Annotated in this window: 55 protein-coding genes and 1 tRNA gene (2 of these 56 running past the window's edge); 17 read left to right on the forward strand and 39 right to left on the reverse strand. The window is 44.0% G+C overall.

Features of this window, described 5'->3' with window-relative positions:
• Both D2U88_RS01470 and D2U88_RS01475 read left to right on the forward strand, forming a co-directional pair.
• On the forward strand, positions 1–225 hold the end of the coding sequence (locus tag D2U88_RS01470; protein WP_119638526.1) for an ExbD/TolR family protein. 258 nt of this gene lie to the left of the window's left edge; only the last 225 of its 483 coding nucleotides appear in the window; its start codon lies off the left edge, out of view; the stop codon is at positions 223–225.
• A gap of 72 nt (positions 226–297) precedes the next feature.
• Entirely contained in the window at positions 298–1,002 is a 705-nt protein-coding gene (locus tag D2U88_RS01475; protein WP_119638527.1) for a porin family protein, read from the forward strand.
• On the opposite strand, the gene D2U88_RS01480 is transcribed toward D2U88_RS01475, so the two are convergent.
• From D2U88_RS01480 to pyrH, 6 genes are all read right to left on the reverse strand, one after another.
• Positions 997–1,599: a hypothetical protein gene (locus tag D2U88_RS01480; protein ID WP_119638528.1), complete on the reverse strand. Its 603-nt coding sequence runs from the start codon at positions 1,597–1,599 to the stop codon at positions 997–999. The two genes, D2U88_RS01475 and D2U88_RS01480, sit on opposite strands and share 6 nt — an antisense overlap.
• Positions 1,599–3,056: an RNA polymerase factor sigma-54 gene (gene rpoN / locus D2U88_RS01485; RefSeq protein ID WP_119638529.1), complete on the reverse strand. Its 1,458-nt coding sequence runs from the start codon at positions 3,054–3,056 to the stop codon at positions 1,599–1,601. The genes D2U88_RS01480 and rpoN overlap by 1 nt, the downstream gene beginning before the upstream one ends.
• A 46-nt stretch (positions 3,057–3,102) precedes the next feature.
• On the reverse strand, positions 3,103–4,536 hold the full coding sequence (gene asnS / locus D2U88_RS01490) for an asparagine--tRNA ligase (protein ID WP_119638530.1): 1,434 nt from the start codon (positions 4,534–4,536) through the stop codon (positions 3,103–3,105).
• 88 nt (positions 4,537–4,624) lie between these two features.
• On the reverse strand, positions 4,625–7,021 hold the full coding sequence (locus D2U88_RS01495) for an efflux RND transporter permease subunit (RefSeq protein WP_119638531.1): 2,397 nt from the start codon (positions 7,019–7,021) through the stop codon (positions 4,625–4,627).
• 75 nt (positions 7,022–7,096) lie between these two features.
• Positions 7,097–7,651 carry a ribosome recycling factor gene (gene frr, locus D2U88_RS01500; protein ID WP_119638532.1) on the reverse strand — a complete coding sequence of 185 codons (555 nt, stop codon included), beginning with the start codon at positions 7,649–7,651 and terminating at the stop codon, positions 7,097–7,099.
• Between the two features lie 36 nt (positions 7,652–7,687).
• Positions 7,688–8,395 carry a UMP kinase gene (gene pyrH, locus D2U88_RS01505; RefSeq protein ID WP_119638533.1) on the reverse strand — a complete coding sequence of 236 codons (708 nt, stop codon included), beginning with the start codon at positions 8,393–8,395 and terminating at the stop codon, positions 7,688–7,690.
• Positions 8,396–8,556: 161 nt separating this feature from the next.
• Here pyrH and D2U88_RS01510 point away from each other — a divergent pair, with 161 nt between their 5' ends.
• The 4 genes from D2U88_RS01510 to D2U88_RS01525 all read left to right on the forward strand — a co-directional run bounded on the left by D2U88_RS01510 (position 8,557) and on the right by D2U88_RS01525 (position 11,646).
• A complete protein-coding gene (locus D2U88_RS01510; RefSeq protein ID WP_182859080.1) occupies positions 8,557–9,111 on the forward strand; it encodes an RNA polymerase sigma factor in 555 nt (184 codons plus the stop codon).
• Positions 9,108–9,905, forward strand: a complete 798-nt coding sequence (locus tag D2U88_RS01515; protein ID WP_119638535.1) for a HEAT repeat domain-containing protein — start codon at positions 9,108–9,110, stop codon at positions 9,903–9,905. The genes D2U88_RS01510 and D2U88_RS01515 overlap by 4 nt, the downstream gene beginning before the upstream one ends.
• Before the next feature lie 63 nt (positions 9,906–9,968).
• Positions 9,969–10,832, forward strand: a complete 864-nt coding sequence (locus tag D2U88_RS01520; RefSeq protein WP_220473472.1) for a DUF4097 family beta strand repeat-containing protein — start codon at positions 9,969–9,971, stop codon at positions 10,830–10,832.
• Between the two features lie 4 nt (positions 10,833–10,836).
• A complete protein-coding gene (locus D2U88_RS01525; protein WP_182859081.1) occupies positions 10,837–11,646 on the forward strand; it encodes a DUF4097 family beta strand repeat-containing protein in 810 nt (269 codons plus the stop codon).
• A gap of 69 nt (positions 11,647–11,715) precedes the next feature.
• On the opposite strand, the gene tsf is transcribed toward D2U88_RS01525, so the two are convergent.
• The 4 genes from tsf to rplM all read right to left on the reverse strand — a co-directional run bounded on the left by tsf (position 11,716) and on the right by rplM (position 14,764).
• Positions 11,716–12,540: a translation elongation factor Ts gene (gene tsf / locus D2U88_RS01530; RefSeq protein WP_119638538.1), complete on the reverse strand. Its 825-nt coding sequence runs from the start codon at positions 12,538–12,540 to the stop codon at positions 11,716–11,718.
• Between the two features lie 83 nt (positions 12,541–12,623).
• Positions 12,624–13,712 carry a 30S ribosomal protein S2 gene (gene rpsB / locus D2U88_RS01535; RefSeq protein WP_119638539.1) on the reverse strand — a complete coding sequence of 363 codons (1,089 nt, stop codon included), beginning with the start codon at positions 13,710–13,712 and terminating at the stop codon, positions 12,624–12,626.
• Between the two features lie 210 nt (positions 13,713–13,922).
• Positions 13,923–14,309, reverse strand: a complete 387-nt coding sequence (gene rpsI / locus D2U88_RS01540) for a 30S ribosomal protein S9 (RefSeq protein WP_119638540.1) — start codon at positions 14,307–14,309, stop codon at positions 13,923–13,925.
• Positions 14,309–14,764: a 50S ribosomal protein L13 gene (gene rplM / locus D2U88_RS01545; protein WP_119638541.1), complete on the reverse strand. Its 456-nt coding sequence runs from the start codon at positions 14,762–14,764 to the stop codon at positions 14,309–14,311. Before rplM ends, rpsI begins: the two co-directional genes overlap by 1 nt.
• A 343-nt stretch (positions 14,765–15,107) precedes the next feature.
• Here rplM and D2U88_RS01550 point away from each other — a divergent pair, with 343 nt between their 5' ends.
• Both D2U88_RS01550 and D2U88_RS01555 read left to right on the forward strand, forming a co-directional pair.
• On the forward strand, positions 15,108–17,666 hold the full coding sequence (locus tag D2U88_RS01550) for a DUF5916 domain-containing protein (protein WP_235855694.1): 2,559 nt from the start codon (positions 15,108–15,110) through the stop codon (positions 17,664–17,666).
• Between the two features lie 67 nt (positions 17,667–17,733).
• Positions 17,734–18,192, forward strand: coding sequence for a lipocalin family protein (locus D2U88_RS01555; RefSeq protein WP_119638543.1), 459 nt, complete (start codon positions 17,734–17,736; stop codon positions 18,190–18,192).
• A gap of 19 nt (positions 18,193–18,211) precedes the next feature.
• On the opposite strand, the gene hisC is transcribed toward D2U88_RS01555, so the two are convergent.
• The 7 genes from hisC to hppD all read right to left on the reverse strand — a co-directional run bounded on the left by hisC (position 18,212) and on the right by hppD (position 25,509).
• A complete protein-coding gene (gene hisC, locus D2U88_RS01560; RefSeq protein WP_119638544.1) occupies positions 18,212–19,309 on the reverse strand; it encodes a histidinol-phosphate transaminase in 1,098 nt (365 codons plus the stop codon).
• 125 nt (positions 19,310–19,434) lie between these two features.
• A complete protein-coding gene (locus D2U88_RS01565; RefSeq protein ID WP_119638545.1) occupies positions 19,435–20,163 on the reverse strand; it encodes a GIY-YIG nuclease family protein in 729 nt (242 codons plus the stop codon).
• A gap of 124 nt (positions 20,164–20,287) precedes the next feature.
• Positions 20,288–20,746, reverse strand: coding sequence for an SRPBCC family protein (locus D2U88_RS01570; RefSeq protein ID WP_119638546.1), 459 nt, complete (start codon positions 20,744–20,746; stop codon positions 20,288–20,290).
• A gap of 150 nt (positions 20,747–20,896) precedes the next feature.
• Entirely contained in the window at positions 20,897–21,766 is an 870-nt protein-coding gene (locus tag D2U88_RS01575; RefSeq protein WP_119638768.1) for a flavin reductase family protein, read from the reverse strand.
• A 67-nt stretch (positions 21,767–21,833) separates the two neighbouring features.
• Positions 21,834–23,054 (reverse strand): fumarylacetoacetase, encoded by a 1,221-nt coding sequence (gene fahA / locus D2U88_RS01580; RefSeq protein ID WP_119638547.1) that lies wholly within the window; start codon positions 23,052–23,054, stop codon positions 21,834–21,836.
• 84 nt (positions 23,055–23,138) lie between these two features.
• Entirely contained in the window at positions 23,139–24,296 is a 1,158-nt protein-coding gene (locus tag D2U88_RS01585; RefSeq protein WP_119638548.1) for a homogentisate 1,2-dioxygenase, read from the reverse strand.
• 79 nt (positions 24,297–24,375) lie between these two features.
• A complete protein-coding gene (gene hppD / locus D2U88_RS01590; protein WP_119638549.1) occupies positions 24,376–25,509 on the reverse strand; it encodes a 4-hydroxyphenylpyruvate dioxygenase in 1,134 nt (377 codons plus the stop codon).
• Between the two features lie 178 nt (positions 25,510–25,687).
• On the opposite strand from hppD, the gene D2U88_RS01595 reads away from it, so the two are divergent.
• Positions 25,688–26,134 (forward strand): MarR family winged helix-turn-helix transcriptional regulator, encoded by a 447-nt coding sequence (locus tag D2U88_RS01595; RefSeq protein WP_119638550.1) that lies wholly within the window; start codon positions 25,688–25,690, stop codon positions 26,132–26,134.
• On the opposite strand, the gene D2U88_RS01600 is transcribed toward D2U88_RS01595, so the two are convergent.
• A complete protein-coding gene (locus D2U88_RS01600) occupies positions 26,119–26,868 on the reverse strand; it encodes a sulfite exporter TauE/SafE family protein (RefSeq protein WP_119638551.1) in 750 nt (249 codons plus the stop codon). The two genes, D2U88_RS01595 and D2U88_RS01600, sit on opposite strands and share 16 nt — an antisense overlap.
• Before the next feature lie 276 nt (positions 26,869–27,144).
• On the opposite strand from D2U88_RS01600, the gene D2U88_RS01605 reads away from it, so the two are divergent.
• Complete coding sequence (locus D2U88_RS01605; RefSeq protein WP_119638552.1) at positions 27,145–27,708, forward strand: hypothetical protein; 564 nt, start codon at positions 27,145–27,147, stop codon at positions 27,706–27,708.
• A 45-nt stretch (positions 27,709–27,753) separates the two neighbouring features.
• Here D2U88_RS01605 and D2U88_RS01610 read toward each other — a convergent pair whose 3' ends face one another.
• From D2U88_RS01610 to D2U88_RS01660, 11 genes are all read right to left on the reverse strand, one after another.
• Positions 27,754–29,256, reverse strand: a complete 1,503-nt coding sequence (locus D2U88_RS01610; RefSeq protein ID WP_119638553.1) for a serine hydrolase — start codon at positions 29,254–29,256, stop codon at positions 27,754–27,756.
• A 148-nt stretch (positions 29,257–29,404) separates the two neighbouring features.
• Positions 29,405–30,151 carry an SDR family oxidoreductase gene (locus D2U88_RS01615; protein ID WP_119638554.1) on the reverse strand — a complete coding sequence of 249 codons (747 nt, stop codon included), beginning with the start codon at positions 30,149–30,151 and terminating at the stop codon, positions 29,405–29,407.
• A 65-nt stretch (positions 30,152–30,216) separates the two neighbouring features.
• Positions 30,217–30,774 carry a Crp/Fnr family transcriptional regulator gene (locus tag D2U88_RS01620; RefSeq protein ID WP_119638555.1) on the reverse strand — a complete coding sequence of 186 codons (558 nt, stop codon included), beginning with the start codon at positions 30,772–30,774 and terminating at the stop codon, positions 30,217–30,219.
• A 30-nt stretch (positions 30,775–30,804) separates the two neighbouring features.
• Positions 30,805–32,199: a M61 family metallopeptidase gene (locus D2U88_RS01625; RefSeq protein WP_147378501.1), complete on the reverse strand. Its 1,395-nt coding sequence runs from the start codon at positions 32,197–32,199 to the stop codon at positions 30,805–30,807.
• A 90-nt stretch (positions 32,200–32,289) separates the two neighbouring features.
• Positions 32,290–33,204 carry a PLP-dependent cysteine synthase family protein gene (locus D2U88_RS01630; protein ID WP_119638557.1) on the reverse strand — a complete coding sequence of 305 codons (915 nt, stop codon included), beginning with the start codon at positions 33,202–33,204 and terminating at the stop codon, positions 32,290–32,292.
• Positions 33,201–33,683, reverse strand: coding sequence for a MarR family winged helix-turn-helix transcriptional regulator (locus tag D2U88_RS01635; RefSeq protein WP_119638558.1), 483 nt, complete (start codon positions 33,681–33,683; stop codon positions 33,201–33,203). The genes D2U88_RS01630 and D2U88_RS01635 overlap by 4 nt, the downstream gene beginning before the upstream one ends.
• A 136-nt stretch (positions 33,684–33,819) precedes the next feature.
• Positions 33,820–34,416 carry an SET domain-containing protein gene (locus D2U88_RS01640; RefSeq protein WP_119638559.1) on the reverse strand — a complete coding sequence of 199 codons (597 nt, stop codon included), beginning with the start codon at positions 34,414–34,416 and terminating at the stop codon, positions 33,820–33,822.
• A gap of 139 nt (positions 34,417–34,555) precedes the next feature.
• Positions 34,556–34,996 carry a DUF1572 family protein gene (locus D2U88_RS01645; RefSeq protein WP_119638560.1) on the reverse strand — a complete coding sequence of 147 codons (441 nt, stop codon included), beginning with the start codon at positions 34,994–34,996 and terminating at the stop codon, positions 34,556–34,558.
• 12 nt (positions 34,997–35,008) lie between these two features.
• A complete protein-coding gene (locus tag D2U88_RS01650) occupies positions 35,009–35,290 on the reverse strand; it encodes a thioredoxin family protein (protein ID WP_119638561.1) in 282 nt (93 codons plus the stop codon).
• The gene (locus tag D2U88_RS01655; RefSeq protein WP_119638562.1) at positions 35,290–36,111 is read right to left on the reverse strand and encodes an NIPSNAP family protein; all 822 of its coding nucleotides are present in this window, start codon (positions 36,109–36,111) and stop codon (positions 35,290–35,292) included. Before D2U88_RS01655 ends, D2U88_RS01650 begins: the two co-directional genes overlap by 1 nt.
• Before the next feature lie 31 nt (positions 36,112–36,142).
• On the reverse strand, positions 36,143–37,327 hold the full coding sequence (locus tag D2U88_RS01660) for an MFS transporter (protein ID WP_119638563.1): 1,185 nt from the start codon (positions 37,325–37,327) through the stop codon (positions 36,143–36,145).
• A gap of 102 nt (positions 37,328–37,429) precedes the next feature.
• Between D2U88_RS01660 and D2U88_RS01665 the strand changes: the two genes are divergently transcribed.
• Positions 37,430–38,896, forward strand: coding sequence for a KAP family P-loop NTPase fold protein (locus D2U88_RS01665; protein ID WP_119638564.1), 1,467 nt, complete (start codon positions 37,430–37,432; stop codon positions 38,894–38,896).
• 4 nt (positions 38,897–38,900) lie between these two features.
• Here D2U88_RS01665 and polA read toward each other — a convergent pair whose 3' ends face one another.
• The gene (gene polA / locus D2U88_RS01670) at positions 38,901–41,735 is read right to left on the reverse strand and encodes a DNA polymerase I (protein ID WP_119638565.1); all 2,835 of its coding nucleotides are present in this window, start codon (positions 41,733–41,735) and stop codon (positions 38,901–38,903) included.
• 186 nt (positions 41,736–41,921) lie between these two features.
• Positions 41,922–42,923: an isoaspartyl peptidase/L-asparaginase family protein gene (locus tag D2U88_RS01675; RefSeq protein ID WP_119638566.1), complete on the reverse strand. Its 1,002-nt coding sequence runs from the start codon at positions 42,921–42,923 to the stop codon at positions 41,922–41,924.
• A 40-nt stretch (positions 42,924–42,963) separates the two neighbouring features.
• On the opposite strand from D2U88_RS01675, the gene D2U88_RS01680 reads away from it, so the two are divergent.
• Positions 42,964–43,683: a copper homeostasis protein CutC gene (locus tag D2U88_RS01680; protein ID WP_119638769.1), complete on the forward strand. Its 720-nt coding sequence runs from the start codon at positions 42,964–42,966 to the stop codon at positions 43,681–43,683.
• 55 nt (positions 43,684–43,738) lie between these two features.
• Positions 43,739–44,971 (forward strand): metallophosphoesterase, encoded by a 1,233-nt coding sequence (locus tag D2U88_RS01685; RefSeq protein WP_119638567.1) that lies wholly within the window; start codon positions 43,739–43,741, stop codon positions 44,969–44,971.
• A 35-nt stretch (positions 44,972–45,006) separates the two neighbouring features.
• On the opposite strand, the gene D2U88_RS01690 is transcribed toward D2U88_RS01685, so the two are convergent.
• A complete protein-coding gene (locus tag D2U88_RS01690; RefSeq protein ID WP_119638568.1) occupies positions 45,007–46,308 on the reverse strand; it encodes a 3-keto-alpha-glucoside-1,2-lyase-like domain-containing protein in 1,302 nt (433 codons plus the stop codon).
• 146 nt (positions 46,309–46,454) lie between these two features.
• Here D2U88_RS01690 and D2U88_RS01695 point away from each other — a divergent pair, with 146 nt between their 5' ends.
• The gene (locus D2U88_RS01695) at positions 46,455–47,723 is read left to right on the forward strand and encodes a hypothetical protein (RefSeq protein ID WP_119638569.1); all 1,269 of its coding nucleotides are present in this window, start codon (positions 46,455–46,457) and stop codon (positions 47,721–47,723) included.
• 67 nt (positions 47,724–47,790) lie between these two features.
• On the opposite strand, the gene D2U88_RS01700 is transcribed toward D2U88_RS01695, so the two are convergent.
• Complete coding sequence (locus D2U88_RS01700) at positions 47,791–48,534, reverse strand: hypothetical protein (protein ID WP_147378502.1); 744 nt, start codon at positions 48,532–48,534, stop codon at positions 47,791–47,793.
• Between the two features lie 153 nt (positions 48,535–48,687).
• Positions 48,688–49,464: a sterol desaturase family protein gene (locus D2U88_RS01705; RefSeq protein WP_119638571.1), complete on the reverse strand. Its 777-nt coding sequence runs from the start codon at positions 49,462–49,464 to the stop codon at positions 48,688–48,690.
• Between the two features lie 226 nt (positions 49,465–49,690).
• On the opposite strand from D2U88_RS01705, the gene D2U88_RS01710 reads away from it, so the two are divergent.
• Positions 49,691–50,629: a zinc metalloprotease gene (locus D2U88_RS01710; RefSeq protein ID WP_119638572.1), complete on the forward strand. Its 939-nt coding sequence runs from the start codon at positions 49,691–49,693 to the stop codon at positions 50,627–50,629.
• On the opposite strand, the gene D2U88_RS01715 is transcribed toward D2U88_RS01710, so the two are convergent.
• The 3 genes from D2U88_RS01715 to D2U88_RS01725 form a co-directional block, all read right to left on the reverse strand.
• Positions 50,630–51,403 (reverse strand): LytR/AlgR family response regulator transcription factor, encoded by a 774-nt coding sequence (locus tag D2U88_RS01715; protein ID WP_119638573.1) that lies wholly within the window; start codon positions 51,401–51,403, stop codon positions 50,630–50,632. It abuts the gene before it with no gap.
• 4 nt (positions 51,404–51,407) lie between these two features.
• On the reverse strand, positions 51,408–52,430 hold the full coding sequence (locus D2U88_RS01720; protein WP_182859082.1) for a sensor histidine kinase: 1,023 nt from the start codon (positions 52,428–52,430) through the stop codon (positions 51,408–51,410).
• A gap of 85 nt (positions 52,431–52,515) precedes the next feature.
• Complete coding sequence (locus D2U88_RS01725; RefSeq protein ID WP_119638575.1) at positions 52,516–52,869, reverse strand: hypothetical protein; 354 nt, start codon at positions 52,867–52,869, stop codon at positions 52,516–52,518.
• Positions 52,870–53,131: 262 nt separating this feature from the next.
• On the opposite strand from D2U88_RS01725, the gene D2U88_RS01730 reads away from it, so the two are divergent.
• A complete protein-coding gene (locus tag D2U88_RS01730; protein ID WP_036382448.1) occupies positions 53,132–53,428 on the forward strand; it encodes a thioredoxin family protein in 297 nt (98 codons plus the stop codon).
• A 31-nt stretch (positions 53,429–53,459) separates the two neighbouring features.
• Here D2U88_RS01730 and D2U88_RS01735 read toward each other — a convergent pair whose 3' ends face one another.
• Positions 53,460–56,825, reverse strand: coding sequence for a glycosyltransferase family 117 protein (locus tag D2U88_RS01735; protein ID WP_119638576.1), 3,366 nt, complete (start codon positions 56,823–56,825; stop codon positions 53,460–53,462).
• A gap of 193 nt (positions 56,826–57,018) precedes the next feature.
• Between D2U88_RS01735 and D2U88_RS01740 the strand changes: the two genes are divergently transcribed.
• Positions 57,019–57,090, forward strand: a tRNA-Gln gene (locus D2U88_RS01740).
• A 55-nt stretch (positions 57,091–57,145) separates the two neighbouring features.
• On the opposite strand, the gene D2U88_RS01745 is transcribed toward D2U88_RS01740, so the two are convergent.
• On the reverse strand, positions 57,146–57,671 hold the 3' portion of the coding sequence (locus tag D2U88_RS01745; protein WP_119638577.1) for a TerC family protein. The gene runs 422 nt beyond the window's last position; 526 of the gene's 948 nt are visible here — the last part of the coding sequence; the start codon falls outside the window, past its right edge — the gene reads right to left on this strand; its stop codon occupies positions 57,146–57,148.

Here is a 57,671-nt window from a genome sequence, read left to right on the forward strand (position 1 = left end):
TTGAATGATAAATTTGCCAATGTGGACGAAGTTGGGTCCTTTATTTTGGCAGAGCGTGCAAAAAAACCTCAAGAACTTCAAAACGTATTGACTACTGCATTAAAGGTCGATAAGAATGCCAATATGGGTCTTATCACCGATATAAAACAAGAATTGAGGAAAGTGAATGCCCTAAAAGTGAATTATACTACTTATGAGGGAGATGCTTTTAACAATCTACAGTAGGCAATAGCTTAGATTTAGTGGGAAACGCTCCAAATTCTTAATTTGGAGCGTTTTTTGTTTATAAAGAATATAATGGATAAGGTTATAAGGCGATTTTTGATGCTTGGCGTGGGACTGCTCACGTTCTGTGCACATTCCCAAACAGATGAGACAACAACCGGTCAGGAAGATTTTTCAAGGTATTTGGAAGATCAGTTTTATGCAGGATTTGGATATAATGTACTCTTGGGGAAACCGGAGGGAGTGGTGCAGCGGAACCTTTCCTATAACCTCCAGTTTGGCATTATCAAGGATATCCCCTTAAACCAGCGGAGGAATTTTGGCGTAGGACTTGGAGTTGGGTATGCGGTCAATTCCTATTACTCAAATATGGTAGTATCCCAAAATGTCAACACTTTCCTCTATGAGGTAATGAATACCTCAGATTTTAAGCGCAGTAAATTGGAGACCCATGCCGTGGAGTTTCCCTTTGAGCTCAGATGGAGGACATCAACGGCCGAAGAGTACAAATTTTGGCGTATTTATGCCGGTGCCAAATTGGGGTATGTTTTTTCAGGAAGGTCGCGGGTGGTGACCGATGAAGGAACTACCGGATTCGCCAATGATGACATTGAAAAGCTTCAATATGGGCTCATGGTGAATTTCGGTTACAATACCTGGAACATTCATGTTTATTATGCCCTTAATCCACTACTAAAAGATGGTACGGCTCTAGATACTGGAGAATCCATTGACATTAGGGCTCTACGGATAGGTGTCATCTTCTATATCCTATAGCCAATATTTAAGGATGATCAACTGAGAACAGCATCCCATCAAAAACCCTATTAAAAGCTCATTTTTGTTGTGGACCTTCAGATAAAGTCTGGATGTGGCCACCAACCCCGTGAACAAGGTAAACAAACTTATGGCAAGGGTGATGTTCTTCTCAAAATGAATGCTCAACGCAATCATGAAGGTTAAGATGCTTCCCATGCCCAAAAGGTGCATGCTTGTCTTGAACTTGAAGAATAGGAGAATAAGGCATGCTCCGGTAGCGGTCAATAGACCGGTAAAGAAGTAAAAGAGCTCGTTTACGTAGTTATTCGGTATAACCTTATATAAGATCATCAAAAATATGATACAGCTGATATACAGCGGGTATTTACGTTCATGGAGCGTGGGTAAAAAAATGGAACTGATGACCCCCAGATTCTTCAAGATCAGAAAAAAAATGATTGGAATGATGACCGTTAGAATGAATATGGGAAGAATGTTCCCGCTCTCCATTTCCAAAGAGCTGTAAGGGGCCATTACAAAGTAAAGTACGGTGCCTCCAATGGGGATAAAAAGGGGATGAAAGAGATACGAGATGATATTGAAGACATGGCGCATCAGATCTGCTTTCTTAGCCTGGCTACGGGAATGCCCAGCTGTTCTCTATATTTGGCAACGGTACGCCTTGCAATGGGATAGCCTCTTTCCTTTAGGATTTTTGCCAATTTATCGTCCGTTAATGGTTTTTTCTTCTGTTCATCGCCAATAACGGTCTCCAATATCTTTTTGATCTCCTTGGTGGATACATCTTCCCCTTGCTCGTTTTTCATGGCTTCCGAGAAAAAGTCCTTGATCAATTTGGTGCCGTATGGGGTATCCACATATTTGCTATTGGCCACGCGGGAAACGGTGGATACGTCCATGTCGATTTTGTCCGCAATGTCCTTCAGAATCATGGGTCGCAGTTTACGCTCATCCCCGGTCAGAAAATATTCCTCCTGATAGTCCATGATGGTCTTCATGGTAATGTACAGCGTTTGTTGTCGCTGTCTGATGGCATCAATGAACCACTTGGCCGCATCCAATTTCTGTTTGATGAACAGTACCGTATCTTTTTGCGACTTGGATTTTTCCTTGGAATTCTTGTACCCTTCCAACATGTTGCTGTATTCCCTGGAAACATGGAGTTCCGGGGCGTTCCTGCCATTTAAGGAGAGTTCCAGTTCCCCGTCCACAATTCTGATGGAAAAATCCGGAACGATATGCTCGATCATCCTTGTGCCTCCGGAATAGGAACCTCCCGGTTTTGGGTTCAGCCTTTCAATTTCTGATATGGCATCCTTGAGTTCCTCCTCGGTCACATGGTGTTTTTGAATAAGCTTGTCGTAATGCTTTTTGGTGAACTGCTCAAAGGATTTTTCCAAGATGTTTATGGCCAGTTCTACAGAGGGCTTTCGTTCTTTTCTTTTCAGTTGGATGATAAGGCATTCATCCAACGAACGCGCTCCCACACCTGGTGGATCCAGTTCCTGTACAATTTTGAGCACGGACTCGATCTTGCTTTCATCCACGTAGATGTTTTGGGTAAAGGCAAGGTCATCCATGATGTCGGAAATAGGTCTTCTGATATACCCGCTTTCATCCACACTTCCTACCAAAAATTCGGCAATGGCCCATTCCTCGTCATCCAGATAAAACGTATTGAGTTGGTTGATCAAATGCTGGTTGAAGGAAATCCCGGCCGCATAAGGAATGCTTTTTTCCTCATCTTCCGAGCTATAGTTGTTGGCTTGGGTACGGTAATCGGGGATTTCGTCATCGCTCAGATAGTCATCAATGTTGATGTCCTCCGCTTCAATGGTCTCATTGTCTCCCGAATCGTCGTAAGTATCATCATAAACATCATCCACGGTCTCACTCTCCGCCTTTCCACTTTCAAGCGCAGGATTCTCTTCCAACTCTTGCTTTAAACGCTGTTCAAAGGCCTGTGTAGGCAATTGAATGAGCTTCATGAGCTGAATCTGCTGTGGAGACAGTTTCTGGGAAAGCTTAAACTGTAGATGTTGTTTTAGCATAAGGATGGAATTGGAATCTTCCTTACCGTAAAGTTATAAATTCAATTTAAAACTCCGCATTCTGTGGGGTTCTGGGGTAAGGGATCACGTCCCTAATGTTGCCCATCCCCGTGGCGAATTGCACCATGCGCTCAAAACCGAGCCCAAATCCACTGTGTACGGCCGTGCCAAATCTGCGTAGGTCCAGGTACCACCAAAGTTCTTTATCGTCAATGCCAAGGTCCTTGATTTTTTGTTGCAGTACCTCCAAACGTTCTTCACGTTGAGATCCACCCACAATTTCCCCAATGCCGGGGAAAAGTACGTCCATGGCACGAACGGTTTTGCCGTCCTCGTTCAATCGCATGTAAAAGGCCTTGATCTTGGCAGGGTAATCAAAAAGAATCACAGGACATTTAAAGTGTTTTTCTACTAAAAAGCGTTCATGTTCACTTTGTAGGTCGGCACCCCATTCATCAATAGGGTATTGGAATTTTTTCTTCTTGTTGGGCTTGCTGTTCCTCAAGATGTCGATTGCCTCGGTATAGGAAACCCGTTTAAAGTTGTTTTCGACCACAAATTTAAGTTTTTCCAACAAGGTCATTTCGGAACGCTCGGTTTGTGGCTTGGATTTTTCCTCGTCCAACAAACGGCCTTCCAAAAACTCTAGGTCGTCCTTGCAATGATCCAAAACATATTGGATGATCGACTTGATGAAATCCTCGGCCAAATCCATGTTGGCATCCAGGTCGTTGAAGGCCACTTCGGGCTCGATCATCCAAAATTCGGCCAAGTGGCGGGAGGTATTTGAGTTTTCGGCCCTAAACGTGGGACCGAAGGTATATACTTTCCCCAATGCCATGGCATAGGTCTCGGCTTCCAATTGTCCTGAAACGGTTAGGTTGGTCTCCTTTCCGAAAAAGTCCTCGGAATAATCCACGTTGCCACTCTCGTCCAAAGGCGGGTTTTTGGCATCCAAGCTTGTCACCCGGAACATTTCACCGGCACCTTCGGCATCGGAGCCGGTAATGATCGGTGCATGCATGTAGTAAAACCCATTTTGTTGAAAATAGCTGTGGATGGCGAAGGCCAAAGCCGAACGCACCCGCATCACCGCGGCAAAAGTGTTGGTCCTCACCCTTAAATGTGCCTTTTCCCTCAAGAACTCCAAAGAGTGTTTTTTGGGTTGAATAGGGTAGGTTTCCGGGTCTGCACTACCGTGAACAAAAACATCCTCGGTTTGGATCTCCACGGTCTGTCCCTTTCCTTGACTTTCCACCAAGGTTCCGGAAATTTTTAGGGCAGAGCCTGTAGTGATTTGTTTAAGCACTGCTTCATCCAGATTTTCAAAATCCACTACACACTGCAAATTATGTATGGTTGAACCGTCGTTCAAGGCTATAAATCGGTTGCTCCTAAATGTTTTTACCCATCCATTTACTTCTACGGAATCTCCTACGGGCTGCTTTTCTAGCAATTCTTTTATGGAATAAGACTTCATTGTAAGGCTATCGTAATTTAGTCGGTAAAGATAGGTTTTTGGTCAAAAACGATGGCAATGCAAGGGCGTAATTTATGGCCCTTTCGCACTAATTGTCCTTGGGATTGTCCTCTTCTTGGGGCAGGATGTCGATCTGTGGTTTTTTCAGCACCTCCTTGTTTGCGATGCTTCTTTCCAGTGAAAGGAGCAAGGAAGGCAACAAGATCAGATTGGATAACATGGCAAAAAGCAAGGTAGCTGAAACCAGACCTCCCAGCGCTTTGGTTCCCCCAAAACTGGAGAGAATGAATACAGAGAAACCAAAAAACAATACAATCGATGTATAGAACATGCTCACCCCGGTTTCCCGTAGTGCGGCATAGACCGACCTTTTGATGTGCCATTTGTGTGTGGCCAGTTCTTGCCTGTATTTTGCCAAAAAGTGTATGGTGTCATCTACCGAAATCCCGAAGGCAATGCTGAACACCAAAATGGTTGAAGGTTTGATGGGTATACCTAAATAGCCCATGAGCCCTGCAGTGATCAAAAGTGGCAATAAATTGGGCACCAAGGAAATGATGACCATCCGAAACGAACGGAACAAATAGGCCATGAACAACGAAATAAGGGCAATGGCCAGAGCGAGGGACATTACAAGATTTTTCACCAAGTACTTGGTACCCTTCAAGAACAGCAACGCTTTACCGGTCATGTACACATTGTACCTATCCGGAGGGAAGGATTTGGTGATGGCTTCCTGTACATCCTTTTCGATTTCCTCCATCCGGTCGATGGGAACATCCTGCATATAGGTGGTCAATCGGGCAATCTGTCCCGTACTGTCCACAAAACTCTCCAGAAGATTACCGTCAGTGGATGACTTTCTGGCCGCATCCATGATGAAGGTATTCTCTTGGCTTGTGGGTAGTTGGTAATATTTTGGGATGCCGTTGTAAAAGGCTTGCTTCGAATATTTTATCAAATCTACGATGGAAATAGGTCGGGACAATTCTGGAATTTCATCAATAACAGTTCCCAACTGGTCCATCCGTTTAAGGGTCGTAGGCTTGATTACACCGTTTTTTCGTTCGGTATCCACCACAATCTCCATGGGCATGATACCATCGAACTCTTCCTCAAAAAATTGGATGTCCTTATAAAATTGGGTGTTCTTCGGCAAGTCTTCGATCCTACTTCCGGTAATCTTCATTTGGTAAATACCGATGACGCTCAAGACCAAAACCCCAACGGTGACCATATAGACGGCGATTCTGTGGTCCCGAACGATACGCTCCATCCTGTGCACAAAAAAGTCGATCCACTTTTTGTTAAGGTGTTTTAGGTGCTTCGTCTTCGGAAGTGCCATAAAACTGTAAATGATCGGGATAATCAACAAGGAAAGCACAAAGATTCCTATGATGTTGATGGAAGCCACAATGCCGAATTCTCTCAATAGGTCACTGTCCAAAATAATAAAGGTGGCAAAACCCGAAGCGGTGGTAATGTTGGTCATCAAAGTGGCATTACCGATCTTGGAAATGACCCGTTGCAATGACAAGGCTTGATTGCCATGTTTCTTTACCTCTTGCTGATATTTGTTTATGAGGAATATGCAGTTGGGAATCCCGATTACAATGATCAATGGAGGAATCAATGCCGTAAGAATGGTAATCTCGTATTGTAGTAGACCCAATATTCCGAAAGCCCACATTACCCCAATGATTACGATGCACATCGAAATAAAGGTGGCCCTGAAACTCCTGAAGAAAAAGAAGAAGATCAACGAAGTAACCAAAAGGGCGGCCCCGATGAAAATCCCGATTTCATCCACAATGGATTTCGTGTTCCAGGTTCTGATATAAGGCATGCCCGATACCCTTACATCCAACTGGGTGTCCTCCTCAAAGGTTTTTACCAAGTCGCCAAGGTCGTTCAATATAAACTCGTTCCTAACGGCAGTGTTCAGGATGTCCTTGTCCAAATAGGCAATGGTCTGTATGGTACCACTTTTGGGGTTATAGACCAGATTGTCATAAAAAGGTAATTCGTTGAAAAGGTGGTTTTTTAGGGAATCGATTTCCGTTTTGGTCTTTGGCGGGGTTTTGATGAAGGGTTCCATGACAAACGCTTGGGTTTTGTCATCCTTCTCCAAGACCTTCAAGTTTTCCAGGGAAACCACAAAATCAATTTCAGGAAGGGCATCCAACTGCTTGGCCAATCGGTTCCAACGGTTGAAATTCTTGGGAGTGAACAAAGCGGTATCCCTCACGGCCAATACAATGGCATTGCCTTCTTCCCCGAATATTTTGGTGAAGGCGTTGTATTGGATGGTTGCGGGATGGTCGTCGGGCAAAATGTTGGCCTCCGTGTTCGAAAACTTGATGTTTTTCCATTGCAAGGCCAAGAAAACAGTAATGGCGACTATGCCAACTAGGATCAAAATCCTATTTCGAAGAATAATGCGTGCGACCTTGGTCCAAAAACCTTTTGTGAGCTTTGCTACCATTTTGGTTTAATTGGGCGCAAAGGTAAAAAATCATCGGCTGTGTTCCTAGGAAAGCAGCTTATCAATGATCAAGTTTTAAACCTTCATGATCTCGCCCTCTTTAACGGAGAGGAGAGAGTCTACTTTTTTGATGTAGGTATCGGTGAGTTCCTGCACATCGACCTCTGCATTTTTTAGCAGGTCTTCGGAAATTTCAAGAGATTTCAGTTCCTTATTGGCTTCTTGTCTGGCACTTCGGATACTTACTTTGGCATCTTCTGCCTCGGCCTTGGCCTGCTTCACCAATTGAACCCTGCGTTCCTCGGTAAGGGGCGGTACACTGATGATGACCGTTTCACCATTGTTCATGGGGTTGAACCCTAAATTGGCGTTCATGATGGCCGTTTCTATTTCCCCGATCAAGCTTTTTTCCCAAGGCTGTACCGAAATGGTACGGGCATCCGGGGTATTGATATTGGATACTTGCGAAAGTGGTGTTTGGGAACCATAATAATCAACCATTACGGATGATAGCATTATGGGGCTGGCTTTCCCGGCACGAATCTTTATAAAGGCTTTTTCCAAGTGGGCAATGCCGCCATCCATGCTCTCTTTTGCGCTATCAAGTACAAATTTTACTTCTTCGTCCATGCTCTTAAATTTTATAACAATATCAAATAGGTCAACTTAAACATTGACCACGGTTCCAATATTCTCTCCGGATACGATCTTCATTAAATTACCCTTGGTGTTCATATCGAAGACCACAATGGGCAGTTCGTTTTCCTGACTAAGGGTAAAGGCTGTGGTGTCCATCACCTTCAAACCTTTGGAAAGTACCTCTTGGAAGGAAAGGGAGTCAAACTTGGTGGCATTTTTGTCTTTTTCAGGGTCTGAAGTGTAAATCCCATCAACCCTGGTTCCCTTTAGGATTACATCTGCATTGATTTCGATGGCCCTCAACACGGCAGCTGAATCCGTTGTGAAATAGGGATTTCCTGTTCCACCTCCAAAAATTACTACCCTGCCTTTTTCCAAATGGCGTATGGCCCTTCTTCTAATAAAAGGTTCGGCTACTTCGTTGATCTTGATGGCGGATTGCAAGCGGGTTTGGATGCCTTTGAGTTCCAAAGCACTCTGTAATGCCAACCCATTGATTACGGTCGCCAACATTCCCATATGGTCGCCTTGAACGCGGTCCATGCCTTGGCTGGCACCGGCAAGCCCTCTAAAAATGTTGCCTCCGCCGATAACGATGGCTACTTCAATGCCTTTGTCCACAACACCTTTGATTTCATCGGCATATTCGGCCAAACGGTCTCCGTCGATTCCGTATTGTTTTTTGCCCATCAAGGCTTCTCCACTCAGTTTTAATAAAATTCTCTTGTATCGCATTGAAGGTTTCTTGAAGTCCGGACAAAAATAATCAAAAAAAATTATGGGAAACCATTGAAAAATGGGATGGCCCTAGATTCGAATGGATAAAAATTCCATACATTCTGTAACCTTTTTCAAAAACAACGGTATATCCTACAACCGGCCTAAAAAAGAACACATTGCAAACGCTGACCGATAATGCCTTAATGGTGAAAGTGAAAAGTGGCGACTTGGACAAGTTGGGCCTGCTCTACGAGCGGCATAAAAAAAAGCTGTTTGGTTTTTTCTATAATATGGGAAACAACCCTTCGGTAAGTGAGGACCTTGTTCAGAATGTTTTTGTCCGGATTTTGAAATACAGGCAATCCTATTCCGGCGAGGGTCCCTTTACAGCGTGGATGTTTAGTATGGCGCGCAACGTGAATTATGACCACCATAAAAAAGTGTCCCGCGAAGGTGTTTCATGGGGAATTTCTCCAGAGGATGTGGAAAAAGGGACGGGAGATTATTTGAATGAGGCAATGGACCACCAAGGTGATTCTTTGTTGTTGAACCGAGCACTTGGACTCTTGTCCAGCGATAAAAGGGAGATACTTCTACTGAGCAAATACAGGGAATTGAAGTTCCAAGAGATCGGTGAAATATTGGGTTGCACCGAGGGAGCGGCCAAGGTTAGGGTCCACCGGGCCTTGAAGGATTTGAAAACGATTTTTTTACAACTGGAAACGAGATGATGGACGAAAAAAAGTTTGAAATACAAGCCATGGACTTTATGTCCGGGAATATGTCGGATGCGGAGGCAAAGGATTTTGAAAGGTTCCTTAGGGAACATGTGGAGTATCGAGAAAAGTATGATGAGCTATTGAAAGCTTGGGAACTGTTACAAACTATGCAAGCTCCCGAACCTTCGGAAAACATGGACAAGGCCTTTTTTGACATGTTGTCCGCTGAAATGGACCAAAAGAAAAGCAGTGAGCCGAAACAAAGCATAATTACCCTGCTTTCGGGAATTTTTAGACCGCAATGGGTCATCGGAGTTTTTCTACTGCTGATGGGGTTGGGTATCGGATATTTTTTGCGACCCGAAGGGGAAACGATTCCTATACAAACCATGGCCGCTAACAACGAGACGGAAGAAGTTCGGCAAAAACTGGTTTTGACCTTGTTGGATCAACCTTCGGCCAACCAGCGGTTGCAAGGGGTGAGCGAGGCCAATAAGTTTGAGAACGCCGACGACATTGTAATCAAAGCACTTTTGAAAACGCTCAATAGTGACCCCAACGTGAATGTGAGGTTGGCCGCCATAGAATCCTTGACCAATTATGTTAACAAACCAGAGGTTCGCCAGGGATTGGTGCAGTCTATTCCAAACCAGGAATCGCCCATTTTGCAGATAACCTTGGCCAATTTAATGGTGGCCCTTCAGGAAAAGGCTTCCATAGAACCCTTCAAACAGTTGCTGAAGGAAAAACAGTTGGACACCACGGTCAAGAAGAGAATTGAAAGGAGTATTGAATCCATTATATAGTTTATTTATCAATCTGCCCTTTGGGCACAAATCAAATTACGAACAGTCTAAATTTTTAAAATGATGAAACGGTTATTTTTTATGACATGTCTGTCCTTGGGGGTAGGGATGTTGGGTGCCACGGCACAGAAAAAGGAATTTAAGGAGGTTATAAAAAAAAGTGTCCCCCTTGCCAATAATGTAAATAACACCTTAGTGGTGAAAAATGTTTTCGGATCCGTGAACGTAGAGGGATATAACGGCAATGAGGTGGTCCTGGAAGTGGAGCGCATCATTTCCGCAAAAAACACGGAGGACCTGGAATTGGGTAAAAAGGAGCTTCAACTCAAAGTCATTGAAGAGTCAAACCGCGTCATTCTGCATCCTGACGCTCCTTACATACAATTCGATAAGGATAAATTGCGGTACAATTGGTGCAACAATAATGATGACATTCCTTATGAGCACAAGTTGAACTTTACCCTAAAGGTCCCGAACTCCGTCAAGATCAATGTGAGTACCGTCAACGATGGGGATATCTTGGTCAAGAATACAAACGGAGAGTCCATGGAGGCCGACAACATCAATGGAGGTATTGTTTTGACCAACATTACGGGGAAGACAAAAGTGAGCTGTATCAACGGGGACGTGGATATTTCGTATGCCCAAAATCCCAAGGTAGCCTCTCGGTATTATGCGCTGAACGGGGATATCAATATTTCGTATCAGCAATCCCTCTCGGCCAATATTTCCTTTAAAAGTATGAACGGGGAAATGTTCACCGATTTTGACATCAACAAACAATTTGTAAAAACGAGCAAAAATGAAGGTGATGGGGATAAGCCCAAATTCAAGTTTGAGTCGAGGCCAGTGGTCCAAATCGGAAGCGGTCAAGTAGAATTTGATTTTGAAACGTTGAACGGAAATGTATTCATCAAAAAAATATAAAGTCATGAAGAAGATTAAAACTATAGTTGTTATTGCCCTTGTATTATTTACGGGTTTGTTGTCTGCACAGGAAAAGGAAATCGATTTGTTTGCCATTCCTTTGAGCAATCCGGGGCAAGCAGGAAAATTGGAACTTGACCAAATCAGTGGGTCGATTACCGTGGCCGGTTATGAAGGTAAGGAGGTGATTGTGAAAGTTTCGGTAATGGAAGATGGAAAATCATCCAGTAAGGAGAAAAACGGTATGAAACGCATTGGGGGTTCCGGGCTTAACATCAGTGCCGAGGAAAAGAACAATGTGGTAAGGATCAACAATGAGATGTGGAGCAAAGAGGCCGATTTCGACATCAAGGTGCCCTACAATTTTTCGTTGAAGTTGAGCACGGTAAACAATGGGGACATCGCTGTGCAGGGAGTGTCCGGTGATTTGGAGATCAGCAATGTGAACGGGGGTATTACCCTTCAAAATGTGGAAGGAGCCGTAACCGCGAATACGACCAACGGCCCCGTAAAAGTGGATTTTAAAAGCATGGGAAATATGTCTGACATGGCTTTCAGCAGTTTCAATGGAAACGTTGAGGTGACCTTTCCCAATTCCATTAAGGCAAATGTTAAGGCCAAATCGGATATGGGAGATGTTTATACGGATTTTGATATGGCCATTTCGGAGAACAAACCGGTGGTAGACAAAAAACAGTCTTCTGGCAGTTACAAGGTGAAATTGGAGCAGTGGGTGAAGGGAAAGATCAATGGGGGTGGCCCTGAATTTCTGTTCAAGACCTTTAATGGGGACATCATGATTAAGTCTAAGTAAAGAGGAAAAACTTAAGCATAAAAAAGGCCCCATTTTATGGGGCCTTTTTTTATCTGTACTGCAAATGGATTATCCCAAAGCTACTCTTTTGAATCCAGTTACTTGCAAGCTGGAATCAACAGATTTTACATATTGGGCAACACTTTGCTTGCTGTCCTTGATGAAATCTTGGTTTACCAAGGTATTGTCCTTGAAGAAACGGTTCAATTTACCTTTGGCGATATTATCCAACATGGCCTCAGGCTTACCTTCTTGACGCAATTGGTCTTTCGCAATTTCGATTTCCTTATCGATGATGGATTGATCCACACCTTCTTCATTAAGGGCAACCGGGTTCATGGCGGCAGCCTGCATGGCTACATCCTTGGCAGCTTCGGCCACACCATCAACATTAGCGGACATCCCTACCAAAGTGGCAATTTTGTTACCAGCGTGAATATAAGATCCCACGAAAGGAGCACTCAATTTCTCGAAGCTTCCGATTTCGATTTTTTCACCGATGACACCGGTTTGCTCGGTCAATTTGTCGGCAACGGTCATTCCTTCAAAAGAAGCGGCAAGGAAAGCATCCTTGCTGTCAAAACCTAGGGCAAGATCAGCCAAGTCGTTGGCCAATTTCACAAAGCTCTCGTTTTTGGCAACGAAGTCGGTTTCGCAGTTCAACGAAATAACGACACCCTGGGTGTTGTCTGCACTTACTTTTGCAATGGCAGCACCTTCAGAGGAATCCCTATCAGCTCTGTTGGCGGCTACTTTCTGGCCTTTTTTACGAAGGATCTCGATCGCTTTTTCAAAATCGCCTTCAGCCTCAACCAAAGCTTTTTTACAATCCATCATTCCAGCCCCTGTGGTCTGTCTTAGTTTATTTACTTCTGCGGCGGTAATCTGTGCCATTTTTTTATGCTTTTTAAAAATTTATGTAAAGTAAAACACTATTCAAGTGTTTTGTTTTAGGACAATGTTAAATCAGGATTAGTTTATTCAACTCCTCCTTTAACGCTGTCTTGCCATTCTTTCAATTCATCCCACTTACCAGCGGCAGCCAATTTGGCTTGCTTTGGCCAGGAAGTTGGATCTAGGTGTGCCATGGTTGAGCTGGCCTCGGTCAAGATTTCCTTGATTTTTTCAGGAGCGGTCTTGGCAAGCTCGGCATATGTGGCAACCCCTTTTCCAATAAGGGCTTCTTCAGCTTTTGGTCCGATACCTTCAATTTTGGTAAGCTCATCGGCCTTTACCTTTTTGGGTGCAGCAGCAACAGGCTTGGCCTTTTTGGCTTTCTTGGCTTCGGTAGCATCGTCATCCTCATCATCGATCATAACGGCTTTAGCGTCCATTACATCTTCTTCCTCGTCTTCCTTATCGTTGTTCTTGTCGTTTTTGCGTTCTGCCAAACCAGCGGCAACGGCCTTGGTCACCTCTTCCAAGATGGCTTCTATAGATTTGCTGGCATCGTCATTGGATGGGATTACATAATCGATTGGCCTTGGGTCGGAATTGGTATCGACCATGGCAAAAATCGGAATGTTCAATTTTTGGGCTTCTTTTACGGCGATGTGCTCACGCATGGTGTCCACGATGAAAAGGGCACCAGGCAAACGGGTCATATCAGCAATGGAACCCAAGTTCTTTTCCAACTTGGCACGCAAACGGTCTACCTGTAGTCTTTCTTTTTTGGAAAGGGTGTTGAAGGTACCGTCTTTTTTCATCCTGTCGATGGAAGCCATTTTCTTAACGGCCTTACGGATGGTCACAAAGTTGGTCAACATACCGCCTGGCCATCTTTCAGTGATGTAGGGCATGTTGATTTTGGAAACTTTGTCCGCAACAATGTCCTTAGCTTGTTTTTTGGTAGCTACAAAAAGGATTTTTCTTCCAGAGGCAGCAATTTTACTGAGGGCTTCGTTGGCTTCCTCAAGCTTTGCAACCGTTTTGTAGAGGTTGATTACGTGGATTCCGTTACGCTCCATGTAGATGTAAGGAGCCATGTTGGGATTCCACTTTCTTGTTAGGTGTCCAAAGTGTACACCTGCTTCGAGTAAATCTTTTACTTCAATTTTACTTGCCATTTTAGTACTTAGTTTACGTTCCGTTGTAGTAGCAATGCACTGGTGGTCACTTTTGGTTCGCCCGATGCATTTAGATGCTAAACTAAATTCCAAAAAGTCGATACTTTTCCTTTTTGGAACAACGACAACTTGGTTAAAAATTTAACCCTGAAATTTGTTTCCAGGGTTTTCAATGAACTTATTGTATGGGTGCAAACGCACCGAAAAATATTAACGTTTGGAGAACTGGAATTTCTTACGGGCTTTCTTCTGACCGAATTTCTTCCTTTCCACCATTCTTGGGTCCCTTGTCAATAGGCCTTCTGGCTTAAGGACACCTCTGTTTTCCTCATTGATCTCGCACATGGCCCTGGACAAAGCCAAACGAACAGCTTCTGCCTGACCTGTGATACCACCACCGTAAACATTTACTTTTACATCGTAGTTGTCTTCGGTTTCGGTCAAAGCGAAAGGCTGCTTCACTTTGTATTGCAATGTTGCCGTGGTAAAGTAATCGTTCAAATTTCTTTTGTTCACGGTGATGTTACCGGAACCTTCGGAAACGTATACTCTTGCTACGGCAGTTTTTCTTCTCCCTATCTTGTGAACCACTTCCATTATTTGTAGTCGTTTAAGTTTATTGCCTTTGGTTTTTGTGCCTCTTGTCCGTGTTCGGCACCAGCGTATACTTTAAGGTTTCTGAAAATTTCTGCACCAAGCTTGTTTTTTGGCAACATACCTTTTACAGAACTTTCGATGATACGCTCAGGATGTTTGTTCAATACTTCTTTGGCACCAGCGGAACGTTGTCCTCCTGGATAGCCGGTATATCTCAAATATACTTTGTCATCCCACTTGTTGCCGGTCATGGTAATTTTCTCGGCATTGATGACAATAACATTGTCTCCACAGTCAACATGGGGGGTATAGTTGGTCTTGTATTTCCCCCTAAGCAATTTGGCTACTTTAGACGCCAATCTTCCCAAGGTCTGTCCTTCAGCATCAACCAATAACCATTGCTTGTCAACGGTAGATTTATTGGCGGAAATAGTCTTATAACTTAATGTATCCACTTCTCGAATATTATTGATTTAATAACCTATCCCGATAAACGGGCTGCAAATGTACAATTATTAGATTGAATTACAAACGGTTGCTCGGGAATATTTTTTGGCTTTTTTAAATTTTAATTTACCCAGTCCCGAAGCGATGCAAATTTCACTTTCTTTTTGTTAAAAAAAGCTTAAAAACAAAATGAACTGTAACTGTTCCCAAAAAGGGAGGTCTTTACAGTATCAATCCAATCAAAAAACTAACCAAGTGAAACAAGCACGTCTTTTTCTTGCTCTATTTTTATTTTCCTTTTTTCTCCACGCCCAAGATTCTACCCAGGTGGAAGTGCCCAAAAAGATATACATGACCCAACCTTTGGGTGAAGAGGACCATCCTGTAATCGATGGGGTTTTGGATGATGCCGCTTGGAACCTTGTGGAGTGGGGTGATGATTTTATAGAGCAGCGTCCGGATGAAAATACACCACCGAGCCATCAGACTAAATTTAAAATTGTTTATGGTCAAAAGTCTTTATATATAGGTATACGTTGTTACGATTCCGAACCTGACAAGATTGTAAAGCGGTTGTCCAGAAGAGACGGATTTGAAGGGGATTGGATCGGGGTCTTTATCGATAGTTATCACGATAAACGAACCGGTTTTGGCTTCATCGTTAGCGCGGCCGGTGTAAAGGGCGATGTGTTGGAATCCAACAACGGTTCCAATGAAGATGACAGCTGGAACCCCATTTGGTACGTGGCCACCAATGTTGATGATGAAGGTTGGACTGCCGAAATGAGAATTCCTTTGAGTCAGATTAAGTTCGGTAATGAAGAAGACCAAGTTTGGGGGCTGCAGGTGATGAGGCGCTATTTTAGGGATGAGGAACGTTCCGTTTGGCAACGTTTGCCAAGGGATGTGGCTGGTTTCATCAGTGAGTTTGGGGAGCTTCACGGATTGAAGAACATAGAGCCCCAAAAGCAATTGGAGATTCAACCCTACACCGTGGCCAAAATGGAAACGTATGAGGCAGAGGCTGGAAATCCCTTTAGGGATGGGAGCGACAATGATATTACGGGAGGGTTGGATGCCAAGATCGGTATCACCAATGACCTTACCTTGGACCTTACCGTGCACCCCGATTTTGGTCAAGTAGATGCTGATCCTTCGGCCATTGCACTGGACGGGTTTCAGATTTTCTTTCAGGAAAGACGACCTTTCTTTGTGGAGAACAAGAACATCTTCGATTTCAGTATTTCGCAATCGGAGGCAGGCAACACCTTTGGTTCGGATAATATCTTTTATTCAAGACGAATTGGTCGTAGTCCCCAAGGATATCCCAGCACGGACGATGGTGAATATGTAGATCAACCGAACAATACCCCGCTCATTGGAGCGGCCAAGTTCAGTGGGAAGACCAAAAACGGATGGGCCATTGGGGTTCTCGAAAGTGTGACGGCCCAAAGGCAGGCCACCATCATCAATGGAGAAGGGGATAGAAGAAAAGAAATGGTGGAACCCCTCACCAATTATTTTGTGGGTAGGTTACAAAAGGATTTTAACGAACGCAATTCGTATATCGGCGGAATTTTTACGGCCGTCAATAGGGAAACCCTTCCACAAGAGCTCAACTTTTTACATGATGCCGCTTTTACAGGGGGATTGGACTTTAAGCACCAGTGGAACAATCGGGATTGGTATGTTGGGGGTAATATTACAATGAGTCATGTTAAGGGTAGTATGGAAGCCATCACCAATACCCAGCAATCCATCACGCATTTGTTCAATAGGGTAGATGCCGATCATGTGTCGGTGGACACCACCCGAACCTCACTTACAGGTTCCGGGGGAAACCTTCAGATTGGGAAAATAGGGAACGGCCATTGGAAATTTGAATCTGGGGCAACCTTCAGATCTCCGGAACTGGAATTGAACGATATCGGTTTTCAACGTCAGGCAGACGATATCCGCCATTACACTTGGATAGGGTACCAGACCCTGAAACCGGACAAGACTTTTAGGCAGGTGGGCATCAATTACAACCACTGGACCGCTTGGGATTTTGGAGGCAACCACAATTATATGCAGTTCAATACCAACAGCTGGCAAAACTGGAAGGGAAACTGGTTTACCAATGCAGGGTTCAATTATGCCGTGGTGGACTATTCCAATTTTGCATTACGGGGTGGACCTAGGTTGAGGAATTCCCCTTGGATGAGTTTTTGGAACAGCATCAACACGGACAATCGAAAGAAGATCAGGTTCTCCTTTTTCCATAATGGAAGAAAGGCGATCGACAATTCTTTCAAGTCCTATTATATGGAGGGAGGGTTTGTGTATCAACCCATAAATGCCCTCAGGATTTCGGCCTATCCATCGTTGGAAATCAATCATGACCGTATGCAATTCATTGACAATTTTGATGATGTGAACGGCTCTCCAAGGTATCTCAATGGAAAAATAGACCAGCGTACCTTGAGCATGTCCTTCCGTTTAAACTATACCATCAACCCTAACTTGACTATCCAATATTGGGGACAGCCCTTTATTTCCAGAGGAAGGTATGGCGAGTTCAAACACGTGTCCGATCCATTGGCAAAAGGGTTCGAAGACCGTTTTATGCAATATTCGGATGCACAGACTTCCTTTGCAGATGGAACCTATTCCATTGATGAAAACCTGGATGGTGTAACGGATTTTAGTTTTGATGACCCGGATTTCTCCTTTGTCCAGTTCCGTTCCAATTTGGTGATTCGATGGGAGTATATTCCAGGGTCCGAAATCTTTTTGGTGTGGTCCCAGGACGTTACTCAATCCGGAAATCCGGCAGATGGACTTTTACCTAGCTTGGGAGACAATATTTTTGGACAAAAACCGCACAATATCTTTTTGTTGAAAGCTACGTATCGATTTGTATTGTAAAATCACGTAGTCGAAATACTACAAATAATCTTTGTTCGTTGTTTTATACATAACTAAAACTGGTATCATGAAACAAAGATTTTATATGCTTTTGTTGGCTTCGGCCCTAATAATTTCCTGTTCTTCAGACGATGGAGAATCAGATGGTTCTTCCATTGTAGGTACTTGGGATGCCATTGAGTTTAACATGGGTGAGGCTGTAGACTTGAATGACGACGGTACTGCTTCCGATAATTTGTTGGATGAATTGGACTGCTTCGCATCTACTGTTACCTTCACAGCAGATGGCGGATATTCAACAGCAACTACAGGTATTTATTTTGAGGCCAGCGAAAGTAGTTTTTTCATTACTTGCGACGGCGTCGAGACCACTTCGGGCACCTATACCCTTGATGGAAATACTTTAGTGACCTTTGATGAAGATGGAGAAGTGGAATCAACAGTAACTGTAACCAAAGACAGATTGGTGGTTACGGGAGAAGACGAAGATTTTGGTCAGGTAACCTTGGTCTTTGAAAGGAGATAATTAAAAACGAACTCGCGGTTCAAGATTTTATTTTCAGTAAAGCTTTTACACAAGCTTCATTGGCTTCTTGGTTACCTATGGTAATGCGTACTTTTCCCGGGGCGCCAAATTGCGAAACGGGCCGCACCATAATACCTTCTTCCATCATCCGATCCGTGAATTCCATTTCAGGCAATGGAGGGTCGATGATAAAAAAGTTGGCTTGACTTGGCCAGTATTTGATGCCGATGTTATCAAATGCCTGGGCGAGATATTTTCTGCCATCCAGAACGGTTTGCACGGTTTTCTCTATAAACTCTGAATCGTTCAAAGCACCAATGGCCGCCTCAATAGAAGTCAAGGGCAACAGAAAAGGTTTTTGGATCAACCGAATATAGTTGGCAATGGTTGGGGTGGTGTAGGCATAGCCGATACGCTGACCTGCCAAACCATAGGTTTTGGAAAAGCTGTTTAGACCAAGTACATTATGTCCCGCCAAAACATAGGGTAGGGCGGTCACATAATCCTCCGCATCCGCAAAGTGACGGTACACTTCATCAAAAACGATGAGAATGTTCTTGGGAACCCTTTCCAAAAAGTCGTCCAACAAGGATTTGGGAATATAGGTACCTGTTGGGTTGTTCGGACTGGTGAGGAAAATGATCTTGGTATGCTCCGTAATGGCGTTCAAAATCCCTTCCACATCCAAATCGTAGTTGGGGGAAAGCAAAGGAATGTCGATGGTCTTCGCCCCGTACCATCTTGAAAAAACGGAGTAGGGCAAAAAACAGGGGTTGGAATAGATGACCTCGTCCCCTTCATTAATAAAGGCCCTCAAGATGATATCAATGATTTCGGAACCGCTATTGCCGCATAGGAATTGCTCGGCACTTAATTTTCCATCAAAATCCTTCACCAAAGCTTCCCGTAGGCGCATGTCGGTTTGGTCGGGGTAGATGTCGATATGTTCCAAGGCCGCTTTCATGGCCGCAACCGCTTTGGGTGATGCACCCAAGGGGTTCTCATTGGAGGACAATTTATAGATTTTTTTATCGGAGGGCGGAATGTTCTTTCCTCCCTTATAAACCTCTTTGGGCTCCAAATGGGCCTTAAAGATGGATTCGATGTTTTTTTTCATTTTTCATTTTAATGCTTGGCTTATTAAGCTAGTAAGCTTAATAAACATTTTACTGCCAGTATAGAAGGTATTCACGCATTTCTTTTGATTATTTTCCGCCACTTTGCTGTTGTACATATTCTATTTTACATGAATCGTCTTCGTTTAAAGGCTTTTATATCATTATTGTTCAATGCAAACCATTCTCCTTCTAATCTTTTTTTGGCAAACCTTTTATGCCAATATGCTTCAATTCCTACCGTATCATCTGTCTCAATTACGTGTATTTCTTCGGTCTTGAAGGGCATTTGAATTTTTATTTCTTTATAACGTTTTGCAGCATCCGTACTTCGTCCAATTTTGTATTCCTTGCCATGTTTTAGAAGATATACATGGCCAGATAATAATGAATTGTCAGGGGTATAGATTTCTGGCTCTTCAGGTATATTATCTATGTATTCATTACAGATTTTTAGAACATCATCCCATTCATTGTATTTTAAACAAAAATCATGAATTGCTTTGACTATTTCATCTTTGTTTCCAAGACGTTTTCTAATAGTAACGACGCTTGGAAAAGTAGAATCAGAACGTTTAGTTATTTGAAATTCAGGTTTGGTGGGAATTCTACCTAATTGTCTTGTAAGTTCTACAATTCGTAAGAGAATTTCATCTAAATTGATTGCTGATTCTCCAAATTGATTTGGCTCTAATCCTGCTGCAATTTGAGCGTCACTCCATTTTGTCCAAAAGATTCCATACCAATCTTCTTTTCTAATTCCAGTTTCTTCACGGAACCTATCCATACTCAATGGTTTGCCATCATTTTCTGAAGTGGTTCTAATCAGTTCAGATATTATGTGTTCCTTATTCATAGAATTTAATTGCTTTAAAGGAACCTCAAATTGGAAAAAAATGAGGTATTATTTATTTGAAATCTTACAATCCCTCCCCAAACAACAAATACGCCATGGCTTTTTCCAAATCTCTTCCTAGATTTTATTTTTCAGCAAGCTCCTTTAGCTTGTTCAACGCCTTTGGCCAAGTTGTGTTAAAATAATCAAGGTAGTCGTTCGCTACATCCGTCTCTACGGTCAACGTGGTTACGCCGTTATGCTCCTGTAAAGTATAATTTTCCAGGCTGCCTGCCCATTTTTCAACCTCAGGACCTTCCGTAATTTCAGTATCACCATCCAATATTCCATAATGACGGATGGAAACAAACTGGAAGGGAACATTGTCCGCAATTTCAGACACCATTCCACCTCTTTTTCCGTTTTCATCCGTTCCCACAAAGTATATTTTTGATCCCTTTTCCCAGCTTCCTTCATATGTGGAGGTAGGGTTAAATTCTGACGTCCATTGCTCGTAGGTTTCAATAGTGTCCATACCAAGCATGGTGTTGTAAACCTTTTCAGCAGATGCCTTAATGTCTTTTTTGTATTGTACTTTTTTCATGATGTGTGGATGGTTTTAAAATAGTGGTTTCTTGATGTATAAGTTTGGCAGATAACCTTAACAAGTTACGCCAACTTGTTTTATTGAAACGTAAAAACAAATATCAAATCACCTCGCCTGATTACATTGACATTCGAATCTTTAGGGTCGTTACTTATGCTCCCCAAATAACAATAACGCCATAGCCTTATCGGTGTCCCCTTCTTCCAAAATACGTTTTGCCAATACATGAATTTCTTTTTTGGAAAGGTGTTTGGCATGCTCCGCTACACTGGCGATGTCAATTTCTAGGGCAGAGGGCAGGCTTTCCACATTGCCCAATCGTCCCAGATTGTTGCCGGTAAGCACTTCGCTTTCCCGAATGCCTTTTGGCAAAGCATCCACCCCAATGCCATGAGTACGTAGCGGTTTCGGGATTTCAAACAACGAATCCTTGATGGCCCGGATGTACCAATTACCGCCCATACGGCCCACAAGGTCTAATTTTTCGGTGTCCAGAATGCCATCGGTAAAATAGGCATCGTCCACATGGATAAGCTCCACCTTGGCTATGATGAGGTTTCCTGCTCCGGGTGTTTGGGCCAATTCGATGACCTCTTGCACCGTACACTCAAAAGAAACGGGGGATTCTGCCACGCGGGGAGGTCGTACCTTTTCACTGGGGACTTCGGTAAAGCCCGCCTTTTGAAATTCGTTTACCCCTTTGGCATAGGCCGTACTGGAAAGCGACATCTGTTCCGCCATGTTGTGGTTCACAATGTTGATGACCACCTCGGGGACTTCCAATACGTTTTCATGGGTGTGTTTCAAGGAATTGTCCCTGCCGCTTCGCGAAGGCGAAAAGATCATGATGGGTGGATTGGAACTGAACACATTGAAAAAACTGAACGGGCTCAGATTCACGTTCCCATCTTTGTCGATAGTACTGGCAAAGCAGATGGGGCGTGGGGCTACTGCCGTGAGCAAAATGCTGTGCAGTTCAGGTTGGCTTACTTGGGTTGGGTCTACGGTTTTGATCATGAGTACTGTTATGTCATTCCCGCACTTCGCTTTGCTCAGCATAAACTCCAGCGGGAATCTTTTTGAATTATTTCACAGGAAGCACTTTCGTGGAAACTTCCCCGAAACCGACCCTAATATCGCCATTTTGGGCGAAACCGCGAAGGGTTACCGTATCCCCATCGTTGATAAACTTACGTTCCGAACCGTCCTTCATTTTTACGGGTTTGGTGCCCATCCAGGCCAGCTCCAACATGGAACCAAAGGAATCGTCTTCCTTGCCCGAAATGGTACCTGAAGCCATCATATCACCCACATGGATATTACAGCCATTCACGGTATGATGTGCCAACTGTTGTGCCATGTTCCAGTACATATACTTGAAATTACTATGGCAAACGGTGGTTTCTTCGCTTCCATCGGGAGTGATGCCCACTTCCAGGTTGATGTCGTAGTTTTTGTCACCTTCATAAGCCAAATACGGCAATACTTTTGGTTCTTGTGTTGGACCTGCCACTTGAAAAGGTTTCAAGGCCTCCAAGGTCACCACCCAAGGCGAAATGGAAGAGGCGAAATTCTTCGCCAAGAAAGGTCCAAGCGGCACATATTCCCATTTTTGGATGTCGCGTGCGGACCAATCGTTGAACAAGACCAACCCAAAGATGTAATCCTCGGCCTCCTCAGTGGGGATGGAATCACCCAATTGGGTATCCTTTCCGCAGATAAAACCTATTTCCAGCTCAAAATCCAATCGTTGCGTGGGTCCGAATACCGGAGCGTCCGCATTGTTGGGCAAGGTTTGTCCTTTGGGTCGATGGATAGGTTGTCCACTCACAATAATGGAACTCGCCCTACCATGGTAGCCCACAGGAATATGTTTCCAGTTGGGCAAAAGGGCATTTTCGGGGTCGCGGAACATCTTGCCCACATTGGTGGCGTGTTCTATGCTGGAGTAAAAATCGGTATAGTCCCCCACCGAAACGGGCATGTGCATCTGGGCTTCGGATTGCTTTACAAAAAGCTCGGGTTTTCCAGCCAAGGGTGAATGGTCATCCTTCAGCCAATATTGGATTTTTTTCCGCACCCGATTGGTGATTTCCTTTCCGAGGGAAATAAAATCATTGAGGGTATCCTTTTCCAAAACGGCCGTGTTGAATTCGAACACATCGAGTTCCGCCACGGCGGCCAAATCTAGGATATGTTCCCCAACGGCCACGCCAATGCGTGGACTTCTGTCTTCGGTGGAAAAAATCCCGAAGGGAATATTATGGATGGAAAAGTCTGAGTTTTCAGGGATGTTTATGATCATGAATACGTTTTTATGTCATTCCCGTGAAAACGGGAATCTTTTCTTTTATGGATTCCTGCTTCCGCAGGAATGACAGCATGGATTTTACTCCAACCAAGATTTGTAATATTTGCCATCATCAATTTTAAGTGCATTTTCAGTGACCATCAACGGTTTGAAGGTATCGATCATCACTGCCAATTCCTCCGTACTCTTTTTGCCAATGCTGGCCTCATAGGTGCCTGGATGCGGCCCATGTGGAATACCCGCCGGGTGTAACGAAATATACCCGGGGCCAATCCCGGTGCGGCTCATAAAGTCCCCATCCACATAATACAATACCTCGTCCGAGTCTATATTGGAATGGTTATAGGGAGCTGGAATCGCTTTCGGGTGGTAGTCGTATAACCTTGGGCAGAATGAACATACCACAAAGGCACTCGTTTCAAATGTTTGGTGTACTGGTGGCGGTTGATGCACACGACCTGTAATGGGTTCAAAATTGTGAATGGAAAATCCGTAGGGAAAATTATATCCGTCCCAACCTACCACATCAAAAGGATGGCTGGCATACACCAATTGGTGCAACATGCCCTGTTTTTTGATTTTCATCAAAAACTCTCCTTTTTCATCAAAGGTCTGAAGGTCTTGCGGCAATTTATAGTCTCGCTCACAATAAGGGGAATGCTCCAACAACTGCCCGAACCAGTTTCGGTACCGTTTTGGGGTATAGATGGGATGAAAGGATTCCGCATACAGGATACGGTTATCCTCGGTATCAAATTCGATTTGGTAGATCATCCCACGGGGAATGATAAGGTAATCCCCATATTCAAAAGGAATGTTGCCCAAAAAGGTTTTCAGGGTTCCAGACCCTTTGTGGATGAAGAGCATCTCATCGGCATCGGCATTCTTGTAAAAATAATCCGTGATGGATTTTTTAGGCGCAGCCAAGCCAATGTGCACATCGTTGTTCACCAAAAGAGGCTCGCGGGCTTCCAAAAAATCATCCTTAGGCTGCACATCGAACCCAATAAGTTTTCTACTGGTGATGTTCTTTTCCACCGCAATTTTGGGCGACATGTCAATAGCCTTCCCAATTTCCTTTACCTGCGTAGGGCGATGGACGTGATAGGACAGGGACGACATGCCATCGAAACCGATAGTGCCGAAAAGCTGTTCATAATAGAGTCCTCCGTTCGGTTTTTCGAACTGGGTATGCCGTTTATGCGGAATTTTCCCGAGTTTGTGATATATAGGCATGGGATGAGTGTTTAGTTATAAGTGCCAAGTTTTAAGTAAAACCAATTACTCAACATTCAACACTTAAAATTTACAACTATTAATGTAACGTGCCTCGTAATTCCTGTTCACGTTCAATAGCTTCGAACAGTGCCTTAAAGTTACCTTTTCCAAACGATTGTGCACCCTTTCTTTGGATGATTTCGAAGAACATGGTTGGACGTGGCTCCACCGGCTTGGTGAAAATCTGAAGCAGGTAGCCTTCGTCATCACGATCTACCAAGATACCCAGTTCCCTCAACGGGGCGATATCCTCATCGATTTCCCCAACACGGTCGGTCACGGCATCGTAATAGGTGGCAGGAACCTGAAGGAATTCCACACCGCGACTTCTTAAATCGCGAACAGTTTTGATGATGTCATCGGTGGCCACGGCAACGTGCTGCACGCCTTCACCCTCATAAAAATCAAGGTATTCCTCAACCTGGGATTTTTTCTTTCCTTCGGCAGGTTCGTTGATCGGGAATTTGATACGACCGTTCCCGTTGCTCATCACCTTGCTCATCAAAGCGGTGTATTCTGTGGAAATGTCCTTGTCGTCAAAAGATAGGATATTTCGGAACCCAAGCACATCTTCGTAAAAGCCCACCCAATGGTCCATCTTGTTCCAACCTACGTTGCCTACCATGTGATCTACATACATGAGTCCTGTGGAAGTTGGATTGTAATCCGGGGTTTCCCATTTTTTGAAACCTGGCAAAAAAGTGCCATTGTAATCTTTTCGTTCGACAAAAATGTGAACCGTTTCACCATAGGTGTAGATGCCCGAACGTACCACTTTTCCAGTTTCATCTTCCTCAACCTTGGGCTCCATATAGGATTTGGCCCCGCGCTCCATGGCTGCGTTATAGGCATAGGTAGCATCGTCTACCCAAAGGGCAACTACTTTAACACCATCACCATGTTTGTCAATATGTTTCCCGATTTCGGTGCCACTTTTTAACGGGGAGGTCAGTACCAAACGGATTTTGTCCTGTACCACCACATAACTTTCACGGTCCTTGAGTCCGGTTTGCAATCCGGCATAGGCCAAGGATTGAAATCCAAAAGCGGTCTTGTAAAAGTGGGCCGCCTGCTTGGAATTGCCCACATACAATTCAATATAATCCGTGCCGTTGATGGGCATGAAATCTTGTGAGGTATCCGCTGATTTGTTTAGGGTCGATGTTTGCATAATGTGCTATCTTTTTGTTGTTCAGTCAATTTTGTTGTTGATGCAACAAAAATAACTATTTTTGGATACGAAAACGCTTTCGTGGATTAAATTTTAGGTTAAAATTGATGGTTGTGGTCAGAATGCCATTAAGCCCATCAAAAACTGAATTGCTATTTTTGTGGCAATTGTTGGAAAAATGCTCAATCGAATCGATGAAATACAGGGGATGGGTCTACACTTGGACCTGGTACTCCGAAAAATTCAAAAGGCCTATCTGCTTGCTTTTGATGCACTTGGGGTGGATATCACCATTGAGCAATGGGTGATTTTATACCAAATCCATCAGCTGGGTGAAGAAGCCAGCCAAAGGGATATTGTAAAGAGTAATTTCCGTAATCGGGCCACTACTTCACGGGTCATCGGTGGCTTGGAACGCAAGGGCTGGATTACCAAAACCCGATTTGAGGGAGACCAAAAGCGTTTTAAATTGGCCTTGACAACAGAAGGGCAAAAAATCTTGGACTTGACCCTTCCTTCGGCCATGCAGTTGCGAAAATTGGCCGTGAAACAAATCGATTCTTCCGAATTCGAGATTTTTTTAAAGGTGTTGGACCAAATCGGGGATAATTACGAGGAAAGTTGACCCCAGTGGTCAAAAGCCAACTTGGCAATGGTGGCCAAACCGATAAGAAGAATGAACAACAAGCTTAGGTTCCTGAATTTATCCTGGGGAATGTGGTACAATATCCGTTTGCCCAGATAGGTGCCCACCAAACCGATGACAAATAGGAAAGGGAGGTAGGTGAGTTCCAGTTTTCCGATATAGCCATTTTCGTAGTATACAAAAGTTCGGGAGAAATCGATCATAAAGTCGATAAAGGCCGAAGTGGCGATAAAGGCATTTTTTTCCAGATTGAAGGCGGCCATGGTAAGTCCTCGAATGGCACCCCCGGTACCCAAAAGTCCTGCGGAAAACCCGGATAAGGTGCCTCCAATAATGGCATTCTTTTTATTTGGAAATACGATTATTTCACTTTTTATGAGAAATAAAAGGCTGAAGACCACCAAGAAAACCCCCAAAACTATTTCTAGGGCACCACTGTTTACCCATTTTGACATAAATCCGCCTAAAATCACAAAAACCACTGAAGGTAGCCCGATATAAAGCAACAACTTTTTGTCCAATCCCTTTTTAAAGAGCCATATCTTACTTAGGTTACTGGATAGGTGGAAAATCGCCGTCATCCCCAGGACGGAATAAAAATCAAAGTAAAAATTACCGATGGGAACAAAGAAGACCGAGGAACCAAATCCTCCAATGGTACCCACAATCTCGGCTACCAACGCCAATAACAGAAAAATATAGTTGATTTTCATTGCTTGACTTTACAAAATGAAAGATACTCTTTTTAGCACAGGTAAAAGCTGACTTAAGTTTGTAGCGCATATTCTTTATATGGTCTTTTTGGATATAATGGGCCTTTATGACATTGAGTTTTGATGCAATTTTTGATGAATTATGTCATTTTAACCAAAAAAAATCTTAAAATAAGGTTGTTAGGGTAATGGAGCATAGAAACTGGTCAATCTATTGGAAGTAGGGGTAGGAAAACTGCTGCAACTTTGTCCCTGTATACGTTAAACTATACAGCTATGAAAAAAATGAGCTTTTATCCAACGTTATGGTCAACAGCGCCTTATACCCCAAATGTAATGGCGGATTGGTATGCCTCCCCAGAGAAGGGGGCCGAGTTGATCTTGAAAAATGAGGCTGCCGAAGCCCTCAAAGTTTCTGAAATGTCCCTTAACATTATCAAGTTCTCCGCATTGGATGAACATGGTAATGAGCACTTTATAATCGATTTTCCTGGTCAGAACCCTGTTTCCCTAAAGGGAATTCCTTCTGGAAGCTTCTTGCGTTCCAAAAGCGTTCTTTCCTTACCCGAAGGAAACTACACCACCCTACGCTTTTATTTGGCAGGATGGGGTAACCAGTTCATTTATCAGGATGGGGTAGAGGAATCCGCCAACCAATTTGAACGCTTGGATTTTATCGTGGAGAACGGCTTCCAAGCGAAAGGTGGAGAGGCCCTGGAAGTTAAATTGTGGTTCGATTTTGCTCCATTTCAGTGGAAGCGACACTTTAAACCGCTTACGGATTTGTTTATAAGGAGCAAAAGCCCAAGACCACGATTGGCCAACAGCTTTGGCAATTAAATACTATGAAAAAGGAATGAAAAAGGTGCCGACGAGGCGCCTTTTTTAGTTCTTCTTTTCAAAAGTTTCCCCAAAGGCATCAAAGGATGACACTTTGCCATCCGACCCTATCTGAAAATTGAAATCAATCTCTGCGCGATAGGGGTTTTCCTTGGTGGACATGAAAGTGTTGTACTGCCAGTGGTACGTGGGTACATTCAAAAAATTGTTGAAATCGATATCAAGCCCATTGTCCGATTTCGTCACCTTGGCGGTGCCCAGCATGGCATGTGTATATTCCCCTTCATAGGCTTCAAGGGGTAATGTGGTACTGGTTCCCTTTACACGATCGTTGCGTAATTTTTCATAATACTGCTTTTCCTGTTCCTTGAACTTGGAATAGAGTTGGAACACTTCTTTGTGCCAATCCCGACTATTGTCATCAAAAGCGAAAAGGTCCATGGCCTTGTACAGAATGGCGTGCCGCAACTCGGCATGATCCAGGTTAGCAAACACATAAACGGCCACATCTTTATCGCGCATGATTCCACAAATGGCAATAAGTCCCCCGATGCTCCCCGTGTGGAAATCAAGCTTTTCACCACGGTAATCGTGCTGGAACCATCCCAAACCATAGGTTTTCCAATGCGGATGGGTCAATTGTTGGGTAGGGTAGAACATAGCATCGGTTACAAAGGCATGGGGTTTAAACAGGTAGTCGAAAGTAGACCTGCTCAAAATAGTGTCTTTCCCTACTACGCCATCGTTCACCAAATATTGCAGATAATTGGTAACATCCGATAGGCTGGCCCAGATCATACCGGCCGCCCCAATCTGGTCCGAAAGGTTATAATCTACTTGAACAATGCCATCATCCAGGTCATTGAGATAAGGAGTGGTGTAGTTGCCTTTTTTGAAAATTTCACTGGCCTTGGCCTCGGCGTCAGCCATACCAACAGGTTTGAAGATATTTTCTTTGACAAAATCGGTCCAATGTTGTCCACTTACTGCTTGGATTACCTCCCCTGCAATGGCATACATCACATTATTGTAATCAAAACCGCCCCGCACCGGATATGTTTTTTTGGAAAGGGCAAAGCGTTCAATGGTTTCTTTCGTGGAAGTGCTGTCCAAGGCCCATAGCAAATCTGCCTGCTGGATGCCCAGATTATGGGTCAAAAGATCCTGTACACGGGCTTCTTCGGTAAGGTACGAATCCGAAAGTTTAAAATAAGGCAAATGGTCCCGCACCTTATCAGTCCAATTCAGTTTTCCTTGATCTACCAAAATACCCAATGCCTGGCATACAATGGCCTTCGTGGTACTAGCCATGTTGAAGAGGGTATGCTCATCGACAGGAGCCTGGTTGTCCAATTGTTTAAAACCATAGGCTTTTTTAAAGACCACTTCCCCGTTCTTCACCACCACAGTGGCAAGACCAGGTATTTGCCAATCCTTCATGCCTTGTGTGGTCATGGCATCCAACACTTTGGCATTGCCCTTTTGTTGGGCCTGACCTGATGGGAAAATGAAGAAAAGTCCAGCGAGAAGTAGCAAGCGTGTTTTCATAGAGGAAAAGGTTGGTGGTTATTTCCCCTAATATACAATGAAATGTGATGGAAATGGACCGACCTTCAATTTATGGGGAGGATTCTCCCTACAGAAGCCCACTATCCTGATTTGATCTTATACATTTCTTGGGATGATAAGTTTTGGATCAGTCTTTTTGGAGGCCATTCACTTTTTTGAAAGCGAACTTTGGGGCTATTCTTGAGATGGTATAAAGCAATTTTGATCCTGCCACCCTAATTTCAGGAATTCCTTTTTCAAGCCCGGCTAGCATCTCCTCAACAGCCTTGTCGGTAGCTATGGCAATTTTTGGTGGGCTTCCTTTATGCCAAGGAGTCCTGACAGCGGGAAACATGACCTCGACAGTTTGAACATTGGAGTTTTCCGATTTCTTTCGGAACACCTGCGTAAAGGAATGGAGGGCGGCCTTGGTGGCATTGTAAAAAGGATAGTCCGCTCGGGGAGTGTATATTAAACCAGTGGTGATATTGATGATATGTGCATCTCTGTTTCTTTGTAGTTGTGGGAACAAGAAATGGGTCAATCTAATGGGAGCCATAAAGTTGGTTTCCATTTCCTGTTCGGCCATTTCGATAATACCTTCTGTGGCAAGGAAATCAACCTTGTGTACAATGGCGGCATTATTGATGAGAACGTTGAGGTCAGGATGTTTTTCAATGATCCAATCGGCCAATGCTTTGCATTGGTACCTGTCCGACAGGTCGCATGGAATGATCTCCAACTCGGGAAGCTGTTGTTTGGCTTCGTTCAGTCTTTGCTGTGAGCGTCCACAAATAATGACCTTGTTGTTGTTTTGGATGAACCGTTTGCTCATTTCCAGTCCTAGACCCGAGCCACCGCCCGTAATCAAAATGGTGTTGCCAGATAGTTTCATGTTATACTATTTTAAGATTATGGGACCAAAGTATAACCTCAAAACTATTGGGGCATTGATGTATGTTAAGTGGATAGATTTTTTCGGATTCGGCTCAAACTTTCAGGTTTGATGCCAAGGTAGGAGGCAATGATGGCCTGGCTGATCCTTTTATCAATACCGGGGAATTCTTTCAGAAAATCAAGATAACGGGTTTCCGCATTCAACAATAACAGGTCCCTTTCCCTTTTTTCCTTTTTGGAAAATCCTTTTTCAATGGATTTGAGCAAAAATTTGATCCAAAACACATCCGTTTCCTGTAGAACAAGCCATTTTTGGTAAGGAATGTTCAAAATCACCGCATCTTCCATGGCCTCAATGAAAAAATGGGAAGGGGAACGCGAGATCATGGCCGAATAGGAACTAATGAAATCAAGCTCCATAATAAGTCCTTTGGTGAATTCATCTCCCTTGTTATTGATGTATACATACCTGAAAAAACCAGAAAGGACGAAGGCAAAATTTTTGGGGACGTCCCCTGCCCGAATAAAATATTCACCCGCTTTTAAGTTTTTCACTTGACTAATGGAGAGCAGTGCTTCTACCTTGTCTTTTGGCATGATATTCAGTAAAGCTTCCTTCATTTGATTTTTTACCTAGTGCAATAGGTCATCTTATTTCTCTCTAGGTTCTTGCCATTGGTTCCAAACATCACTGAGGTCAACCCCTGTGGCCTTGGACATTATGGGTTCTATTTCATCATATTCAAATGCGCGTTGGTGGGTCTCCGTCCAATGCAATAATCCCAAAATAGCATCCTTGAACGATTTTTTCCCTTCGGTTTCCTTTTGGATCTGCATATCCAGATCGTGGGCAAAAAGGGCACCACGGGAAAATAGGTTCCTTCCAATCCTAAAATCCGCGGCATATTGGGAAGACCCGAGCAGGGATAGATCTTTAAGCGATTTTTCTTTGATAAAATTCGGGGCCTCATCCATATTACGATTAAAAAACTCCAAGATCTTTGGGTTTTGGAGTATATGGTAATACGAAATGTACCATGTAAATCCCTCGTTTAACCAAATGGTCTCGATCAAAGGGGCAAGCTGCCAAGCGAAGGGGCGATACCCCGTTCCGTAAGAGCGAAGGGGAACCCACGAATGGCCCATGTGGTGCACGATGCCCCCAATATTGGCATTGGCGTCATAGTTTTTTACAGCACGCGAAAGATCTCCCGTGAACGTCATACTATTTAAATGCTCCATAGAAAAACCATAGTCATGTCGGTCCGAAATAGGATGTATGAATTCCTGATAAATGGTATAGTGAGGCATGGGGATATAACCAAAATATTCTTTGAGCCCGTTCAAGGCCAATAACCCTCTTCTTCCAATCTCTTCGAGATCGACTTCCGTTTCGCTATAAATGGCTACAAAAAGAGGGATGGGCGAGCCTTCTACTTGATAGATTCGAGCAGCGTTGCCCAACATGAACTGCGCATCGGCCAGGATACCGAAATCTTCTATTTCAAAAGTTGCTGAACCCATGGGACGATGCAAGGTAGGAGCCAAGGTGCTGAAAATGGGCCATGTGGCATCTGTTTTTAGAGTCAAGGAAATCGGTTGGGTTTCCAGACCTTCCACAAATCCAAAGACGGAATAGCCCAACACTCCCAAATAATCTGTTCTGGATTTTGAACTGGCGCCTCCGTCCAATAATTGAGTTTCCATTTTTTCAAGGTCTACCTGATAGCTGACTTTGGCGAGCATTTCCTCTTTTCCTTCAAACGTGAAAAACGAACCTATCCCCAATTGGCCGTCCAAGGTCTTTCCCGATTCAGTATATCCTAAAACGTGGTCCACAAAAGCTTGGTAGTTGGTCAAGCTATAAGTGCCAGGTGCACTTCTGGGAATTACCAGTGCCACCTCTTCGGCCGATATGGGAGGGAAAGTAATCTCTATTTCAATGGTGTGGTTGCTGGGAGAATGACGCAACGTATAAGCAATCTTGTTCTGTCCTTGGACCGTCAACCCGAACAATAGAGTGAAAAAAATGCAAAGGATTTTCATAATGGTATCAGGTTGGTAGTTATTTGCCCTAAAATACAACGAATTAGACGCCAATCCGAAGATGAAGATCAAAATTTGGATACTGACCCATCACACAAATAAATCACCATTAAGGTATCTCAGCCCAGAGTCGATGATCACGGTCACAATTTTTTTCCCCGGACCCAAAGCTTTGGCCCTCTGAACGGCTGCCCATACATTCGCTCCTGAAGTGATTCCTCCAAAAATACCTTCCTTGGTAGCCAATTCGCGGGCCATTTTATAAGCATCCTCATCTTTTACAGGAATTACATCATCAATCAGGTCTTTTCTCAGAATGGAGGGGACAAAGGAAAGTCCGATGCCTTCCAATTTGTGTTTTCCAGTGGTGTCACCCCCGGACACGTTCCTAACATAAAAGGGCTCCACCGCCGTTACACGAAGGGTAGGGGTATGTTCCTTTAAAATTTCCGCATTGCCCGAAATACAACCCCCACCGCCTGCAGCCATTACAAATTCGTCTATTGGTGTGCCCAGGTCATTGATGATTTCCATTCCCATGAGGTGATAACCCAATTTATTATCGGGATTGTTCACTTGGTCGGGCCAAAAAACATCGGGTTCGGAGATCAACTCTTTGGCCCTGGCTATCATTTGGTTGATAATCTGCGCCGTTAGAACACCATTTTCAGCATGGATGATTTCCACTGTGGCTCCAAAGGCCCGCATGGTCTGTAGTTTTTCTTTGGCAAATCCGTTCGAAGAGACAAAATGTGCCTTGTAGCCTCGCATGGCACAGATCATGGCCAGTGAACTGCCCGTACTTCCGCCAGTATATTCCACCACTTTGCCACCTGGTTTTAGTTCGCCCCTGCGTTCTGCACCCTCGATCATGGAAAGGGCCATTCGGTCCTTCATGCTGCCCGTGGGGTTGGCTCCTTCAAATTTTACGTAAATATCGGCGCAGGAACTGTCGGTGATCCGTTGCAATTTTATTAAAGGTGTATTGCCTATATAACTTTTCATGGGTTTAGTCTTTTTATGGCCCTTGTACTAAAACTTTGCTCGGATTGTTGTTTTTCAAAATCGGACAGAGCTTCTAGGAACATGGGGTTGTTTTCCAGCATTTGTTCCACCGTTTTTTGGCCTGCGTTCCAAATCTTTTCGAATTTGGGGAGTTCCTTTTTGGCCTTTGCTGAAAGTTGGACTATTTTTTTTCGTTGATCATTTTGGTCCGAAGCAAAATCCACATACCCCATCCGCTGCATTTTATTGACCATTTTGGTAATGGCAGGTTTGGAGAGGTTGAGCCATTTGGCCAGGTCAATCATGGTAACCTGATTTTCCTGTTTTAGGGCCAAAAGCACCAAGTGCCAACTGGGTTCTATATCAATTCCTTGGTGGTCATAAAGTTCTTTGATGCTGTAGAACAGGGTATCGCTAAGCCGTTTGATGCGTGCCGTAACTCCCAAATATCCCAATTCCTTTAAAAAATCCTTTTCCATTTAGGCGATGTTAAATAGTTAACCAGTTTACAAATATAATATATTATAATTAACCAGTTAACTATTTTGGTAAAAAATAGAAAAGTAGGGTGGCATGTTTTACCCAGAGTTGAAGAGATGGTACGAAATGGGAATCTTATACTGTTACATTTCCATTATAGAAATTGGTCAAAATGGAATCCATTTCCTCTTTGCCTGAAGTAATGTCCTCAATTTTTTCCCAAAGCCATTCATTCAAGATAGGGCGTAGGGGTTGTTGTAGTTTGGTGATGGTGCCGAACACTTTCTTGATCTTGTTGTCCCATACCTTGTAGTATTTCAACAAATCATCGGGGTAGACCACTTTTCGGCGCGTGCCTTCATCCACGGCCCTGAATGGAATAGGAATGTTCAAGTAGCCATAATCGTCAGTGAGTTGCTCCCCGGTCTGTATGTCGCGGATGGCAATCTCAAAATCGTAAGCGGTGGTCAAACAATTGGAATTGAAACTGTGGTTCACATACCGGCCGTTGTCCCAACAAAGGATATAATTCCCCTTGTTGTTGCGAAAGGTGTAGGTGTCCAAAATGTTTTGGTAAATAGGGGCCATTTGTTGCAGCTCCATGGGAGTGAACTCGCGGTCCAATTCGTCGAGTACCCAGGTAATGGTACCTGCCGGAATGAACTTGGTGGCCACCACACCATACCCAATTTCGTTGCTGATAAAGCGTAATTCTGTATCTGGATGAATCATTTTATACGTAATGAATTTTCGAATGAAGGTATAAAATTGTTCGATCCGTTGATGGAAATTTTAGGGGCGCTAAATAAATTTATAAAAGCATATTAAACAGCTGTAAAACAATAGGTTAATTTGGATGAAAACTTGAATTTTAGTCCAATAATCTCCTGTGATAATTGATCTGCCCTAGGTGATAATTCAAGTGAGTGGCTAACAGGATCAATGTGTGCTCCATTCCAGTTGGCTTATCCCAAATGACAATGGGAAAATCACCCGACAATTGTTCTTGGGTCACGTTGTTGAGTCCGTTTTCAACCACTACGATCGTGTCATCAATTTGCTGCAGTAGCGTGGACAGCGGAATGTTGGTTGAGGAAAATTCCAAATCCCGCTGCCGAACATAGGACGTTTTGGCCAATCCTGCCCCAATAAAGGCATTGAGATTGCCCACGAGGTGCAAACATAAATTACCAGCCGAATTTGAAATGGATTTTTCAACAATCCAGATATGTGCTTCGGATTGATATTGTTGCAATTCGGTTTTCAGTTTTTCCAGGTCTCTTTTAAAGAGCCATTTTAAGGTGTCGATCATGTTGTTCTTTATTTACTCCCCGCTTAGTCGTTTTAATTTGTCCAATACTTCATAAACAGAGAAACTTCGTGCAAAACGGTACATTTCCTTGTCATCGGCCTTTAGAATCACGACAGGTAAGGTAAAGACCATGGACTGTCCCGTAAATTCGATTTCCTCTTCCACATCCACCACGCGAATGTCCACTTTTGGGAAGTTTTCTTGGATGGCCTCCAGCAACTTTGGCTTCAAGACTTTGCAGACCCCGCAGGTTTTACTGGTAAAATAAAGGAGTTCAATTCTGGGTGTTTCCATCAATAATCCGAATACGCTGTGGGGTACAAAAACCAAATGTCGGCATGGGAAACGTTGTTCTCATACTTGGGCATGGCAGTAAGGGCCTTCCATTCCGGGGAATCCACAAAAGCCTCCCAATTTTTATCCCTGGTCGCCATATCAGCGTGAGTGGTCATGTACATCAAATTGGGCATTCTGGATCCTGAAATTACTTCGCCATAAAACACGGCATTGAAACCCAATCGGTCAAAAAGCGTCACCTCTCCGCCTGCATTGAACATATCCACTTTGTTCCAGTACAATTTTTCTGTGGGAGATTCATAACTGCGCAGTTCGTATATGCGCTCTGAGCGTGGGCCGTCCAACTTGGGCGTTTGCATCATGGGCATATCGGTAAAGGCCTGTAACAGGGTGGACTCAATATGGTCATACGGTGGGTTGTCATATGGCGCATCGATATAGGCACTGCCTGCTTGCACATATTCAGCATCTGCGTTGAGTTGGTTCTCCAACGCCAAAAATTGCTCCATGGATTGGAATGGGGTGAGCACATAGGTTTTTGGTACGGTGTCCTTCTCATTCGTGAGGAATTTAAACACCCCGATATTGTCAATGCCCTGTTTTTTTACGGCGGGCATATAGGCATGTTGGAGATAGTCGTCCGTGGTGGCTATCTGGTTTTCTGAACTGAAGGAATACACTTTAAGCTGATAAAATTCGCGGGTTTGGGCAATGGTTTCTGTCGATTCCGGATTTTCGGTAGTTTCTGGTTCAGGACTGCCACAGTTGGTCAAAACAAGGGTGGCAAAGAGCAAGGAGAGGAATTGTAGTGTTTTCATTTTAAGTGTTGTTTAGTTTGTGGTGCGAGGATTAAAGATACCACTTTGTTGGCTTTTTTTTCGATAAAACCATCAACCCCAGAATGGGTCCCAGGGCCAATAGCATGTAAACGGAATTTGATGTAGTCACTTCTTTTATTCCGGTAAGTAATTGGATGCTGACAATGGTGATGGCAAAACCGATACAGTTTACAATGGTGAGTGCGGTACCTTTTATTTCGGGTTGGGCATTTTGGGCCACCAAGGTGGAAAACAAGGGGGAGTCAGCGATGACCACCATACCCCAAAGGAGCAGGAACGCTACAAAAAGAATCGCTTCCCCTTGGGCAAAAACCAAGGGAGAAATCAAACAACAGCCACAAGAAAGCATCAGTGCCAAAAAGGCAACCCTTTTAGTGCCCAAAGCTTGGGCCAAATACCCTCCCAGTACACAGGCCAAACCCCCCGTTGCAATGATGAGAAAGGATAGCAAGGGTATGTTGAAGGCTACCTCGGGATGGATGGTACTGTAGGTTTTTAGCATTACCGGCACAAAGGCCCAAAAGGCGTACAGTTCCCACATGTGGCCGAAGTATCCGAAAGCCGCGGAACGGAAATTAGGATTTCGGAACACTTGTAGAAAAGCGGATAAATAGATTTTTTGACCTGGTTTTCGGTATGGGCCATCGGGGACCAGACTTACCATTAAAACACCGCCCAATACGGCCAAGGAGGAAGTACCGATTAATACATATTTCCAAGGAAATGCCGTGGTCATGTCTTTTAACAAATGGGGAAATGCTGTGCCCACCACCAGGGCCCCGACCAAATAGCCCAACGACTTACCAAGACCTTTTTCAAAGTAATCGGCGGCAATTTTCATCCCTACGGGATAGATCCCGGCAAGGAAAAAACCCGTAAAAAACCGAAATGTCAAAATACTGCCCAAACTGTTGCCTTCCCAAATGGTGCCCAAATTGAAAATGGCTCCCAATAAGGCGCAGCATAAAAACACTTTGGAAGGGGAGAACCTATCTGCAATGGACAGCACGGCAAAAATGAGGGTGCCCAAAATAAAACCAAATTGTACCGCCGAGGTTAAATGGCCCAAGGCACTTTCGGCCAAACCAAAATTTGTGATGAGGTCATGCATGACCCCATTCCCGGCAAACCAAAGCGAGGTGCAGCAGAACTGCGATACCACGATGATGGGAAGTATGGTTTTGTAGGGTTTCAATTTTATTTTTTGAAATGAATGAAGTTAGGAATTAATTGGCAACTAATATTTGAAATATTGTGGTTGAAGAAGTTTTCCTACATTTAAGAAAATAGAAATAATATGGACTTGAGGCTTTTAAACAATCTCCCTATTGAAAATCTAACAAAGGAGAATGACTATTTGGGAATTATGGAGAAGGGAGATTTGATTAAGCTGTTTCTCAAAGGAAATCAGGAGCAATTTTCTGAGATAAAAATGTTTGCACTTTATGGGGAATGGGGTAGCGGCAAAAGTACTTTAATGAAGTATCTCCAAAAAGAATTAAAACAAGACTTCAACACCTTCTTTTTTGATACTTGGGAGTTTGAGACAGATAATAACTTGTCTCTTTCTCTCCTTGAGTTTTTAATTTCGGAGACTACTAGTGCCAGAGAAGAAATGGCGGGAGAATTGATTGGGGTTGCTGAAAAATTATTAAAAGGTTTCACGAAATCCATTCGTATTTCATTTCCCGGACTATCTATTGATGGTAAGACTTTGACTGAAGAATTGGAATCTGAAAAAGAAAAAACCTTTCTTCAACTTAAAAAAGAATTTAAGACAGAATTTGTGCGGTTTGAGGACAGGATAAAGGCTCAGACTAATAAGGAATTCAGTATAGTATTTATTGATGATTTAGATAGGTGTGAACCACAAAATGTCCTAAATCTTTTATCTGCATTGAAATTGTTCTTCACATACGGACAAAGGACAATTTTCTTTTGCGGAGTTGACAAAAAAGCAATAAATGAAGCTGTTAAATCAAAATACAATGAAGTTGTAAAAGCCAACGAATATCTAGAGAAGATTTTTGATGTTTCATTTTCAATGCCACAGGGTAATAATATTGATAGGCTAATTGGTAAATATTTTTCAGACACTAATATTGACAATCCAAAAATATCTCATAAGTGGCCAATCGCAATTTCTAACTTTTTTCATATTATAGAATTTACTAATCCAAGAAGACTGAAAAAGGTACTTAATAAGTTTCAAATTCTCAGAAGTATTAGAAATAGTACCAACTTGAGTAGTATTGTGGATAAAATACCCAACATTAATTTATACGAAGGTGATAGTTCAAGTTTCTTTGAAACAATCTTGACGTTGTATTTTATTATTCTGCACGAATTCTATCCAGATGTTTTTGGAACCATTTTTAATCTAGAAAAGAAAAGCGAGAATTATCAAAAGGCTATGTATGACAAAAGTCGTTATAGGGATTCCACTGTTCCCAATAAAGATGAGGTTATAGGCTATTTTTCAAATAGTTATTTGGATAGGAAAATTAATTCAATTAATAAAAATCAGCCAGATGAAGTCAATTCATTCTCAATGACTATTAGCCCAATAAATTTAAAAGTCACCGATTTTTATTCATTACTACATGGTGAGCATTTTGAAAAAACAATTCCTGAATCAAAGAGCATTGATTATTTATTTTACAAATATTACATTACCAATCAGTATAATATATTTATATCCTGTCCAAATCTTTCAAGAGTCACTTTAAATAATCTCAAATCAATGGTAAGTCACTTATTATAATTCTCTAATGCGCCTCCAACCAATTCTCGCCCACGCCCACTTCCACTTCCAACGGTACTGCTAGGGTATAGGCATGTTCCATTTCGGTCTTGATGAGTTTTTTCATTTCCTCCAGTTCAGGTTTGTAGCAATCGAACACCAATTCATCGTGTACCTGCAACAACATTTTGGTCTTGTATTTTCCTTCGGAAAGTTTGTTATGGATGTTGATCATCGCAATTTTGATGATGTCCGCCGCACTACCCTGAATGGGGGCGTTCACCGCGTTGCGTTCCGCGGCCCCGCGCACCACCTGGTTGCCCGCGTTGATGTCCTTTAAATACCTTCTTCGGCCCAACACCGTTTGCACATAACCGTGATCGCGGGCAAAATCTATCTGCTCACTGATGTAGTTGCGCAACTTCGGATAAGTTTTGTAATAGGTGTCGATAAGGTCCTTGGCCTCGGTGCGACTCAAATCCGTTTGGTTGCTCAACCCAAAGGCGGACACCCCGTAAATGATCCCGAAGTTCACCGTTTTGGCATTGCTACGCTGTTCTCGGGTCACTTGGTCAATTGGTACATTGAACACTTTGGATGCTGTGGACGCGTGGATGTCCTCCCCATTTTTAAAGGCCGAGATCATGGTGTCCTCTTCACTCAAAGCAGCGATGATGCGCAGTTCTATCTGGGAGTAATCTGCAGAAAGCAACAGGTAGTTTTCATCCCGTGGGATAAAGGCCTTACGCACCTGTCTTCCCCGTTCCGTGCGGATAGGGATGTTCTGCAGGTTGGGGTTGTTGCTGCTCAAACGGCCCGTGGCGGCCACGGTTTGCATGTAGTCCGTGTGTACCCTGCCACTGTGTTTTTGCACCTCGTTGGGTAGGGCGTCCACATAGGTGCTCTTCAATTTGCTGAGTCCGCGGTAGTCCAGCACATTTTGTATGATCTCGTGGTCCTTGGCGAGGTAGGAAAGCACATCCTCGGCTGTGGAATATTGGCCTGTTTTTGTCTTTTTGGGCTTGTCCACCAACTTTAATTTTTCAAATAAAATGTCGCCCAACTGTTTTGGGGATGCAATGTTGAATTCTTCGCCTGCCTGTTCGTAAATTTTCTTCTCCAAATCCTGAATGTCGGTATCCAACTGTTTGGAAAGGTCTTTCAGATAATCTTCATCCAGATTGATGCCTTCCCGTTCCATGTCTGCCAACACTCGGAGCAAGGGCACTTCAATATCCGTGAACAATGTATCGGTTTCCGTTTCCTTCAGTTCAGGAGCAAAATGTTGTGCCAACTGAAAAGTGACATCGGCGTCCTCCACCGCATATTCGGTCTGTTTGTCCAACGGCACCTGCCGCATGTTCAATTGGTTCTTGCCCTTTTTGCCTATGAGTTCGGTGATGGAAATAGGGGTGTAGTTGAGATAGGTTTCCGAAAGCACGTCCATGTTGTGGCGCATGTCGGGGTTGATGAGGTAATGGGCCAACATCGTATCGAACAGCTTGCCCTTTACTTCCACGTCATAGTTCTGCATCACCTTAATATCGTATTTCAGGTTTTGGCCAATTTTCTCGATGTTTTCCGATTCGAAGAAGGGGCGCAACTTTTCAATCAGGGGCATGGCATCGTTTTTCCCTTCGGGAAAGGGCACATAAAATCCTTTGCCTGCTGCCCAACTGAAGGCAATACCCACCAATTCCGCTTCCAACGGATTGATGGAAGTGGTTTCCGTATCAAAACAAACGGAAGACTGCTTCATCAGGTTCTCCAAAAAGAGTTCCATGGCCATTCCCGCTTGTACGGATTGATAAGAATGGGGCACATCGGCAATGGTCTTGCGGCTGTTCACATCCTTGATGGTGGCCGCGGCTTCCGCGGGGTCGCCACCAAAAAGGGTAAACTGCCCGCTTCCGGCTACCTTGGCCTCTTGTTTGGCTGTTTCGGTACTGGTCACCGGGGCTCCAGGTTCCGTTTCCCCTGAAAACAATTTGAGGAACTGTTCCTTCAACCGTCGGAATTCCAGTTCTTCAAAGATTTTTTGCACTTCTTCGGCATCGGGCGGACACATTTCGTAATCCTCGGCGTGGAATTGCACGTCGCAGTCCGTTTTGATCTCGGCCAATTTTCGGGATAGCCTTCCTAATTCGGCGCTTTCTTCCACCTTCTCCTTCATCTTGCCTTTCAACTTGTCCGTATTGGCCAACAACCCTTCCAGCGAACCAAAATCCTCCAAGAATTTTTTGGCCGTCTTGTCGCCCACACCGGGGAGCCCGGGAATATTATCACTGGCATCACCCATCATCCCCAAATAATCGATCACCTGTTCGGGACGTTGCACACCAAAGCGTTTTTGCACTTCTGGGATACCCCAAATTTCGATACCGTTGCCCATCCTAGCAGGGCGGTACATGAAGATATTTTCGCTGACCAATTGTCCAAAATCCTTATCGGGGGTCACCATGAATACTTTGTATCCCTCTTTTTCGGCCTGTTTGGCCAAGGTACCGATGAGGTCGTCCGCTTCATATCCGGGCAGTTCCACCACGGGAATCTTCATGGCCTTTAAAATTTGTTGAATGTAGGGGACGGCAATCCGGATAGCGTCCGGGGTTTCATCCCGATTGGCTTTATAGTCCTCAAACAGCTCGGTGCGTTCCACACTGCCTCCTTTATCGAAGGCCACAGCCAAATGGTCGGGTTGTTCACGCTTGATCACATCCAAAAGGGAATTCATGAACCCCATGATGGCGGAAGTGTCCATTCCTTTGGAATTGATCCTCGGGTTTTTGATCAGAGCGTAATATCCACGGAAAATTAAAGCGTAGGCATCGAGTAAAAAGAGTCGTTTTTGTTCGGACATGTTATTCTAGTATCAATGTTCAATAAACTATTTGCAAAAAAAAAGGTGGGGGATTAAAAGTACGAATTGATGTTGGAAAGCAACAAGAAACAAGAACCAAGATTCAAAAATCAGGAGCCAGGACATCGTGGTTCTAATGTCTAGGAGCGAAGCGTTCCAATGTCTAACAGCGCAGCGGTCTTGGTTCTAACTATAAAAGCTCTTCACTTCCCTATTCACATGGCCATTTTCACTGTATTCGCGATAGGTGAAACCGGGATGCACACAATACCCGCCCGTTTCCCCATTCTTATTGATGGCCAGGAACCCAATCTGGAAATCCTTTCGGCCTTCATTTTTCTTCATGATGCGTTTTACGCCTTCCTCACAGGCCTCTTGTGGGCTTTTACCTTGACGCATCAACTCCACGATCAAAAAGCTACCCACGGTACGGATGACCTCTTCACCTACGCCCGTGGCAGTGGCGCCACCCACTTCATTGTCCACATACAGTCCCGCTCCGATGATGGGGGAATCGCCCACACGGCCACCCACTTTGTAAGCCATGCCGCTGGTGGTACAGGCCCCGGATAGGTCGCCGTTGGCATCAATGGCCAACATCCCGATGGTGTCGTGGTTTTCTATGTTGATAGTGGTCTCGTATTTGGAGGTTTTCAACCATTCCTCGTATTGTTTTCGGGTGCTTTCGGTAAACAGGTCCTCTTTTTTGAAGCCCTGTTCATAAGCGAATTTCTCTGCACCTTTTCCTGCCAAAATAATATGTGGGGTCTCTTCCATCACCTTTCTGGCCACGGAAACAGGGTGCACAATGTTCTGCAGGTACACCACGGAACCACAGTTACCATCCTTGTCCATGATGCAGGCATCGAGGGTTACATGGCCATCACGGTCGGGTCTGCCACCTTTGCCCACGGTCTCGTTGGTCTCATCGGCCTCTTCCACCATCACGCCCTGTTCCACGGCATCCAAGGAGGTTCCGCCCGATTTCAATACTTCCCAGGCCTTGTCCGTGGCATTTAAAAAGTTCCAGGTGCAGACCACTATGGGTTTTATGGGGTCGACCGAGGTTGTGGCCACAGCTGGGGCTTCTTCGGGTTTATTTTCGGTTCTGCAGGCGGCCACGGCCGAAGCGGAAACCAAGCCAGCGGCGGTAAGGCTGGAATTTTTAAGGAAATTGCGTCGTTTCATGCAGGGGATGTTTACTTTTAAGGAGGTTAAATATAGCAATATGCTCGTAGAAGTTTGTGCCAATTCTTTGGAATCCGCCATAAATGCGCAAGAGGCCGGGGCGGACCGAATCGAACTCTGTTCTGAACTTGGGGTGGGGGGCATTACCCCTTCCATGGGACTCATTCGTTTGGTCAAGGAACGGTTGTCGATTCCCGTCCATGTTTTGTTGCGTCCACGAAGTGGACATTTCACCTATTCCGATACCGAATTCGAGGTGATGAAGGCCGATATTTTGGCTTGCAAGCAACTAGGGGTGGATGGGATAGTTTCCGGGATTTTGAAAGAAAATTTTTCGGTGGATGTGGAACGGACCAGGGCATTGGTGGAACTTTCCAAACCGATGCATTTTACGTTTCACCGTGCTTTTGATTGGGTGGCCCAATCCATGGAAAGTTTGGAGGTTTTGGAAGAAATAGGTGTGGATACGGTTTTGACCTCAGGACAATTCCCATCTGCGGAGCAAGGACTTCAGCTTTTGGAAGCTTGGCAAAAACATACCAGCATGACCATCATGGCCGGGGGAGGAGTTTCTCCTAACAATGCCTTATTGTTCAAGGAGATAGGGCTTCGTGCCATTCATTGTTCAGGAACTTCCTTTGGAAACACTATTGCCCTTCAGGGGAAGATCAGTATGAATTCCACCAAACATTTGGTGGAGGATGCCTTTGCTTCCACCAATGTGGAAACCGTCCGAAAGATTGTCCAAGCCGTTAAATAATACTAAAAAGCCCTAGATTCTAGTTCATTACCCATAATTTTGCAAAAAAGATTGTATGTCTCGATTTGTAATCCTCGCTATCCTTTATGTGGTGTTGGCCACCTATGGGTTTCAGGCATTCCGGACCTTGTTCAAAAGTCCCTTGTTGCACTGGACCTATATCGTGTTGTTTTTGGCGGCACTCATTTTCTTGACCGTAAAGGTAATTGCCTACGTACCCGGAGATGGATTTAAAGGATCGGCAGCTGTGGCCGGTGGTATCTTTGCCGCCTTCTTTTTGATGGCCTTGGTGTTGGGATTTTTCCTTTTGTTGGAAGATATTGTTCGTTTGGTCGGATTTGGATACAATAAAGTTGTAGGCATGTCCAATGCCGATGCAAGCCATTTCCCTTCCCGAAGAAAATTCATCAGCGGGTTGGCCCTTGGTTTGGCCTCTTTGCCATTCGGTGCCATGTTGTATGGTATGTACCGAGGCAAATACAATTATCAAGTGTTGAAATACGAATTGGAATTTGACGACCTGCCCGATGCTTTTCATAACTATCGGATTACCCAGATTTCGGATGTGCACAGTGGTAGTTTTGACGATTACAATAAAGTAGCCTACGGTGTGGATTTGATCAATGATCAAAAGAGTGACGTGATTTTCTTCACAGGTGATATTGTTAACAACCGATCGGAAGAACTTGAACCCTGGAAAGAGGTTTTTGCCCGTTTGGATGCCAAGGATGGGGTATTCTCCATTTTGGGCAACCATGATTATGGGGATTATGCCTCTTGGGATACCGAAGAAGCCAAGGAGCAGAATCTAGAGAACCTCAAAGCGATGCAAAAGGATATGGGCTTTGACCTTATCTTGAACTCCAACCGTTATCTGGAAAAAGATGGCCAAAAAATTGCTCTGTTAGGAGTTGAAAACTGGGGCCGTGGAGGCTTTAAAAAAGCTGGCGACCTGCAAAAGGCGAAAGAGGGCATTGCCCATGATGACTTTAAAATATTGTTGAGCCATGATCCTTCCCATTGGGAAGATGTGGTTTTGGATGATGACTACCATTTCCATTTGACCTTGAGCGGACATACCCACGGCATGCAGTTTGGCGTGGAGATTCCGGGGTGGGTGAAATGGAGTCCTGCCAAATGGCGCTACAAGTATTGGGCTGGCATTTACAAAGAATTGGGCCAGTTCATCAATGTGAATCGAGGGTTTGGCTTTATCGGCTACCCCGGCCGATTTGGTATCTGGCCCGAAATCTCTGTGATTACCCTTAAGAAAAAGGGCTTGGCTTAACTTCTAAACTATTCCAGCAATGGAATTTGCAACGGCTATTTAAGCCAATTAAAGACGTCTTGCATAAAATCTTGGCATTGGTAATCGTCAACCCCTTGCCAGCTGGTCATGTATAGGGCGGTCATGGCATCCCCCATGACAACCAATTTGCCGCCTTTCATGGTTTTCGCATAAGCTCCAAAGGAATAGGCCTTGCCCAGTTCATCCCCATAACAAAATGGGGTCCCACCCAATACTTTTCTTGCTTCGTGATAGGAAATTTTTAAGGGTTTACGGGTAACCTCACTTTTTATGGTGTGACCTCCGGGCAGTTTGTCGGGTATGGCATCCCCATATTGGATTCCATATGGAGCAATGATGTCATTCACGTTGGTGTCATTCAAGGAAGACCAGTAATCACTATCCATGATGAGGAACAAGCCTCCACCCCCATCAATAAACCGATGGATTGCCCTTACCTCGTTTTCAGTGTATTGTTTCTTCGGGATATGGATGAACAGGATATCCGTGTTCGCAAGAAGGTCGTCACTGAGTTCGCCGTAGGCATAATCGACCTGTGCATGGACGTTGTTGGCCGTCTTCATCAATTCTTCGGACATCATATAGACCCTACCGATTTTTTCATTTTCCATGCTCATGGATTTTGGGTCGTTCCAGAACACTGGGTTATGTCCTACGTCCATCAAAATATGGGTAAGGGAATTCATTTTGTTTTCTTTTATGGAGATGTTCTTGAACCAGCCTTCGCTGCTTTCCCCGACCCATAGACCAATTTTTCCATGGCCACTCAGATTGATTTGTTCCACAACAAGCGATGGGGTCATGGAATGGTTCACATACACCTTCACTTCTGGGTAGTTGATGTTAAGGGTGACATGAAACCAATCATTCGGCTGCGGAGCAGGGGAGATGGTGTTCTCGTATTTTCCAGGATGCTCTTCCCGTAATTTTTTCCAGTCCAAATGGGGCATGGCAATGTATTGCATCATATGGTCCTGTTTTTCGGGGTCATTAAAATTGAAGGGCCTAAAATAGACGGCATCAAAGATGGAATCGTTTTTTCCGTTGAACGCCAAGCCAACAAAACTTCCCTGCGTTTTGTCTTTCCCTTTGATGTCCAGTTCAATGGTGCCGTTATGGAAGTCGGAACCCTTCAGCCATAGAACCCCATCACCTGGGCGATCATCCAAATGAATGACACCCATGTCAAAGAAGACGTCTCGGTTCTGTACCTCCCAGCTATCGGGATCGGTCAATTTCTTGTTCGATTGCCCCATCATAGTAAAGGACAGAAATAACATAATTGCCCATGTAGGGCTAAAAGAAAATTGCTTCATTTTGTTTTCTGATTTGATTCAACACCAAAACTACGGTCCGTAAAAATCACGAAGGGTAGCAAAAGCGGTTTAATCCTCGGTCAAAAGTCGGTCACGAGTTAATTTCCTTATCATTTTCAGCTTTTATTGATATCTTGACTTGTCAAATGGAGAACATCGAAAATGACCATATTGCCCTGTGCAAAAAATTGCTGGAAGAGAAGTTTTCTTTCGGCAACGGGCACGGTTATACCCAAAAGGACCTGGAGCAACTTTCTTCTTATATTGAAGAACATACGGGGTACTACATCAGTCTTTCCACCTTAAAACGGGTATGGAAAGGAGGGTACAAGACCCAACCCCAATTAGCGACTTTGAATGCACTTGTACAGGTGCTGGGATACAAAAACTGGCAGGACTTCAAGCTTCAACATAAAAAACCGATTGCTACGGAGGACAAGAACCCGCCTAAGAGCAAAACGCCACTTTATGTGGCTGCAGGCATTGTGGTGGTCCTAGTGGTGGTTTTGGCATTTTCCTTTGGAAAAAGTGGGGCCAGTACCGTAAAAATTGATGGCCCTGTTACCTTTACCGCAAACAAGACCGTAACAAAAGGGGTTCCGAACACGTTTATCTTCAACTATGACCTGAGCCATGTACAGGCCGATAGCTTTTTTATCCAACAATCTTGGAATGCTTTTCGGCGTGAAAGAATCGATCCCAACAAATCCGTTTACACGTCTATTTATTATGAAAGCGGTTACCACAGGGCCAAATTGATTGCCAATGACGACGTAATTGCCACCCAACCGGTGCATATCATCAGTGACGGTTGGGAGCCCCACGTATATTATACAGAGGCGGATGACCGTTACATCGATTTTAAAGGGGAATCCTTTATAGCGGATAGTATGTTGCACTTGCCTATGGACCTGCTTAAAAAAAGGGGTGTGGATACATCCCGCCATTTCATGTCCCGAATTTCACATAGTGATGAGTATGGGGTTTCCTCCGATAACTTTACCTTTCGGACGAGGTTGAGATCAGACCATGCCCTAGATTCCAATTGTCCTTGGATGAATGTGATCCTTGTCACCACAGAGAATATTTTCTCGGTAGGGATGGTCGGAAAAGGATGTGAGACCGGTGCCAGTTATAAGTTGGGCGAAATTTATAGATCAGGGAAGGATAACAACCTCTCCAAATTGGGGGCTGATCTTTATGATTGGAACGATTTGGAAATACGGGTCAAGGATAAAAAAGCTACCATTTTTATAAATGGAGAGGAAACCTATAGCGAGCTTTTTAAAGAGGATCTGGGCAATATCATGGGGCTTGGCTACATTTTCGAGGGAACAGGTTCCATTCAATTCGTTCAACTTAAAAATGCCGAAGGAGAAATCTCTTTTGAGGATGATTTTGGCGCCAAACCATAATTTCAATACTCAAGAAACATAAAAAGCCCCTTAAAAGGGGCTTTCTTCTAGAATTATGGAACCTACACTACCAAGCCAAGTTGTAGGTGTTCCCACTACCCATGGTTAGTGTTGCAGTCTGGTTTCCGGTGAATACCAAGGTGCCGGAATAATCGTATGTATTTCCATTGGAAGCTTTGCCTACGAAGCTGGCGTAAACTGTTCCCGAGGCCACATTATAATTGGCCTTCAAGATGGTAAGATCCGCGGTGGTAAACTCAATGGTGCTGGTGAAAGCATTTTCGTTGCGTACAAAGGATTCTTGTGACCCTGCCATGGTGAATGTTTCATTTACCACGTAGCTGGATTCGGCATCATCCAAGTTTTGGATATTGATACTCGCACTGGTGCTGGCTTCCGAAGATATCCTTGGGCCATCGTAGCTGGAGGTTCCAGTAAGGTCAAAATCGGCTGCAGAAGGAATAATCCCCGTTCCACAGTCAATGATCCAGCTCCATATCAAACTGGCGCTATAGGTAACATTAGCTGACTGACCGGAAATGTTATAGGAAGAACCATATTCCACACCACATTCGTAATCCTCTGCTTTGTTAGAAGCGGAGTTGTCTTCCTCCATTGTGTAAATGGCCTGATTGGTCTGTTCCACCATTCCTCCGGATTCCGGGGATACGGCCATGGCGATGGCTTCGGCAGCTTCTTCCTCTGTAATGGAAGTTTCGGTGCCATCATTGGAGTCATCATCATCACTACATGATGCAAAGGTCAGGGTCAATACGGCCAATCCAAGCATAATGGGGTTGTTTCTTTTCATTGTTGTTTTGGGTAAGATTAGATGTTTCATGATTTTTAAAGGTTTAAGATTAATTTTCTTTTTGTTGTTATTTTTTGGCTAAACTACTTATGTCCTTAGGGTCAAGGGGGCAGAAAAAAGGCGAACCTGCCAATTCTGGGGGTGAGCCTGTTGTTATCCCTTGTAGTCCATTTTTCCTTTGAAATAATCCACGAACCCCTTGAAGACCAGCACAAACGGATTGTTGCTGATAAAGCCTGTGGTCACGCCATAAGTGGCCTTAATGGTTTCAGGTTGATAAGTGCCGAACCATCGATCCCATATCATAAATACGCCCCCGAAGTTTTTGTCGATATATTGCTCATTGGATCCATGGTGTACCCGATGCGCCGACGGAGTGGCCAGTATGCCTTCTATAAAACCCAACTTGCCCACGGCTTCGGTATGGAGAAAGAACTGATAGAGCAGGTTGAGCCCAAAGGAAGCTGCAATGAATTCAAAAGGAAGTCCGATTAGTATGAGGGGGGCTACCACAAAAGGGGTGAGCAGGGCACTGAGCCAATTCAATCTATAGGATACCGTAAGGTTCATGAACAGGCTGGAATGGTGTACCAAATGGAACGCCCACAGCAATTTTATTTTGTGCGATAACCTGTGGTACCAGTAGTATACAAAGTCCACGGCCACAAAACTGATCAGGAACACCAAAGGGGTACTCTTCAAATGGAACAATGAAAACTGGGATAGGTAGCCCATAATCGTGTATTGAAATCCAAAAAAAAGGACCTTCGATAATTGAAACCCGATAAAAATGGCCAGATTGGCCAACGTGTCCTTAGTGTTGTACGCCTTTTTGTCCTTGCGCCAACTCCAAATGATCTCCACTACCACCAATGCCAATAAGAACAAGAATACAATACCCCCAAATCCAGCACGAAAATTGTTGTCCATGATTTCTTTTTGGGGCGAAGTTGGTTCAAAATGAAAAGGTGTATGAGGGCAAAGTAGGTGAGGCTGAGAATGTTAGTGTTGAAATTTCCTTTAAGGTCGGTTAACAAATTGGCATTTTGGTTCAACCTTTAATTTTGCAGGCTTGCCCCCCGAATACCCTCTTTGAAGGAATTTTTCATGGCCAATCCTATAGGATTGGAAATATTTTTGGAGCAAAACAACAATCATGAAAAGACTTTTTGTAACCACATCTTTATTGCTGTTGCTCTCCGCATGTTCTAGCGATTCGGAAGATTTCAATGGGAATGTAACAGAATACCAGACCATTTATAAAATACCCGTTGTGGTGCACGTGGTGCATAACGGGGAAGCTGTTGGATCTGGCGCGAACATCAGTTATGCCCAGATCCAATCGCAAATTGAAGTACTCAATGAGGATTTTAGAAGGAGGATTGGAAGCAATGGGTTCAACGAAAATGAAGCCGGTGCAGATACCTTGATAGAGTTTTTTCTGGCCACCGAAGACCCGAACGGTAGCGCTTTGGAGGAACCGGGTATTGATCGTGTGGATGGGGGGCGTTCCGAATGGCCCAAGGGATTTTTAAGGAATCCGATTGAAACCAGCTTGAAACCGTTCACCATTTGGGATCCCGAAAAATATTTCAACATTTGGACCGTAAATTTTGGTGGATTTGCCAGTAGGGATTTGTTGGGTTATGCCCAGTTTCCGGATGAGTCCGATCTGCCCGGGTTGAATGTGGACAATGGACCCGACAATACAGATGGAATCGTGATCGGGTATAAATATTTTGGTTCCAGCGAAAAGGGCAATTTTCCCGATTTGATCGCTCCATACGATTTGGGAAGAACCACCACCCACGAAGTTGGCCATTGGTTGGGTTTAAGACATATTTGGGGCGATGGGGACTGTACCTATGATGACTATTGTCTCGATACACCTTTATCGGCCGAACCCAGTTATGGTTGCCCGGTGGATAAAATCACCTGCACCGAATTGGAAATGACCGAAAATTATATGGACTATACGGATGATGGTTGCATGAACACCTTTACCCTAAATCAAATGGATCGCATGCATACCGTGTTGGAAACCAGTCCAAGGAGGAAAGAACTCGTGGTGTTGGTTCAAGAACCGATATATTGATCATTCATCCAACCACTTCTTGAATTCAGGAGCTTTGGCCTTGCTTACAATGATTTTTTCATGGGGTCTGGGTTCCACATTGATGATCAATCTGCCGTTGAAGTAAAAATCAATGTCCTTTACTGCCCAACGTTGCACTATAAATTGGCGGTTGGCCCTATAAAATAGTTTTGGTGAAATCTCGGCCAATATTTTGTCCAATGTGGAGTCGATGATGTATTTTTTGCCATCCGAAGTATGGGCATAAACCACTTCCTGTTCGGTAAAGAACCAATGGATTTTTTCCACGGGTAGGGGGATCAATTTATTTTGGAAGTGTACCAAATAGGCTTCGCGATAGGATTTGTTCTCATTGGTCTGGAGGTAGTTCAACAGTTCTTGGATTTTGTCGTTGCCGGTTGATTTAATGCCCCGAGTATCCCTGAATTTCTGGAGGGCATTGGCCACTTCATCCCTTTCAAACGGTTTTAGGATATAGTCCAGCCCATTTACTTTAAAGGCCTCCAATGCGTAATGATCATAGGCGGTAATGAATATGACAGGAACGGAGGGCTTTATGATCTTGAAGATGTCGAACGAGAGTCCATCCGTTAATCGAATGTCCATAAAAAGTAGATCACAGGCATCCATGTTTTCCTGCAACCAATCCACGGAACTTTTCACACTGTCCATTTTGTTCAACACCTGGATTTCCGGATTTAGCTCTTTAAGGGTAAACTCTAGATTTCTGGCAATGGCCGGTTCGTCTTCAATAATGGCGATGTTTATGGACATGTGATCAAGGATTTAAGGGAAGTTTTACGGTAAAATGATCTTCTGTTTTTTCAATCTCAATGGAATGGCCCATCAAGATATTGTAGCGTTCGTTCAAGTTCAACAAGCCAATTCCCGTGGATGGTTCTTTGTATACGGCTTCATTAAGGGTGTTCCTAAAATGCAAGGCCCCATTTTCCTGAAAAATATCGATACGCAGGGGAATCTCCTTCGAAACATAGTTGTGCTTTACTGCATTTTCCAACAAGGGTTGCAAGGACATGTGGGGCAATCGGATGCCTTGGGTCCTTGGGACATCAATATGGACCTGAAGGGCCTCCTCGAATCTCATTTTCAACAATTGGATGTTCGAATCCAACAATTCCAACTCTTTGTCCAGACCAATCAATTGCTCTTGGTGGTTGCCAAGGGAATATCGGAACACCTTGGAAAGGTGGGTAATATAATCTTGGGCCTTTTGCGGATTTTCCCTGACCAAAGCCGAAAGACTGCTCAGGGCATTGAACAAAAAATGAGGGTTGATCTGGGCCTTTAGGTTTTTGATCTCCGCATCAAAATAGGCCGTTTTCAATTGCTCGTTCTCCTGTTCCTTTCGTTTTTGAATTCTGTTGAGCAAAACGATCTTGACCAAAATGGCAATCAATCCCAAACTGGTGACCAACCTAAAAAAGTACCCCAAACGAAAGAGCCTTACATTGGTCACATTCTGGAAAAACAACTTTTGGGAGGCGGAACCAATCGCCAAAAGCACGGCGAAAAACACGGCATTGGAAAGAAGGTTTTTCAATAGGTGTTTGTTACCCTTATCCCCATTCCAATTGAGCCAGGCCAAATTCAGATAGCCAAAGAAAATACAGAAACCGAATTGGAAAAGGGTCTGGTAGGCCAGTTCAGGTGCGTTAAATACCCAAGGCAGGCCAATGTTCCTTGCTTCACCCGGCAATAGCACAAACAGCCTGTGGACGTTCAAGGCAATGGCCACTAAAACAGAGGTCAACAACAATACCCTTTTTTCGGTTTTGATCATTTTCATTTTTTAAAAGTACAAAGGCTTCCCCAATCCACAACGGTTGACCGGGAAAGCCTGGGATTAAGAATGAAAAAGTTGCTTTTTATGATTTGTTCTTTTGCTTGAAACGATCTTTGAGTGCGCTTCGGTTTTCCTTCTGGAGTTCCTTAAAAGCTTCAAATTCGTCTTCGCTCAAAAGTGCTTTCATTTCTTCGTTTTTACTGTCCTGGATCGCTTTTAGTTCTTTGAACTTGGACATTCTGGAGCCTTCGCTTTCTTGGGTGGCCTTGATCTTTTCGTAGTACTTGTCGCTGATTTCGATAAAGGCTTCTTTCTTTTCACCGGTCAGCTGAAGGGTCTCGATTTGTTTTTCCAAGATTTCGGTGTACTTATCGTCTTCTTGCGAAAAGCCAAGGGCAAAAGAGAACAGCATAATTGCCACTAGTATTTTTTTCATGATGTGTGTTTTAAATTTGAAGCAATGTTAGGTCACATCGCAACAATCGGGATGGCCAAAAAAGGTGAAACGGAAAAACGGGAGGGTTAAGCTTTCTCGATGGGGGATGAATTTTTATCCGCGGTTCTGAACGGGTAAACCCAGGGCATTTTTTATAATGAAGGTTTAACGTGAATTTAACTAAGGTCAATACCGTAAAGCGTTCACTTAATGTTAAACTTTAACATTTTTTCTTACTTTTGACTACAAACCTATAGAATACATGTCCAAGTTTGGTGAACTCATAGATTTAAAGGTCCCTGTGTTGTTGGACTTTTATGCAGAATGGAACGAGCAATCCACGTCCATGCACCCCGTATTACGCGATGTAGCTGCTGCTCTCGGCGATAAGGGAAAAGTGATAAAAATTGATGTGGACAAAAACAAGGAACTTTCCCAAGCCCTTCGCATAAAAGGGCTACCCACACTAATGATCTATAAAAAAGGAGAGATGGTCTGGCGGCAGAGCGGCGAACAGGACGCCAATACGTTGATAGGCATCTTAAACGAATATATTTAATAAAAAAAGCGAGGTTTTCACCTCGCTTTTTTTAGTTCTGTTCTTGCGGCACAACCGAATCCCCCATGTTCCCAATGGTATCCAATGGAATGGAATCTTCCAAATCCGGATTAATGGGTGAAGGTTCTTCCAGTAGTTCCTCTTTCCCGTCATCCACAAATTGGGAGAACTTGTCTATGTACTCGTTGAAGATTACCGTTTCGGATTCGGCAAATTCCCTATCCTTGTTGTCGATAAGGATATCGATGTTCCTTCGGTAGGCCTGCATGTCGGATAGGATGTCGTCAATCTTCTCATATTGCTCATCCAAAGGAATGCTGGAATAGTACTCCAAATGTTCCTGATAGATTTTTTTGAGCTTGCCATACAATTCCCTGGCCTTTTCAGTCTCACCTACCTTGTAGTAGCCATCTACAAAAGGTTCCACAAAGGCATAGAAATAATAGTGTTCTACCGGCATATTGGTCATGGCGATGTCGATGACGTCCTTGGCCTTGTCTATTTTGTTCTCTTCGATCAAGGTTTCCATCAACCTGGCCAAATTGCTTCGGAACGAAAGTCCTTGGGAACGGGTCTGCGGATCGTGATAGATCTTGTCGCTTCCGGAATTGCCCCAGTCCCAATTTTTTACAATGTCGTACATGAGGTCGGAATCGATACGGCCCATTTCAAACGAATTCTTGTTCGGGGTCTTGATGGGCACCAGCTTGTATACGAGGCCATCCAATTGTAGATAGTCCTTCATCCAAATGTATTCCGAGCTATCAAAACTTCCACCGGAGAAATAAATGGGTCGTTTCCAATCGTTGTTGGCGATGACATCCAGCATCAATATCCTGTTCTTGGGCAAAGCACTTTGTGGTAGGTCAATGTCTATATAATCCACAATAAGTGCAGAATCTTTCTCCTTGACCAACCCACTTTCAATGACGTTCTTTTTGTTCACCGGAATACGGATCTTGTTGGTGGGGTAGTACACAATATCCAAGGTACTTTCGGGATATTGTTCCAAGTCTGCTCCTCTTTTCTCCAACACAAACCCGAATTTGGTCTCGGGATTGTCGCTCCCGATCCAGCTCACAAAATCGTTGATGGACCATCTGCTTTCCGAAATCGGTTTTCTGAAAACATCATCCGCTTTGGTAGAATAGACGGCATCCCGGGTTCCGTATCGATATTTATCATGTGTTAACTGCGAAGGAATCGGGTCGCTTTCATACGCCTTACGTTTCATCTGGTCTATATACCAATCCGTGGCGAATAGACTAGTATTTACGATGCGGACATCGGTTCTGTAGTTCTCGATCTCTTGGGCATACCAGAGTGGAAAGGTATCGTTGTCGCCAATGGTGAACAAGATGGCCCCGGCATCTTCCTGACAGGAATCCAGATAGGCCTTTGCGGTGGAGGGAGCTGTATATTTGCCGGAACGGTCATGATCGTCCCAGTTTTGGAACGCCATCAAAAAAGGAACCGCCAGCAGACATAAAGTAGTAATGGCCGGTGCCGCAATCTTGGCAGGAATCAGTTTTTTGAACTCTTCATACAATCCATATACCCCAAGACCGATCCAAATGCAGAATACATAGAAGGACCCTACTAGGGAATAATCCCTTTCACGGGGCTGGAAGATATAGGGGTTGGTGTAGAATTGAATGGCCAATCCCGTGAACATAAAGAACACAAAGAGGGCCCAAAATTGTTTGGGGTTCTTCGAAATTTGAAAAACGATGCCCAAGATGCCTAAGATAAGGGGCAGGAAAAAATAGGTGTTACGTCCTTTATTGTTCTTCCAATCGCTGGGAAGATTCTTTTGACTACCCAATCGTAGACCATCAATAAAACCGACGCCACTGAGCCAGTTGCCATTTTCATCGTACTTGCCTTGGATGTCGTTCTGCTTCCCTACAAAGTTCCACATGAAGTACCGCATGTACATATACCCAAACTGAAAATCGAACATATATTGGATGTTCTGCCATAACGTTGGGGGCTCCACTTCAATATATTCCCCGAATTCCCGCAAAAAGCGGATATATTGCTCGGAGTCCAGTTCACCTTTGGTGTATGCAGCCTTAAACTGGTTCACTGCATCCCTTAGATCATTGTTGGAAATGTATTCCGATTTGATCCTGAAATTGAGTACCCCAAAGTATTTCATGTAGTTTTCGGCATGTTGGTCGCTCCACATCCGTGGTAAAAGGCCCACATGCTTTGGGTTAGGGCCTGGCACTGCACCTTTGTAATGGTTGACGATCACGTACTTGCCCAGTTTCAGGTCTTTTTCATATTTGGGGCTGTCATCCCTGTCCTCACCGGATGGGGCAAAGGCATCGGAATAATACGCGCCATAAATGGGACTGTCCACCCCAGGATATTGTTCCCTGTTGTAGTAGGCCAAAAGGGCCCTTGCATCAGCAGGGTTGTTCTCGTTCACCACAGTCTTGGCGTTGGCCCTGATGGGCAGCATCATCCATGAAGAAAACCCAAGGATGAGGAACATTAAACACATGATGATGAGGTTGCCCGAGTAAAACTTGTGTTTTCGGGTATAGCGCAACCCAAAATAGAAGGCGGCCACAAAAAGCAATCCCATGATAATGGTCCCTGAATTGAAGGGAAGGCCAATTTCGTTGATGAAGAAAACCTCGCTCCAACCGAACAATTTCAACACATAGGTGAGCGAAAATTTGTAGACCAATATCAAGATGACCACTACGATCAAATTCGCCAAAAGAAAATTCTTGACGGTGGTGGTCTTGTATCTTTTAAAATAATAAAGCAGGCCAACGGTAGGGATGGCCAAAAAGCCCATAAACTGGATCCCGAAGGTAAGTCCCACCAAAAAGCAGATAAGCAACAACCAACGGTGGCCTCTTGGGTCGTCCAGATTATCTACCCATTTCAATCCCAGCCAGAGCAAAAGGGCCATGATCAAACTGGCCATGGCATATACCTCGGTCTCCACGGCGTTGAACCAAAAACTGTCTGAAAAGGTGAAGGCCAATGCACCCACAAGCCCACTTCCCAAAACGGCAATGGCCTTGTTGTTGGACAACGGCTTATCGGAATTGATGAGTTTTTGTGCCAAATTGGTAATGGACCAAAAGGTAAACAGTACGGCAAAGGCACTGGATACGATGGAAACCGCATTGACCATGAGAGCAATCTTGGTTTCGTCCCCAAAGGCAAAAATGGAAAAAAAGGCACCGATCATCTGAAGGAGCGGAGCGCCAGGTGGGTGACCAACCTGTAGCTTGGCAGCGGTGGAAATGTATTCCCCGGCATCCCAAAAACTTCCTGTGGGTTCAACGGTCAGGGCATAAACAGCAAAGGCAATTGCGAAGGAAATCCACCCGACGATGGTATCCCATTTTTTGAAGTCTTTTGCGAACATAAGAGTTGGTTGTTAACCGAGTTGGGGCGAATTTAGTAAATATAGCAGAGAAGGCAGGTCATTTTTCAAAAACCTTTAACATGGACAAGGAAGAAAATTAGGGTGTATTCTTGTCAAAATATTTGCTGATACCAAAGTTTGTTATAAATTTGCACGCTCAAAAGCTGAAACAATTTTGGCTTTGATGTGGTACTGGCCTATGGTGTAATTGGCAACACTACTGATTTTGGTTCAGTCATTCTAGGTTCGAGTCCTAGTAGGCCAACAAAAACCTCCCCTTCGCAAGATGGGGAGGTTTTTTATTGTTAATTCATTTTGAGTTAATGACTGTCCTTGGAATTCTTATCCAAAAAGGAAACCAAAATCCCAATTAAAAGGGAAATTCCAATAAACCCAAGGGACGCCCACTCGGGAAATGTATAGTTATGGGCCAAGATGAGTTTGATGCCCACAAAACTTAGAATGGCCACCAAACTGTATTTCAGGTGATGGAACCTGTTCAGCATATTGGCCAAGAAAAAGTACATAGACCTTAGGCCTAAAATGGCAAAAATATTGGAACTGAAGACCAAAAAAGGGTCGGAAGTAATGGCCAAAATGGCCGGAACGCTGTCCAGGGCAAACAAAATATCTGTGAACTCAATGACTACCAACGCAATAAAAAGTGGAGTGGCCGCCGTAATATGCTTTATTTTGATAAAGAATTTTTGTCCCTGCATATGGGAAGTGATCGGCATCACCTTTCGCAAGTTTCTGTAGACAAAGGATTTTTTCGGATTGAAAGGCTTTTCCTTGGAAACGACCATCCGTATGGCTGTAAAAATCAGGAATGCCCCAAAAATATAG

Source organism: Flagellimonas aequoris, assembly GCF_003584165.1.
In the GTDB taxonomy this organism is placed as follows: Bacteria; Bacteroidota; Bacteroidia; order Flavobacteriales; family Flavobacteriaceae; genus Flagellimonas; species Flagellimonas aequoris.

Bases quoted from the DNA above. Each gene is read 5' to 3' on its own strand.
- D2U88_RS01475 (WP_119638527.1), top strand. From the start codon at position 298: ATGGATAAGGTTATAAGGCGATTTTTGATGCTTGGCGTGGGACTGCTC.
- D2U88_RS01480 (WP_119638528.1), bottom strand. From the start codon at position 1,599: ATGCGCCATGTCTTCAATATCATCTCGTATCTCTTTCATCCCCTTTTT.
- rpoN (WP_119638529.1), bottom strand. From the start codon at position 3,056: ATGCTAAAACAACATCTACAGTTTAAGCTTTCCCAGAAACTGTCTCCA.
- asnS (WP_119638530.1), bottom strand. From the start codon at position 4,536: ATGAAGTCTTATTCCATAAAAGAATTGCTAGAAAAGCAGCCCGTAGGA.
- D2U88_RS01495 (WP_119638531.1), bottom strand. From the start codon at position 7,021: ATGGTAGCAAAGCTCACAAAAGGTTTTTGGACCAAGGTCGCACGCATT.
- frr (WP_119638532.1), bottom strand. From the start codon at position 7,651: ATGGACGAAGAAGTAAAATTTGTACTTGATAGCGCAAAAGAGAGCATG.
- pyrH (WP_119638533.1), bottom strand. From the start codon at position 8,395: ATGCGATACAAGAGAATTTTATTAAAACTGAGTGGAGAAGCCTTGATG.
- D2U88_RS01515 (WP_119638535.1), top strand. From the start codon at position 9,108: ATGATGGACGAAAAAAAGTTTGAAATACAAGCCATGGACTTTATGTCC.
- D2U88_RS01520 (WP_220473472.1), top strand. From the start codon at position 9,969: ATGAAACGGTTATTTTTTATGACATGTCTGTCCTTGGGGGTAGGGATG.
- D2U88_RS01525 (WP_182859081.1), top strand. From the start codon at position 10,837: ATGAAGAAGATTAAAACTATAGTTGTTATTGCCCTTGTATTATTTACG.
- tsf (WP_119638538.1), bottom strand. From the start codon at position 12,540: ATGGCACAGATTACCGCCGCAGAAGTAAATAAACTAAGACAGACCACA.
- rpsB (WP_119638539.1), bottom strand. From the start codon at position 13,712: ATGGCAAGTAAAATTGAAGTAAAAGATTTACTCGAAGCAGGTGTACAC.
- rpsI (WP_119638540.1), bottom strand. From the start codon at position 14,309: ATGGAAGTGGTTCACAAGATAGGGAGAAGAAAAACTGCCGTAGCAAGA.
- D2U88_RS01550 (WP_235855694.1), top strand. From the start codon at position 15,108: ATGACCCAACCTTTGGGTGAAGAGGACCATCCTGTAATCGATGGGGTT.
- D2U88_RS01555 (WP_119638543.1), top strand. From the start codon at position 17,734: ATGAAACAAAGATTTTATATGCTTTTGTTGGCTTCGGCCCTAATAATT.
- hisC (WP_119638544.1), bottom strand. From the start codon at position 19,309: ATGAAAAAAAACATCGAATCCATCTTTAAGGCCCATTTGGAGCCCAAA.
- D2U88_RS01565 (WP_119638545.1), bottom strand. From the start codon at position 20,163: ATGAATAAGGAACACATAATATCTGAACTGATTAGAACCACTTCAGAA.
- D2U88_RS01570 (WP_119638546.1), bottom strand. From the start codon at position 20,746: ATGAAAAAAGTACAATACAAAAAAGACATTAAGGCATCTGCTGAAAAG.
- D2U88_RS01575 (WP_119638768.1), bottom strand. From the start codon at position 21,766: ATGATCAAAACCGTAGACCCAACCCAAGTAAGCCAACCTGAACTGCAC.
- fahA (WP_119638547.1), bottom strand. From the start codon at position 23,054: ATGATCATAAACATCCCTGAAAACTCAGACTTTTCCATCCATAATATT.
- D2U88_RS01585 (WP_119638548.1), bottom strand. From the start codon at position 24,296: ATGCCTATATATCACAAACTCGGGAAAATTCCGCATAAACGGCATACC.
- hppD (WP_119638549.1), bottom strand. From the start codon at position 25,509: ATGCAAACATCGACCCTAAACAAATCAGCGGATACCTCACAAGATTTC.
- D2U88_RS01595 (WP_119638550.1), top strand. From the start codon at position 25,688: ATGCTCAATCGAATCGATGAAATACAGGGGATGGGTCTACACTTGGAC.
- D2U88_RS01600 (WP_119638551.1), bottom strand. From the start codon at position 26,868: ATGAAAATCAACTATATTTTTCTGTTATTGGCGTTGGTAGCCGAGATT.
- D2U88_RS01605 (WP_119638552.1), top strand. From the start codon at position 27,145: ATGAAAAAAATGAGCTTTTATCCAACGTTATGGTCAACAGCGCCTTAT.
- D2U88_RS01610 (WP_119638553.1), bottom strand. From the start codon at position 29,256: ATGAAAACACGCTTGCTACTTCTCGCTGGACTTTTCTTCATTTTCCCA.
- D2U88_RS01615 (WP_119638554.1), bottom strand. From the start codon at position 30,151: ATGAAACTATCTGGCAACACCATTTTGATTACGGGCGGTGGCTCGGGT.
- D2U88_RS01620 (WP_119638555.1), bottom strand. From the start codon at position 30,774: ATGAAGGAAGCTTTACTGAATATCATGCCAAAAGACAAGGTAGAAGCA.
- D2U88_RS01625 (WP_147378501.1), bottom strand. From the start codon at position 32,199: ATGAAAATCCTTTGCATTTTTTTCACTCTATTGTTCGGGTTGACGGTC.
- D2U88_RS01630 (WP_119638557.1), bottom strand. From the start codon at position 33,204: ATGAAAAGTTATATAGGCAATACACCTTTAATAAAATTGCAACGGATC.
- D2U88_RS01635 (WP_119638558.1), bottom strand. From the start codon at position 33,683: ATGGAAAAGGATTTTTTAAAGGAATTGGGATATTTGGGAGTTACGGCA.
- D2U88_RS01640 (WP_119638559.1), bottom strand. From the start codon at position 34,416: ATGATTCATCCAGATACAGAATTACGCTTTATCAGCAACGAAATTGGG.
- D2U88_RS01645 (WP_119638560.1), bottom strand. From the start codon at position 34,996: ATGATCGACACCTTAAAATGGCTCTTTAAAAGAGACCTGGAAAAACTG.
- D2U88_RS01650 (WP_119638561.1), bottom strand. From the start codon at position 35,290: ATGGAAACACCCAGAATTGAACTCCTTTATTTTACCAGTAAAACCTGC.
- D2U88_RS01655 (WP_119638562.1), bottom strand. From the start codon at position 36,111: ATGAAAACACTACAATTCCTCTCCTTGCTCTTTGCCACCCTTGTTTTG.
- D2U88_RS01665 (WP_119638564.1), top strand. From the start codon at position 37,430: ATGGACTTGAGGCTTTTAAACAATCTCCCTATTGAAAATCTAACAAAG.
- polA (WP_119638565.1), bottom strand. From the start codon at position 41,735: ATGTCCGAACAAAAACGACTCTTTTTACTCGATGCCTACGCTTTAATT.
- D2U88_RS01675 (WP_119638566.1), bottom strand. From the start codon at position 42,923: ATGAAACGACGCAATTTCCTTAAAAATTCCAGCCTTACCGCCGCTGGC.
- D2U88_RS01680 (WP_119638769.1), top strand. From the start codon at position 42,964: ATGCTCGTAGAAGTTTGTGCCAATTCTTTGGAATCCGCCATAAATGCG.
- D2U88_RS01685 (WP_119638567.1), top strand. From the start codon at position 43,739: ATGTCTCGATTTGTAATCCTCGCTATCCTTTATGTGGTGTTGGCCACC.
- D2U88_RS01690 (WP_119638568.1), bottom strand. From the start codon at position 46,308: ATGAAGCAATTTTCTTTTAGCCCTACATGGGCAATTATGTTATTTCTG.
- D2U88_RS01695 (WP_119638569.1), top strand. From the start codon at position 46,455: ATGGAGAACATCGAAAATGACCATATTGCCCTGTGCAAAAAATTGCTG.
- D2U88_RS01700 (WP_147378502.1), bottom strand. From the start codon at position 48,534: ATGAAAAGAAACAACCCCATTATGCTTGGATTGGCCGTATTGACCCTG.
- D2U88_RS01705 (WP_119638571.1), bottom strand. From the start codon at position 49,464: ATGGACAACAATTTTCGTGCTGGATTTGGGGGTATTGTATTCTTGTTC.
- D2U88_RS01710 (WP_119638572.1), top strand. From the start codon at position 49,691: ATGAAAAGACTTTTTGTAACCACATCTTTATTGCTGTTGCTCTCCGCA.
- D2U88_RS01715 (WP_119638573.1), bottom strand. From the start codon at position 51,403: ATGTCCATAAACATCGCCATTATTGAAGACGAACCGGCCATTGCCAGA.
- D2U88_RS01720 (WP_182859082.1), bottom strand. From the start codon at position 52,430: ATGATCAAAACCGAAAAAAGGGTATTGTTGTTGACCTCTGTTTTAGTG.
- D2U88_RS01725 (WP_119638575.1), bottom strand. From the start codon at position 52,869: ATGAAAAAAATACTAGTGGCAATTATGCTGTTCTCTTTTGCCCTTGGC.
- D2U88_RS01730 (WP_036382448.1), top strand. From the start codon at position 53,132: ATGTCCAAGTTTGGTGAACTCATAGATTTAAAGGTCCCTGTGTTGTTG.
- D2U88_RS01735 (WP_119638576.1), bottom strand. From the start codon at position 56,825: ATGTTCGCAAAAGACTTCAAAAAATGGGATACCATCGTCGGGTGGATT.